The sequence below is a fragment of the Falsiroseomonas sp. HW251 genome (assembly GCF_050563545.1).
Classification (GTDB): Bacteria; Pseudomonadota; Alphaproteobacteria; order Acetobacterales; family Acetobacteraceae; genus Falsiroseomonas.
The window spans coordinates 165,211-219,264 of record NZ_JBNXUM010000005.1; the positions used below are offsets into that span (position 1 = coordinate 165,211).

The window sequence follows — 54,054 nt, forward strand, 5'->3', positions numbered from 1 at the left end:
AGCTCGCCCGCCCGGTGCCCGACATCGCGGCGCTGAAGAAGGCGCCGCCGATCTCGGGGATGCCGGAGTTCCGGACCTGGGGCTGAGCTACCAGGTGCGGCGCTGGGGGTAGCCGTAGCCATAGCCGCTGGCATAGGGCCGCCCGTAGTAGGGCTGCCGGTAGCCGTAGCTCCGCCGCGGCTCGCTGTAATAGTAGTTGTTGGTGCGGCGGGGCTGGCTGGCGGACGCGATGGCGGCCGTCGCCAGCACCGCGCCGGCACCGATCGCCAGCGTCCCCGGCACATTCATCGTGCCGTCGGGGTTGGTGCAGGCACCGGTGGCGAGCGCGGCGGAAAGCGCCAGGGCGGGTAGCAAGCGCATGGGAGAGTCCTCCTCGATGCGCAACATGGCCCGGCTGCAAGGCTTTGCTCGGGCGGCATCATGGCGCCGCCGGGGCGCCTGCGCCGGAAAGGGTGGCGGCGCGCTCTACCCCCGCGCGCCCGAGAAGGCGTTGAAAGTCTGCAGGGTGTAGGTGTCCTTCACGCCCGGCACGGACTGCACGCGCTCCACCACGAAGAGGCCGATGTCCTGGTCGGGCTCGAGGTAGTACTTGCCGAGCAGGTCGTACTGCCCGCTGATCGAATGCATCTCCGACAATTCGGGGATGGTGTCGGCCATCTCGCGCGCGACGCGGTAGGCCTGGCCCATCTCGCACTTGATCATGACGAAGATCGCACGCATCGCATCCTGTTCCCGCCAGCAAGGGCGCCCATCATGCCGCCGCCGGCAACCCGCCGGCCAGCCCCGCAAGGCTTCCCCTTGTCGGCATGCCATTTGCTTACCACAATAGGTTACAGAAACCTTGCCTCAGGGGTAGGCTGCAGCGCCGGGACGCGTCCCACGTGTCGCGGATGGCGTAAGCTTTTCTCACGGCGTGAGGCGCGTTTAGACGAAGAGAGTGCTTGCCGGGCCTTCGTTGAAGGGCCAGAACAGCGCGGATCAGGATCGGGCTCGCATGCGAACGCTTCCCCAGCTTGGTGTCCTGGCCCTTCTCGTCGGGGGCGGCGTCGCCTGGCATGTCTATGGCGAGCAGTTCGGCCTGCCCCGCCCGCTCGCGCTCGTGGGGCTCGAGGCAGCCGCCCCCAACGCGCAGCAGCGCGGGCAGGGTGGTGGTGGCGGGCCGGTGGGCGTCGTCGTCTCGCCCGTTCGCACCGCAACCGTCATCGAGCGCGCCGAAAGCGTGGGCACGGTGCGCGCCCGCGACGCGGTCTCCATCACCGCCAAGGTGACCGGCATCGTCGAGCAGATCCGCTTCCAGGAAGGGCAGACCGTGCGGGAAGGCGAGGAACTCGTCGTCCTGGATGCCGCCGCGCTGCGCGCCGAGCTCGATCAGGCCCGCGCCTTCTATGACGATGCCCGGAGCCAGGTCGTGCGCGGCCGCAGCCTGCAGCCCGGCCAGTCCATTGCCGCGCAGCGCCTCGACACGCTGGAGGCGCTGGCGCGCCAGGCCGAGGGCCGCGTCCGCCAGGCCGAGGCTCGCCTGCAGGAACTGCGCGTCGCCGCCCCCTTCGCCGGCCGCGTCGGGCTGCGCGCCGTTAGCGTCGGCGCGCTGGTCCAGCCCGGGACGCTGGTCACCACGCTCGACGACATCTCCCGCGTGCGCGTGGAGTTCGCGGTGCCCGAGATCTACGTCGCCCGCATCCGTGTCGGCACGCCCGTGATCGCGCGGGCCTCCGCCTTCGGGGAACGGCGGTTTCTTGGCCGGGTCGCCGTGGTGGACACGCGGATCGACACCACCACCCGCACCGTCCGAGTGATCAGCGAGTTCGACAACGCGGATGAGGCGCTGAAGCCCGGCCTCTTCATGACCGTCGAGGTCGAGATGGAGCGCCGCAACGACGCGCTGGTGGTGGCCGAGGAGGCGCTCGACCCCATCGGCGACCGCAACTACGTCTACGTCATCCGCGACAACCGCGCCCGGCGCGTCGAGGTCCGTCTCGGCCAGCGTCTGCCCGGCGAGGTCGAGGTCACATCGGGCGTGCAGGCCGGCGAGCCCGTCGTGGTGCGCGGCATCCAGCGGCTGCGCAACGACGCGCCGGTGCGCGTCACCGAAACGCTGACCCGCCCCACTTCCTGACCGCCCGCCCGAAAGGACCGCGGCCATGGTGCTCTCCGACGTTTCGATCAAGCGGCCGGTCTTCGCGACCGTCGTGAGCCTGATGCTGGTGGTGCTCGGCATCGCCTCGCTGATGAAGCTGCCGATCCGGGAATACCCCGCGATCGACCCGCCGGTGGTCTCCGTTACCACGACCTATCGCGGCGCCTCGGCCGCGGTGGTGGACACCCAGATCACCGAGCTGATCGAGGCCGCGGTCGCCGGCATCGAGGGCATCAAGTTCATCACGTCCCAGTCGCGCGACGAGCGCAGCCAGGTCACGATCGAGTTCCGCCTGACGCGCGACGTGGATGCCGCGGCGAATGACGTGCGCGACCGCGTGGCGCGGACCCTCGCCCGCCTGCCGGAAGCCGCCGACACGCCGGTGGTTCAAAAGGTGGACGGGGATTCGCGCCCAATCCTCTGGATCGCACTGGTGTCGGAGACGATGCCGGCGATGGACCTGACGGAGCTGGCCCGCCGGCGCTTCGGCGACCGCCTTGCGGTCGTGGACGGCGTGGCGCAGGTGCTGATCCTGGGCGAGCGCAAGCCGGCCATGCGCATCTGGCTGGACCGCCAGGGCCTGGCCGCGCGCGGCCTGACCGTCCAGGACATCGAGGACGCGATCCGGCGCGAGAACGTGGAGCTGCCCGGCGGCCGGCTCGAGAGCACGCAGCGCGAGCTGACTGTCCGCACCGACACCCGCATGAGCCGGCCCGAGCAGTTCCGCCAGGTCGTGATCAGCCGCAGCGGCGGCGGCCAGGTGCTGCTAGGCGACGTCGCGACGGTGGAGGTCGCGCCGGAGGACACGCGCGGCGAGTACCGCATCAACGGGAAGCCCGCGGTGGGCCTGGGCATCCTGCGCCAATCCACCGCCAACACTCTGTCCGTCGCCGACGGCGTGAAGGCCGAGGTCGAGAAGATCCGTGCCGGCATCCCCGAGGGCGTCGAGGTCGTGATCGGCTACGACGAGAGCCTCTTCATCGCGCAATCCATCTATGAAGTGGAGCACGCGCTGATCACCGCGCTGGTCCTCGTCGTCATCGTCATCTTCTTCTTCCTGCGCAGCTTCCGCGCGACGCTGATCCCCTCCGTCGCGATCCCGGTCTCGATCCTGGCCTCCTTCATCGCGCTGGCCGCGCTCGGCTTCTCCATCAACGTCCTGACGCTGCTCGGCCTGGTGCTCGCCATCGGGCTCGTCGTGGACGACGCGATCGTGGTGCTGGAGAACGTCCACCGCCGGATCGAGGAAGGCGAGCACCCGCTGCTGGCCTCGCTGCGCGGATCGCGGGAGATCGCCTTCGCGGTGATCGCGACGACGCTGGTGCTGATCTCGGTCTTCCTGCCGCTGTCCTTCATGGGCGGCAACACGGGCCGGCTCTTCACGGAATTCGGCTTCGCGCTGGCGGCCTCGGTCGCGTTCTCGGGCCTCATCGCGCTCACGCTGACCCCGATGATGTGCTCGAAGCTGCTGAAGGCGCATGAGGGCGACACCTGGCTGGTGCGCGTCACGGAGCCCTTCTTCCTCGCGATGAACTGGTGCCTCCGCGTCACGCTGAAGCGCGCGCTGGCGGCGCCGATCATCACGCTCGGCATCATGGGCGCGATCTGCGGCCTCGCGGTCGCGCTGTTCAACGTGATCCCCAAGGAATTCGCGCCGATCGAGGACCGCGGCACGCTGATCATCCCGACCACCGGGCCGGAAGGCGCGAGCTTCGCCTACACGCGCGAGCAGACCCAGCGGATCGAGCGGATCCTGCAGCCCTACATCGACAGCGGGGAGATCGCGGCGTCATTCGCGACGATCGGCGGCTTCCAGCGCCCGGCGCAGTCCAACCAGGCAAACATGTTCATGCGCCTCGCCCCCTGGAGCGAGCGGGAGCGCAAGCAGCAGACCATCGCGGCCGAGCTGATGCCGCAGCTGCTGGCCATCCCCGGCACGCGCGCCTTCGTGCTGAATCCGCCCTCGCTCGGCCAGCGCGGCTTCCAGCCGCCGGTGCAGTTCGTGATCGGCGGCGCGGACTACAACACGCTGGTGCAGTGGCGCGACCGGTTCATGGAGCGCGCGCGGCAGAACACGCGCCTGCAGAACCTCGACAACAACTACCGCGAGACCAAGCCCGAGATCCGGGTGGAGATCGACCGCCGTAAGGCCGCCGAGCTCGGCGTTTCGATCCAGGCGCTCGGCCGCACGATCGAGACCATGCTGGGCGCGCGGGAGGTCGGCACCTATGTCCAGGGCGGCGAGGAATACAAGATCATGCTGCAGGCGCGCGAGCAGGACCGCGCGACGCCCTACGACCTGCAGAACATCTTCGTGCGCACGACGAATGGCGGTGCGCTCGGCCTGATCGGCACCGGTGGCGCGCTGCAGGGCGCGCTGGTGCCGCTGTCCAACGTCGTCACCCTGTCCGAACGGGCCCGCGCCCAGAGCCTCGCGCGCGAGGACCGCGTGCGCGCCATCACCATCACGGCCTCGCTCGCGCCGGGCTACACGCTGGGCGAGGCGCTGTCCTACCTGGAAGGCGTCGCGCGCGAGGTGCTCCCGCCGGATGCGCGCATCAGCTACCGCGGCCAGTCGCTGGAGTTCAAGGAAGCCTCCGGCGCGCTCTACGTGACCTTCGCGCTGGCGCTGCTGGTCGTGTTCCTGGTGCTCGCCGCGCAGTTCGAGAGCTTCATCCACCCCTTCATCATCCTGCTCTCGACGCCGCTGGCGGTGACCGGCGGCCTGCTCGCGCTGCACCTCACGGGCAACACGCTCAACGTCTTCAGCCAGATCGGCATGATCCTGCTGATCGGCCTGATGGCGAAGAACGGCATCCTGGTCGTGGAATTCGCGAACCAGCTGCGCGACCGCGGCCTGTCCGTGCACGACGCCGTGCTGGAGGCGTCCGTGGTGCGGCTGCGGCCGATCCTCATGACCTCCATCGCGACCGTGCTCGGCGCGGTGCCGCTGGCCATGGCGCATGGCGCCGGCGCCGAGAGCCGGGAGGCGATCGGCGTGGTGATCGTGGGCGGCGTGACGCTGTCCACCTTCCTCACGCTCTATGCCGTGCCCGCGCTCTATCTGCTGCTGGCGGTCTACACCAGGCCGATCGGCGCCATCGCGGCGAAGCTGACCGAGCTCGAGACCACCCAGCCCGCCGGGCACGGCCACGGTCACGCGCCGGCCGAGTAGCCGACGCCTCCGAGCGGGGGTAAACCGGCCTCCGCAGGGTTGCGCGGAGGAAGGCGGCGATGGCGGCAGGGGCCGAGGGCAGGACGGGCGGGCAGCTGCTCGCCGACGCGCTGGTGGCGAACGGGGCGACCCATGTCTTCGCCGTGCCGGGCGAAAGCTACCTCGACCTGCTGGACGGCCTCTACAACCAGCGCAACCGCATCGAGCTCATCACCTGCCGCTTCGAGGCCGGCGCCATCCACATGGCGGAGGCGCATGGCAAGCTGACGGGCCGGCCCGGCGTCGCCGTCGTGACCCGCGGCCCCGGCGCCTGCCATGCCGCGATCGGCGTGCATGTCGCGCAGCAGGACAGCACGCCGCTGGTCCTTCTCGTCGGGCAGATCCCGATGAACGAGACCGACCGCGAGACCTTCCAGGAAGTGGACTATCGCCGCTTCTTCTCACCCATCGCGAAATGGGTCACGCAGATCGACGAGGCCGCGCGCATTCCCGAGCTGATGGCCCATGCCTTCGACGTCGCGGTCAGCGGCCGCCCCGGCCCGGTGGTCGTCGCGCTGAGCGAGGAGATGCAGAAGCACGTCGCGGCGGTGCCCGACATCGGGCCGCAGGCCGTATTGCCCGCGCATCCCGCGCCGTTGGCCATCCCGAAGCTGATGGAGATGCTCGCCAAGGCCGAGCGGCCATTGGCGATTCTCGGCGGCAGCCGCTGGACTGAGGAAGCGCGCGCGGCGATCCGCGACTTCCTCGTCGGCAACGACATCCCCGTCGCGGTCGCCTTCCGCCGGCAGAGCCTGTTTGACGGCACGAGCCCGCACTACGCCGGCGACCTCGGCGTCGGCGCCGATGCGGGCCTCGTGCAGAAGGCGCGGGAGGCCGACCTGCTCCTCGCGATCGGCACCCGCATGGGCGAGCCCGTCAGCCAGGGCTACACGCTGTTCGACCTCGCGGGCCGGCAGCCCATCGTGCAGGTGCATCCCGACCAGGCGGAGATCGGGCGCGTGCATCGTGTCGCACTCGGCATCACTGCCGACGTCAACGCCTTCGCGCTGGCACTGCGCGACGAGCGCGTGGCATCGCCTCGCTGGGGCCAGTGGCGCCAGGCCGTGCGCGCGGCGCGGGAGGCGCAGGCAAAGGCGCCGCACTACGAGGGGCCGCTGAACCTGGCTGTCGCGCTGCAGGAGCTGGAAAAGGCCGTGCCGGCCGACGCGATCTTCACGACGGATGCCGGCAACTTCGCGACCTGGCCGACGCGCTTCATGCATGTCGGTGCGGAGCAGGAATTCCTCGGCCCTACCAACGGCGCGATGGGCTATGCGGTGCCCGCGGCCATCGGTGCCGCGATCACCTATCCCGGGCGCTGCGTCATCGTCTTCGTGGGCGATGGGGGCGCGCTGATGACGGGCCAGGAACTCGCCACCGCCTTCCACCACGGCGTGGCGCCGATCGTCATGGTGTTCAACAACAACATGTACGGCACGATCCGGATGTACCAGGAGCGCGCCTATCCCGGCCGCGTCTCCGGCACGGCGCTGACCAACCCCGACTTCGCCCGCTTCATCGAGAGCTTCGGCGGCCACGGCGAGGTCGTCACGCGGACCGAGGAACTCGTGCCCGCCTTCCACCGCGCCCGCGCCTCCGGCAAGCCCGCTATCATCGAGGTGCGGACCAACCCCGAGCAGGTCACCAACCGCGCGACGATCGCGCAGCTTCGCGCCCAGGCCGTGAAGCCGGCGTGACCCGCTACCCCGCCCGCGCCAGGACATAGGCCTGGCGGTCGCAGCGGCGGGGCTTGAGGTCATCCTGGGCTGCCTGGCCTGGGTGCAGGTCGAGGACAGCGCGATCGCCGGCGCGCTGATCGCGACGCGTTGCTGGATCTCGACGGCGGCATCTCCGTCGTGATCGGCGCGACGACAGCTCGGACGACCTGACGCGCGTGCTGCCCCTGCCCGTCAGCGCCGGCGCGGACGCCGCGGCTGCGGCGGCGCGGGCGCGTTTCGCGGCGATGGCCGAACGCGCGATGCCGGGGCCGGCGACGCCCCGGCCCGTGGTCGTCCGCAATGTCGGGATCGCGGTGGGGATGCAGGTCGCCGTGGCGCTGTCGCTCGGCTGGTCGGTGCTGGCCTCGAGCGACTGGGGCGACCTGGCGCTGGTGCTGATGCTTGCCGGCGCGATGGTCACGCCGGCGGCGCTGCAGGTGGCCCTGCGGGCGCATCGGCGGGCGCGGGGCTGACGACGCGGCGCGGCCCGTAGAGCAGCGTCTCGCGCGCGGGCAGGCCCATCGCGTCCCAGGCCGGCGCGGCGGTTTCCTCCGTCGCCGAGGGCTCGCGTCGCTTGAGCAGGCCGAGCACGCGGCGGCGTTGCGCCGGCGACAGTTCCGACCAGAAGCGCGCCATCCAGGGTTCCTGGCGCAGCCGGTCTCCCAGGCTCACGGGCGACGCCCGGCGCGGCGGTGGCGGCGCCGGCGTGTCGAGGGCAGGCAGCGCCAGGTTCGGCGCGGCGCAGCCGGCCACGAGCAGCGGCAGGGCGCACAGCGTCCGGCGGAACATGCCGGATGAGGTGCTATGCCGTCGGGCGCAAATCAATTCAAGCGCGCGTCAGCGCGCGGTTCATCGCGCGCCTATCGCCCGACCGCATAGCCCTGCATGCCACGGGGATTGGCCCCCGCGAAGAGCTGCCCGTCCGCTTCCTGCCGCGCGGCGGAAAGCCGGCCCTCCGACCATTCCCCGCCGACCTCCACGCGATGACCGCGGTCGCGCAGCGCCATCTCGACATCCCCGCCGTAGCGGCCTTCCAGCACGACCTTCCCCGGCCTCGCCGTACGCGGCCAGAAGGAGGAGATCCAGTGCTCCGTGTGGAAGGACGGCGCGTCGATCGCCTGCTGGATGCCCATCGCGTGATCCACCATCCGCGCATACAGGATCGGCTGCCACTGGTCCTGCTGCTCGCCGCCGGGCGTGCCGAAGCTCATCCAGGGGCGGCCGTCCTTGAGCGCCATGGCCGGCGACAGCGTCGTGCGCGGCCGCTTGCCCGGTGCCAGGCCGTTCGGGTGCTTCTCGTCCAGCCAGAACATCTGCCCCCGCGTGCCGAGGCAGAAGCCGAGCCCCGGGATCGCCGGCGAGGATTGCAGCCAGCCGCCCGAGGGCGTCGCGCTGACCATGTTCCCTTCGCTGTCGATGATGTCGAGGTGGCAGGTGTCGCCGCCCGAGGCGCCGAGCCGCGCGACCGTCGGCTCCCCGGCGCCGGGCGCTCGGGAGATGAGCTCGTTGCGTGCCTCGGCGGCGGCGTAGTCCGGCGCGGGGCGGTCGAAGCCGGGGATGGTGCCGGCGCGCTGCTCGAGCGAGGCGGTCTCGCCCACCAGCTTGCGGCGTTCCGCGATGTACTCCTCGGACAGCAGCGCGTGGATCGGCACGTCCACGAAGTTCGGGTCGCCGTAGAAGGCCTCGCGGTCGGCAAAGGAGAGCTTCAGGCACTCGACGACCGTGTGCACGAAGCGCTCGCCGAGCGGGTCCATGCCGGCGATGTCGAAGCCCTCCAGCAGCGCCATGGTCTGCAGCATGCTCGGACCCTGGCTCCAGACGCCGCATTTCAGCAGCGTGGTGCCGCGGTAGTCGCGCTTCAGCGGAGCTTCGGTACTGGCGCGCCACTTCGCCATGTCCTCGCCGGTCAGCACGCCCTTGTGACGACGGCCGGAGGTATCGAGGATCTCGTTCGATCGGAAGAACCGGTCGATCGCCTCGGCGACGAAGCCGCCATACCAGGCTGCCCGCGCGGCCTCGATCTGCGCGATGCGGTCATGGCCGGCGGCTTCCGCCTCTCGCAGCACGCGTTCCCAGGTATCGGCCAGCGTCGGGTTGGCCCAGAGCCTGCCTTCCTGCGGCCCGCCGTTGCGCAGCCAGAGCTCGGCGGAGCTCTGCCATTCCTGCTCGAACATCGGTCGCACGGTGTTGAGCGTCGCGATGATGCGCGGGACGTAGTGGATTCCGCGCCTGGCATAGCCGATCGCATAGGACAGGACGTCGCGCAGCGACCAGGTCCCGTAGTCCCTGAGCATCAGCACCCAGGCGTCGAAGGCGCCGGGCACCATCGCCGGCAGCAGCCCGGTCCCGGGGATCAGGTCGAGGCCGAGCTCGTCGCGGACATGGCCGACCGTGAGGCCCGCCGGCGCGACGCCCTGGCCGCAGATCACGTGCTGCGCGCCGGACTTCGCCTCATGCACGATGATGGGAGCGTCGCCGCCGGGGCCGTTCAGGTGGGGCTCGGCGACCTGCAGCGTGAAGCCGGCGGCGGCGCCCGCATCGAAGGCGTTGCCGCCGCGCTCCAGCACGGACATCGCGACCTGGGAGGCGATCCAGTGCGTGGATCCCACGACGCCGAAGCTGCCGGCGATCTCGGGGCGGGTCGTGAACATCGGATGAACCTTCGGGGTGGTCCGCTTGAAGGCCGCGATAGGCGCAGGCAGAAGCGCGGCGGTCAATACGGAGATGCGGCGTGCTGGTCGCCGTGGTCGGGCCTTCGGGCGCAGGCAAGGACACGCTGCTGGCGGGTGCGCGGGCGGCGCTGGCCGACGATGCGCGCTTCCGCTGGGTCCGGCGCGCGATCACGCGCCCCGCCGAGGCAGGCGGCGAGCACCATCTGCCGATCACGGAAGCGGATTTCGCGGCGCTGCGGGGGGCGGGCGGCTTCGCGCTCTGGTGGGCGGCGCACGGGCTGTCCTACGGCATCCCCAGCGACATCGAGGAGGATATCGCGCGCGGCCGCGTCGTGGTGGCCAACCTGTCGCGAGCCGTGCTGCCGGAGGCCGCGCGCTATCCGCTCCGCGTGCTGGAGATCACGGCCCCGGTCGCGGTCCGGGCGGCGCGCCTGGCCGCCCGTGGGCGGGAGGATCCGGCCGACATCGCCGCGCGCCTGGCGCGGGAAGCGGCGCTGCCGCCGGGGCTGGACGTCGAGACAGTGTCGAATGACGCCGATCCCGCGACCGGCGTCGCGCGCGTACTGGCCGCGCTCAACCGAGCAGCGAAAGACGCTCGGCGACCAGGAAGGGTGCACCCGGCGCGGCCTGGGTGAAGAGGCAGAGCTCCGTCACGCGGCGGGGCAGGGCGGGCACGTCGCCGAGATGCGCGGCGAGCGCAGGCTGGACGACCGCGCGTTCCTCGGCGGAGAGGCGGCGCGAGAAGGTGACGTGGAACCACCATTCGTCGAGGACATAGTGGTAGCCCCAGCGGGCCAGGTGCTCGCGCTGCCTGGCGGTCATGCGGGCGGGGTTGCGCCGCGCGATCTCGGCCTCAGTGGGCGGGGCCCGATGGGTGTCGAGCGCGGTGACACAGGCGTCGCAGAAGGCCTGGAGGTCGCCGGACTTCTCCGACTCCATCAGCGCGAGGAAGCCGTGATGCTCCATCAGTCGAAGCGGCGGCAGCGCGAAGGGCCGCGTGCGCGCCGCGAGCGCCATGGCGTCGGCGCGGAACGCCTGCCAGGACGTTGCGAGCCGGAATGGCGGCTTCAGCGTGGCGTGCAGGCCGTAGCCACGCGCATCCGCGGTGACCTCCGCGATGTCGAGGCCGGGCAGGGCGGGTTGCGGAACCGTCGCGCCGGTCTCGGCGTCGCGGCCGAGCCAGGCGGAGCCCAGGGCGTGCAGCGGGTCATCGATCCGCGGCGCCCAATAGGCCGCGACGCGCATCATGCGATCCGTTCGCCCGCCCGCCAGACCTTGCGCACGACGGCGTGGCCCTCATGCGGGCGGACCTGCACGAGGTCGGCGCGCAGCCCTGCCTCGATCCGGCCGCGGTCGTGCAGGTGCACCATGCGTGCGGCGCGGTCGGTGACCATGGCGATCGCCGCGGGCAAGCCGATCGCGCCGCTCGAAGCCGCGATCCAGGCGGCCTCGATCATCGCGGGCGGGACGTAGTCGCTGGCCAGCACGTCCACCGCGCCAGCCTTCACCAGGTCGGCGGCGGCAACGTTGCCGGAATGGCTGCCGCCACGGACGATGTTGGGCGCGCCGGCGACGACCTCGACGCCGAGCGCCCTGGCGGCCTGCGCGGCTTCCATCGCGACGGGGAACTCGCTGATCGTGATGCCGTCGCGGGCGTTCTGCGCGACGCCCTCCGGGCTGTCGTCGTCGTGGCTCGCGAGCGGCAGGTCGCGGTGACGCACGCGCTCCAGCAGCCAGGCGCGCTGGCGGTCGCGCAGGCGCGCGCGCTGCTCCAGCAGCTCGTCGATGCGCCGGTCCACCTGGTCGGGTGGCAGCTGCATCTGGCGGATCCGCATCGCCTTGTAGCGCGGGATGTCGCGGTACTGGCCAACGCCCGGCGAGTGGTCCATCAGGCTGACCATGCGCACCAGCGGGTGGTCAGCCACCGTCTCGACCAGCTCGACCATGTCCCTGGCCGGCAATTCGCAGCGCAGATGCAGGAAGTGCTCGCTCTTCAGCAGGTCCGTGCCGGAGAGCGCGTCGAGGTCGGCGACGCCGTCGCGGAAGGTCTGGGTCCGCCCGGCGTCGAAGCCGAGATCGCCGAGGCAGAGCGCGTCCAGCACCGTAGTCACGCCCGCCGCCGCGGTCTGCTGGTCATGCGCGAGCATCGCCGATCGCGACGGCCACCGCGCCGTGGCGCGCGGGCTGACCTGCCGTTCGAGGTTGTCGGTGTGGACGTCCACGATGCCGGGAATGACGTGATCGCCGCCGAGGTCCGTCGCCGCGGCGAGGTGGCTGCGGCCGGGCTGGACCTCCGCGATGCGCTCGCCACGGATGACGATGGTCCCGGGCAGCACCTCGTCGGGCAGGACGAGCAGCGCGTGGGTCAGGATGGTCTCGGCGGTCATGCAGCCTCGGGCAGGGCGGTCACGTCGAACAACCGGTCGGCCACGCGGTCGCGGACCTCGGTGTCGTGGAAGATGCCGACGATGGCCGCGTCGCGCGCCTTGGCTTCGGCGATCATGTCGATCACGACCTCCCGGTTGGCGGCGTCCAGGCTGGCCGTCGGCTCATCCAGCAGCATCACGGGGTAGCCGGGGGCGAAGCCGCGGGCAAGGTTGATGCGCTGCTGCTCTCCGCCTGAGAAGGTGGCCGGCGGCAGGTGGTGCAGGCGGGCCGGCAGGTTGAGGCGCGTCAGCAGGGCCGCGGCATGCGCGCGGGCTTCGTCGCGCGGGACGCCGCGGGCGATGAGCGGCTCGGCGACGATATCGAGCGCACCGACGCGCGGGATCACGCGCAGGAACTGCGAGACATAGCCCAGCGTGTCGCGCCGGATCTCGCGCACCAGGCGCGGATCGGCAGTCGCGAGGTCAGCCGTCGCGTCACGATGCCGGATCAGGATGCGTCCGGCCTCGGCGCCGTAATTGCCGTAGAGGCAGCGCATGAGCGTGGACTTGCCCGCGCCCGACGGGCCGGCGAGCGCGACGCATTCGCCGGGCGCGACGGCCAGGTCCACGCCGCGCAGCACGGGGAGCGCGACGCCGCCCTGCAGATGCAGGGTGAAGGACTTGCCCAATCCCTCCGCCTTGAGGGCCCAGCTCATGCCGCCAGCACCGAGGCCACGAGAAGCTGCGTGTAGGGATGCTGCGGGTCGTCCAGCACGCGGTCGGTCAGGCCCTGCTCGACGACCCTGCCATGGCGCATGACCAGGATGCGGTGCGCCAGCAGGCGCGCCGCCGCGATGTCGTGCGTGACCAGCAGCACGGCAAGCCCGAGCTCCGCCACGAGGGCGCGGATCAGGTCCAGCAGCCGCGCCTGGACCGACACGTCCAGCCCGCCCGTGGGTTCGTCCATGAAGACCAGGCGGGGCTGGGTCACCAGCGTTCGAGCGATCTGCAGGCGCTGCTGCATCCCGCCGGAGAAGGTGCGCGGCAGCGCATCCATGCGGTCGGCGTCGATCTCGACGCGCGTCAGCCATTCCGCGGCGGCGGCGCGGATGTTGCCGTAGTGCCGCGCGCCGACAGCCATCAGCCGCTCGCCGATGTTGCCGCCGGCGGAGACGCCCATGCGCAGACCGTCGCGCGGGTTCTGGTGCACGAAGCCCCATTGCGTGCGCATCAGGTTCCGCCGCGCGGCCTCCGTCATCGCCAGCACGTCCTGGCCGTCGAAGGCGACCCTGCCGGCGTCCGGCGGCATCAGGCCCGATAGCACGCGCAGCAGCGTCGTCTTGCCCGATCCGGATTCCCCGACGATGGCCACCACCTCGCCGGGCCAGATGTCGAGATCCACGCCGTCCAGCGCGGCGATGCGGCCGAAGCGGAGCTCGAGGCCGCAGGCGGAAAGGAGCGCGCTCATTCGGCCGCTTCCTTCGTCACCTGCCGCTCCGCGCAATAGTCCGTGTCGGAGCAGACGAAGATCCGCCCGCCCTTGTCGTCGGTCAGCACCTCGTCGAGGTAGCTCTCCCGCGAGCCGCACAATTCGCAGGCCTGCGGCGCGCGGATCGGGCGGAAGGCATGGTCGTCGAAATCGAGGCTCCGCACCTCGGTATAGGGCGGCACGGCGTAGATCCGCTTCTCCCGCCCCGCGCCGAAGAGCTGCAGCGCCGGCATGCGGTCCATCTTCGGGTTGTCGAAGGCGGGAATGGGCGAGGGCGACATGAGGTAGCGCCCGTTCACCATGACGGGGTAGTTGTAGCTCGTCGCGATATGGCCGTGGCGCGCGATGTCCTCATAGAGCCGCACATGCATCAGGCCGTAATCGGCGAGCGCGTGCATGCGCTTCGTCTCCGCCACGCGCGGTTCCAGGCGGAACAGCGGCTCCGGCATCGGGACCTGGTAGACCAGGATCTGCGTCTCGGTCAGGGCGCGTTCGGGGATGCGGTGGCGGGTCTGGATGATGGTGGCCTCGGCCGTGCGCTCGGTCGTCGCGACGCCGGCGACGCGTCGGAAGAAGGCGCGGATCGAGACGGCGTTGGTGGTGTCGTCGGCGCCCTGGTCGATCACCTTCAGCACGTCGGCGGGCCCGATGACGGAGGCCGTGACCTGGATCCCGCCCGTGCCCCAGCCATAGGGCAGCGGCATCTCCCGGGATCCGAAGGGCACCTGGTGGCCGGGGATCGCGACGGCCTTCAGGATGGCGCGGCGGATCATGCGCTTCGTGGATTCGTCGAGATAGGCGAAGTTGTAGCCGGGCTCGTGGGTGGACGGATGCTGCGTGCCCCCCTCACCCAACCCTCTCCCCCCTGCGAGTGGAGAGGGCTTTTCGGTGGCGTAAGTCATTCGGCGGCCGCCTTCAGCACGCTCTCGCGCATGGTCCGCACATTCTCGAGCTCGCTCTGGAAGTCCACGTAGTGCGGCAGCTTGAGGTGCTCGACGAAGCCCGTCGCCTCGACATTGTCGCAGTGATACAGCACGAATTCCTGGCTCTGCGCCGGCGCCGTCGCGTCCTGGCCGAGCTCCTCGGCCCGCAGCGCGCGATCCACCAGCGACATCGCCATCGACTTGCGCTCGCCATGGCCGAAGACCAGGCCGTAGCCGCGGGTGAATTGCGGCGGCTCCGTGCGGCTGCCCTGGAACTGGTTGACCATCTGGCATTCCGTCACGCCGATCTCGCCGATCTCGATCTCGAAGCCGAGCTCGGGCGGCACGAAGCAGACCGCGACATCGCCGACGCGGATCTCGCCGACGAAGGGATGCGCGTTGCCGTAGCCGCGCTGCGTGGAGTAGCCGAGGCCGAGCAGGAAACCCTCGTCGCCGCGCGCCAGGGCCTGAAGCCGGACGGGGCGGTCCGCGGGGAAGGACAGCGGCTCGCGCGTGAGGTCGCCGGGCTCGGCGTCGGACGGCGCCTCGCGCTGCATCAGGCCTTCGCGAGCCAGCATCTCCGTCACGCGCGGCATCGGCGCGGGATCGGCCTGCGCCTCGGGCGCGGCAGGCGGCGCGCCGCCCGCGGCGAGCGCGAAGTCGAGCAGGCGGTGCGTGTAGTCGAAGGTCGGGCCGAGCACCTGGCCGCCCGGCAGGTCCTTGTAGGTCGCGCTGACGCGCCGCTTCACCAGCATCGACGCGGTGTCGAGCGGCGCGGAGGCGCCGAAGCGGGGCAGGGTGGTGCGATAGGCCCGCAGCAGGAAGGCGGCCTCTATGAGGTCGCCGCGCGCCTGCTTCACCGCGAGCGCCGCCAGGCCGCGGTCGTGGCAGCTGCCCTCCGCCATCACGCGATCCACCGCGAGGCCGAGCTGCTGCCCGATCTGGGCGACGTCGATCTCGGGCTGCGCCGTGTCGCCGCGGCGTGTCTCGGCGAGCCAGGCATGCGCGGCGCCGATCGCCTGCTCGCCGCCCTTGGTCGCGACATACATGCGTCAGGCCTCCTCGATCGCGATGCCGCGGGGCAGGGCAGCGATGCGCGTCCCGGCGCAGAGGATCACGTCCACGCCGCGCGGGAAGCGCGCGCGGTTGGCGGCCCAGTCCGCGACGAAGCCGGCGGGTGCGCCGTCCACGCGAAGTCGATGCGCGTCGCGGATGCCGGGGCCGGTCAGGCGCCAGCCTTCGCCTTCGGCCAGCGCCGCGACCTCCAGGATCAGCGTCGCGCCGGCCTGCGGCTCCTCGTCCGTGCCGGGATCGAGCGCCAGCAGCGGCGCCGCGGGATCCAGCACGAAGGCGGCGCCGTCCGCCACCAGCGGGCAGCCGCAATGGAAGCGCACCCAGGCCTCGGCCTCCGCGCCCGCGGCAAGGCGCAGCGGGGTCGCGGCATCCACAAGGGTGAGCAGCACCGCGGCCGCGGCGGGCGACAGGCCCGGCGGGACCTCGGGCGGCGCGACGATGGGCTGCACGCGGCCCGGCCGGCTCATCGCCTCCAGCACGGCCCGGAATCCGGCCTGCGCGTCGAGCACGGGATCGGCGAAGCCGGGAAAGCGCGTGTCCATCAGCGCATCTGCTGCATGGTGAAGAAGTTCACCCGCGTCGCCGCGGCCTTGCGCGCGATCGCCTCGCACCGCGCGGCCTGCGCCTCGGCCAGCGGCGCGATCACTGCGGCCTGCAGCGCGTCGCGGGTGGCGTCGTCCAGCAGCAAGGCATCCACCAGCGCCGCCAGTTCCGCCTGCCGCCCGTCGCGGCCCGCGACATAGGCATGGCCGACGCGCCCGTCGGGCAGGCGCACCGAGCAGCGCGTCACCGTCATCTCGCCGAGGTTGAACGGCGCGCCGTCGCCGCCCGCACGCCCGCGCACCATGACCAGGCCCGTTTCCGGCCCGCGCAGCCGGACATGCGGCGGCGGGGTGGGAATCGCGTCCAGCCTGCCGGCGATCTCGTCGGCGCTGGCGCGGGCCAGGACTGCCATCCAGCGGCGTCGTGGGGGGTTGGGGTGAGAGCTCATATTTGTCTAGACGACTAGTCATTGGCTCGCCTAAGGTCAAGTCGAAACTGCCCTCCAGGCGCGCCGAGGAGCTTGAAGAATTGATGACGGAGACCGCCGCCGCCGTCGCCGGCACGCTCGTGCGCCGCGATGGCGTCGCGCTCTGGCGGCAGATCGGGCAGGCGCTGGAGGCGGAGATCACGGCCGGCGCCCTGCCGCCCGGCACGCGGCTGCCGACCGAGGCGGCGCTCAGCGCCCGCTTCGCCGTCAACCGCCACACCATCCGCCGCGCGATGGAGGAGCTGGAAGCCCGCGGCCTCGTGCGGATCGAGCAGGGCCGCGGGAGCTTCGTCGCCGAGGACGTAGTGGATTACCGCCTCGGCCCGCGCACGCGCTTCTCCGAGAACATCCGCCGCGACAACCGCGCGCCGGAAGGCCGCATCATCCGGGTCGCGGAAGTCGACGCCGACACGACGATCGCCGAGGCGCTGCGCATCCGCCGCGGCCGCCCCGTCATCCTGGTCGAACGCCTGGCGCTTGCGGACGGCCGCCCCGTGGTGCTCGGCACGCACCACTTCCCCGCGCCGCGCTTCGCGAAGCTTCCGGCGCTGCTGGCGGCCGACGCGTCCATCACCTCGGCGATGGCGGCCTGCGGCGTGCCGGACTACCGCCGCCAGCTCACGCGCATCACCGCCCGCCTGCCGACGCCGGAGGAAGCCGACCTGCTGCACCAGGCGCGCAGCCGCCCCGTGCTGGTGACGGAAGCCGTGAACGTGGACCCCGCGGGCGCGGTGGTGGATGTCACATTCGGCCGTTATCCCGCGGGCCGGGTGCAGCTCGTCGTGGAGTCCTGACGCGCATGGAATGGTTGATTGCGGGCGGCCGGGCGCTGCTGGATGACGCGCTGGCGCGGGGCGACTTGGCGCTGGCCGGTGGCTCGATCGCGGAGCGCGCGGCGCCAGAGGCGCGTCGCTTCGACGCCTCCGGCCTCCTGGTGCTGCCGGGTCTGGTGGACATTCATGGCGATGCACATGAGCGGCAGTTCCAGCCGCGGCCCGGCATCGGCGTGCCGGCGGCGCTCGCGATCCGTGACAGCGCGGCCCAGCTGCTCGCCGCCGGAATCACCACGGCCTTCCTCGGCGTCACCCTGTCCTGGGAGCCGGGGCTGCGCGGCATCGAGGCCTGGCGCCGCACGCTCGCCGCCGTCGAGGAGGCGCGCGCGGGGGCGGGCGTCGATCTGCGCATCCATTGCCGCTTCGAGGTGGACAATCTCGATGCGCTGGACGAGCTGGTCGCGGACATCGCCGCGGGGCGCGTGCATCTCCTCGCCTACAACGACCACACCGCGGCGATCGTGCGGAAGCTCGACGATCCAGCGGAGGCCGCCAAATATGCCGGCCGCGCCGGGATGAAGGCCGCCGACTTCGTGGCGCTCGCCCAGCGTGCCTGGTCGCGCCGGCCGGAGGTGCCGGCCGCGCTGGCCCGCCTGGCGCAGGCGGCGCGCGACGCGGGGATCCCGATGTTGAGCCACGACGACGACACGGTCGAACGCCGTCGCGCCTTCCGCGCCCTTGGCGCCGCGATCTGCGAATTCCCGACCGCCGAGGCGGTGGCGGAGCACGCGCGCGCGGCCGGCGAGCATGTCGTGATGGGCGCGCCGAACGTGGTGCGGGGCGGCAGCCATATCGGTTGGGCCTCCGCGGCGCCGCTGGCGGAGCGGGGGCTCGTGACGGTGCTGGCCTCGGACTATGTCTGGCCGGCGATGCCGGAAGCGGCCTTCGTGATGGAGGCGCGTGGCGCGATGACCCTGGGGCAGGCGTGGTCGCTGGTCTCGGCCAACCCGGCGGCGGCCACGGGCCTGGCGGATCGCGGCCGGATCGCCCCGGGGCTGCGCGGCGACATCGTGGTGATGGATGCCGCGCGGCGCGCTCCGGTTGCGACCTTCGCCGCCGGACGCCTGGCCTGGATCTCGCCGGAAGGCGCCTCGCGGCTCGGCTAGGCGCGGCAGAACTCGGCGATCGCCTCGGGTGTGTCGAACATCGCATCCGGCTTGCGCGCGGCGAGCAGGGCGGGGCTGGCGTAGCCCCAGGCGACGGCACCGATCGCCACGCCAGCGTCGCGCGCGGCCTCGATGTCGCGGACCTCGTCGCCGATGAAGAGCGCATCGGCGGGCGCGACGCCAGCCTCGCGCAGCAGGCGCTTCAGCTTGGCCGGCTTGCCGAACAGGCTCGCCTCCAGTGCGCGATGCGCGATCAGCGGAAGCAGTTCGCCGCCCAGCGTGCGCGCGACCTGCGCCTCGCTGTTCGAACTCGCGATCGCGGTGACGATGCCGCGCCGCGCCAGCCGCCGCAGCAGCTCCGGGATGCCCGGAAACAGCGGCGGCGGCGGCGCGCGCAGCACCTCGGCCCGGAGATGCGCAGCGATCGCCGGCACCTTCCAGATCGGCACGCCGAGTTGCTTCAGGATCGCGCCGGTGTCCTGGCCGCGCAGCGCGTCCGCCTTGGCCGGCGTGATGCGGGCCAGGCCGAAGCGATCCGCGGTGCCGTCCAGCGTCGTGAGGAACCAGGGCCAGGAATCGGCCAGCGTCCCGTCGAAATCGAAGATGACCAGGCGCGGCGTCACGCCGGCGGCGCGACCGACAGCCCCTTCACCCCGTGCTTCGCGATCAGCGACGCGACGAGCCCGCTGCGCTTCGCCTCCTCCACGAACTCGGCCAGGAAGGCCTCGGCCGCTGGCCGGCCGCGCGGCGTGCCGATGGCCTGCTGCACCGTCATGAAGGCGCCGGGCAGGATGCGCGCCCCCGGCAGCTTCTCCGCTTCCTCGATCAGCTTGGGGCGGAGGCCGGCCAGCGCCTCGGTCCGCTGCTCCGTGAACAGCGTGAAGGAGCCGTCCAGGCTCGGCGCGCGCAGCAGCGTCGCCTGGCGGATGTTGCGCTCGAGCCAGAGGTCGTAGGCCGCGCGCGCGGCGACGGCGATGCGGATGCCGGGCCTGTCCACCTCATCGATCGCCGCAATGGGCGAGCCCGGCGGCACGAGGTAGGTCGCCTCGATCTCCGCATAGGCAGCGGTGAAGGCGATCTTCTCGGCCCGCTGCGGCTCGGCGCCGATCAGCCCGATGTCCCAGGCCCCGGAGCCCGCATCGTCGGCGAGTTCGCCGGGCCGGGGGTAGGGGACGTAGTGCACGGGCACGCCGAGCCTGTCGGCGAGGGCGCGCGCCAGGTCCGGCGAGACGCCGGCGGGCCCGCCATCCCGCGTGCGCGACGAGACGAGCAGGAAGTTGCTCATGTTGATCCCGGCGCGCAGGACCCCGGTGGGCGCGAGCTCGGCGACGATATCGGGCGACATGCGGGCCATTCCGTCGTGGGGGACGGGACCCTAGCCGCGGATCTCGAGGGGGAAAATGGCTCCGGCGGTTGGAGCCGTATTACTGTCCTCGGCCGTTCCGGGCCTGCCTAGTGTCTCCTTTCGTATCAGCGGGCTACGCCCCGTCCCTCAAGTTGTCGTCCCGCCCTGTTTCCAGTTGCGTTGCACCAGCCCACAAATTATTTGTGGGTCGGTTCGTGGGCCGGGTCGCCGACTCGGGCTGAACGAGGGGCACATGCCGAAGCACATCCACAATGCTCTCACGCCGGTGGAGGCCCGGTCCCTCGCATCGAGGAAGCCGGGACGATACGCAGACGGCGGCGGGCTCTACTTGCACGTGACCGGGCCAGGCCAGGCCAAGTGGTCGCTGCGCTACATGCTGCACGGGAAGGCCCGAGAGATGGGGCTGGGCGCCGCCTACCGGCCAGGTGCTGAAGGCAAACCGCCGATCGCGATTGTCAGCCTGGCGGACGCACGCCTCGCCGCGAAGGCGGCCCGAGTGAAGATAGAGACCGGGGTTGATCCACTCGCGGAGCGCGCCGCAGAGGAAAATGCTCGCCGGGTTGCCGACGAGGCTAGGAAGGCGGCCGCGCTCGCTGCAAGCCCGGCACGCACCTTCAGGTCGGCCTTCGAGGGGTGGCTTGAAGCGCACGGGCCGGCGATGCGAACAGAACGGCAGCGGGTCCAGGCGAAGCAACTCATGGCCCGCCACGTGTTCCCGAGTATCGGAAACAAGCCAGTCAATGCCGTCACGACCGCGGACATGATGGAGGTGCTGCAGCCAATCTGGCGGACCAAGCCGGAGACCGCCCTTCGCGCCCGCATCCGGTGCGAGGCTGTGTTCGCGTGGGCGATTGCGCATGGGTGGCGAGAGGGGAGGAACCCTGCGGTGTGGTCTCACAACCTCAAGCCGCTCCTCGGCGAGCAGGGGGAAGCCGCGAACGTGAAGCATCGCAACTCGCTCAGATGGTCGGAACTGCCGACGTTCATGCGTCGCCTTGAGTCGGAGAATTGCGTGTCCGCGCTCGCAATGCGCTGGACGGTGGCGACAGCCGCGCGAACCATCGAGACGATCGGCGCGATGTGGGATGAGGTCCACTTGGATGCGCCCGGCGGGCCGGTATGGGTTGTGCCGGCGTGGCGCATGAAGGAAGGAAGCGAACACCGGGTGCCGCTGAACTCCGTCGCGTTGTCCGTGCTGGAGGAGGCCAGGAAGATACGGGGCACGCTGGGCAACCCGGTCTTCCTATTTCCGGGTGCCGCCGGTTCTCGCGGTGGGCGCTTGCTGGGGGGGCGCCTGCAGGCCATCCCTGGCGGGATGTCCAACATGGCCATGCTCGGCCTGCTCCGCCGCATGGGGGCGTCCGTAGACGCGACCACTCATGGGTTTCGGGCCACATTCAAGACGTGGTGCCAAGAGACGAGGGCTGCCCCTGACGCGGTTGTCGAGAAAGCCCTGGCGCACGCCGTGGGCGATGAGGTGGTGCGTGCCTACGGCCGCAGCGACTTCTTCGACATGCGGCGCATCTTGATGCAGCGGTGGGCGGAATTTCTGACGTCGGCGCCGGCCACCGTGACCGACCTCGACGAGGAGCGGGCCAAGCGCGCCGTTGCCCGCTGAGATGGTCTATCCCGATGATGCGGATCGGCTGCAGTTGGCACGAGACGCCGATGGCCAGGGTGTCCTCGACGAAATTGCCGACGCGGCCAGGCGCCTCGCGGGGCGGCAGCTCAAGCGGCGCCTTGAGCCGATGGATGCCGCGCTTCGGCACCGCTTCGACATGTTGGTGCTGGACGCCGAGGACCATCTGCGCGGCATCCCGGTCGCGCCGCCGCGCCAAGAGAAGCTGCGGGCGTCGTGGAAGACGGGCGTGGCCAGGGCGCGCAGGCTTTCCAACAGGCCGAGTAGCTGGCGGAAGGAGCTGCTGACGCTCGCGGTCGAGATGGAGGAGCTTCCCGCCGACGAATGGACCCTTGAGCGGGCGCTGCAAGTCGAGGCGGCACCGGCAATCCTCGCTTTCGGCTTCCTTGGCCGCGGGTTCCGCGTCGTCCGGGCGGGCGTGGCGCCGCCACAGCAAGTGCTCGTCCACGCCCTGCGCCGACATGCAGATCAGCTCGTCGGCGCGCCTGGTCGCCCTCATGCCGTCGATGGCAATTTCGACGTCGCGGTGCTGCTGTTGCTCCGAGCCTTTGGTCTGGTCACCGGCGAGACCGGCCTCAAATTGCTCGCGCACGGCCTTTCCGTGCCGGCCGACGCAGAGGCTGCCAGTGTGCAGGTGGACGCTGGGCCGCGGGTCGAGTTCGTGCGCGCCGCCGTCGCGGCGCTGGCGCCAGACGTAGCCGAACTAATGGGTGGCCAGGCTATCGGAAGCGCCGTGCGCCGGCTGCGAAGGCTCGATACCAACGAGAACAGGGCGGCGTCGAGACAACACCGGCGATAACTCCTTGGTCGGCGCGGACTGCTCCCGGCGTTTATTCAATTGGAGGCGTTACTCGCGGCCGCTTAGTGGGCCTGCTGTCCCGGCGCATCCCGCGCCGGCTTCGTGGACAGCAGCATGACCCACACGACCCTGGCGCCTGAGATGGTGCCGCTCCCGCGCGCCCCCGCAGTTTTCGGCATCAGCCGCTCGGGCCTCTACCGACTGGCAGCGGACGGCCGCATCCGTATGGTGAAGATCGCGTCGCGGACGATGGTCGATGCGGCCAGCGTGCGCGCGTTCCTCGCGACCCTGCCGGAGTTCAAGCCTGTCGGCGGCAAGACCTGATGCGCCCCGCCCTTCGTCGCTGGCTCGCCGCCCTCCGCGACCTCGCCATCTTCGCGATGGTGTTCGTCGTCCTCCTGCTCATCCTCAAGAATTAGAACGGCCCGGCCGGCGGGGACGCCAGCACGGGCCGCAAGGCGGAGACTTCGACACCCGCCTCATAGCACGTCGTAGCGCGTCCTCGCCAGCGCCGGCTTCGTGCGAGGCCGATCCATGTCCCACGACCACCGCCGGCCCGTCTTCGGCCGCATCGGCACCTTCCGCGCCCGCCTCTCCTACGGCGGCTGGGCGGAGCGCATCGTATCCCTCTGGGCGCTGGGCCGCGGCCTCACCGTCGTGCCGCTGTCGGCGGTGCCCGCCGATGACGCCTGCGGCCCGCGGATATCGACGCCGGACGGCGTCCACGTCGCGCCTGACCTGCTGATGCTTGGCCTCGGCGGCAGCCACTTCGTCGAGGTGAAACGCAAGTCCGCGCCGACGGCCCACCGCATCAGCGGCACCATCTGCACCGGCATCGAGCGCCGGGATCTCGACCGCTACCTCGCCGTCGCGAAGGCGACAAAGACGCCGGTGGACCTCATGCTGGTCCACGACACCGGCGGCGCCGAACTTCTCGGCGGGGACGTCGAGCGCCTCGCCTCCCTCATCCATCACGAAGCCGGCGGGATGGTGTTCTGGGACGTCGACGAACTCGACGTCCTCGCCGAGGCCGACGAGATGGACGAGCTGCGGGCCGCCATGGCGGGCAGCAGGGCGTGACGCGCCCCCTCATGGGCGACGCCTTCATCGGCCTCCGTCATCGACCGCTGTGGTGCGCGTGGCGGGCGGAGAGCGTCGAGAAGAACGGCCAGCGGCGCATCCAGAAGATCCCCTACATGACGCCGGACGTGCGGGCGAAGACCAACTCGCCCGGCCGCTGGCTGTGGCGGGAGCGCGCCGACGACCTGGTCGCCTGCTTCGAGGCCCAGGGCTTCAAGACCGGCATCGGCATCCGCCTCGGTCAGCGCGAGACCGACGGACATATGCTCGCCGCCATCGACCTGGATGCCTGCCGCGACCCGGATACCGGCGTCATCGAGCCGTGGGCGCAGGCGCTCTTGGACCGCTTCCCCGGCGCCTACTGCGAGACGTCGCCGAGCGGGACGGGGCTTCACTTGCTGTTCCTGCTGACCGACGCCGACGTGTCGGCCATGCAGGCCGTCATCCCGATCAAGAAGACCGGGAAGAAGTGGCGGCGTGAGGCGATGGCGGGCGAAAAGGCGCCCGCCATCGAGCTGATGATCGGGAGCTACATCACCGTCACCGGCGCCCACGTCCTGCCGTCGCCGATGCGGATCGCGCCGGTCGCCCGCGACGCGCTGCTGTGGCTGGTGACCGTCGGCTGGCGGGAATTCCTGGGCGATCAGGCCATGCAGCCGCCGGCGGTCATGAAGGCGCCGATGCCCGCGTCCGCGGCGGCGACCGCGCCCTCGCGCATGACGACGCCGAGCAAGTCGTCGGCGCAGGGGCGGAGGCCGCCCGCGGAGCCTGGAACGGCCCAGCGCATGATCCGGTGGGTGAACTCGTGGCTCGCCCGCCTCGCCGTCGAACTTGACGACGCCGAGTTCCAGGTCTTCGCCGCACTCTCCGCCTACGGCCGCGCAACGCGGCCGGGATGGAGGCGCTCCGTCGTCCCGCGAGAGCGCCTATGCGAGCTGCCGGGCGCCGATCGCGGCAGCTACCGCGGCGCCGGCACGATCTGGGCGGCCGAGCAGCGGCTCGTCGAGAAAAAGCTGCTGGCGAAGGCGAAGAACTACGAGCCGCCGATGTTCGGCAGGCCGGGGCGCGTGACGGAATTCGACGTCGTCGCGCTCATGCCGCCGGATGTCGATGCGAGTGGCCCGAGGCCCGACGTAGGGCGGATGCTCGCCGACGCCTGGATAGGAATGGTGTGGCGCGGGCTGCCGCCGTTCGCCCTTCGGGTCATCTGCTGGCTGCTGGCGACCCGCGTCCAGCACGACGTCTTCACCCTGAGCGTCGGCGAGACCGCGAAGACGTTCAGGGTGACGGAGGAGCGGGCGAGCCGCGCGCTCGATGCCCTTGCCGCCAGCCCCTACCTTGAAGTCCTCGAACCGCCCGATGCTGCCCGGCGGCGGCCCGGACGCTACCGCCTCGGTTCGATCTTCGACGAGGCGTCTATCCCTACTACTCCACCAACCACCCACCACCCACCCTGGTAGTAGAGGCGTTCCATAACCGGGGTAGTGACCGCTCTATAATCGGGGTAGTCGCCTCGCACGAATACGGCTGGTGCAGCCAGAACGACTCCTCGTCCGCCTGCGCCGGCACGTCGGCGCCGATGACGACGCCGTCGCTGAACGCCGCAGAACGCATGGCGATCCGCCCACCTCGCAAGCGGTGACGCACGACAAAACACGTCGCACCGCGTTGCACGCTCGCCGCATGAGTCGTGATTGGGTTACTGGACGCCGTCCGCGAGCCCGTCGAGGGGCTCGAAAGGGCGATGGCACCGGGCAAATCGCGCTCGCCTCGCGGGCCGAGGAACCGGACGGTCAGGGCGTCCTAACCAGGGCCGCCCCCGTCCCGAGGCGCCCGCAGCCTACGTTGGGCTTGGAGTTCGTCCACTATCTCTTTGCATACGAAGAACATCGTTCCGACGATGAGCAGCGTGCATCCGGTCGTATGCACAACTGGCTCCACCCCGGCGAAGCCTAAAACTACCCCCAACAGCCCGAACACCATGAGCATGATCCCAAAGACGTCCATAGCTAGATCCCCTACAATTGCAGCGAGCCTGATTTAAGCGCATCGCGCAACGAGAATGAAACATGGTGCGTCCATTTGCGACTCTTGTGGGAGTGGCTTTCCGGCAGTTGTTCCGTTCCAGCACCTAGTGCAGCATCGTCGCCATGGAGTCGTTCGCCGTCGAGTTCGACCTCGGCGCCCCCATCATCATGGACCGCGGCATCAACCTCGCCGGCCTGCTCGCCCGCCTCATCTACGACGGCGGCGACGACGACCCGCTGCCGAAGGTGCCGCTGCGGGTGATCGACGGCATCTTCGCCGGCTCGGACCTCTTCGTCGCCGGGCCCGCCTTGGAATTCGGCGTCCCCTTCGTCAGGTCGCTGCGGCCCACCTCGATGCCGCACGCCCTTGCCCTGCACGACCGCCGCGGGAAGCCGATGGACAAGATCACCCTCCGCGACGAGCGGAAGAACCTGCTCGATCATAGACGGGCTACCAGCGCGCCGTTGGTCGTCGCCTTCGGGACTGGCCGGATCAACGACGTCGAGCAGCTCCTCGCCGGCATCCAGCACATCGGCGCCAAGCGGGCGGGCGGCCACGGCGCGGTGACGGCCGTGCGGGTGACGGCCATCGACCACCCTCATGCCGGCCTCGCGGATCGCGCCGGCGCCCCGATGCGGGCGGTGCCGGTCGAGACCTGGCGCAGTATGAACCTGCCGCCCGCGCCCATCCGCAACCTCGTCGCGCGCCTGCCGCGGTGGGAGGCGTCGCCCGAGCCCTGCGTCGGGCCGCGTGAGTGGACGATCGAGATGGACGCGCTCGACAGGGAGCTGACGCCGTGACCGCGGCCGAGGTTGTCGCCATCCGCGTGGCGCCCTTCTGGATGAGCCCCGAGCGGTTCACAGGCAGCGCCGTCGCCGACGCCACGGCGATGATGAGTCAGCGGTATCGGAAGGCTGACGGCGCCTCGCTGACGCAGTTCAACACCGGCGGGCTGCTGGTGCGCGACGGCGAGGTCATCGCGCTGACCGAGTGCCAGCCGCGGGAGAAGCCGCCGGGCCTCCGCCTGGCGTCCACCTCGAAGTCCCGCGCCGCCATCATCGACGACATCCGCGCCAAGGGACCGCCGACCCTCGCCGTCCTCTTCGCGAAGGGCGCGTTCGATCTGCGCGCCTGGGTGTGCAGCACGCCCGACGAGGTCGTCCTGAACGGGGTCGCCGGCCCGGAGGAGTTCGCCGCCATGGAGGACGTGGTGATGTTGCGCGACCTTCCCGGCAGCCCGCGGGACTGGCGCTGGATGACGAACCGCTACACCGAGGCCGAGGCAGATTTCTCGAAGGCCCCCACCCTGCACGCCGAGGCCGATAAGTTCGCCGCGAAGGTCGGGGTGCCTCGCGACCGCGTCCTCGACGTGGCGCATCGGTTGCGGCACGCCTCCGGCCTTACCTTCGACCTGGCAGCCCCATCAGCATGACGCCCCACATCATCGCCCGCGACGTGCTGCTGGAGCTGTCGCCCGACGCCGACCGATACGGGGTCCACGCCGCCCTGGACGCCCGGTGGGGGCGCCGCGGCGAGGTGGGCTATCTCTGGTCCATCGGCCGCATCGCCGGCGGCCGTGCGGCCCGCGCGCGCCTGCCACCGGATCACCCTGACGGCGCTGCCGGCCTGCCCGTAATGGCGCCGGTCGAGGGCGAGCGGTTCGGCTTCCGGCTGGCGTCGAACATCACCCAGAAGGACAGCGCGACCGGGAAGCGCCGGTCCTGGGCGCGGGACGACGTCGCGCCGCGCCTGCGGTGGTTCGAACGCCGTGCCGCCGAGCATGGGTTCCGCGTGGAGCAGGTGCAGGCCGAGGTGGCCCGCTGCTTCATCCGCAAGGGCCGCGGCTTCTGGATCGACGAGACGATCTTCACCGGCATCCTCGTCGTCACCAACGAGCAGGCGTTCGCCGCGGCCCTCGCCGGCGGCGTCGGCCAGCGCGGCGCCTTCGGCTTTGGCCTGCTGGAAACCTTTGACCCCTCGACCCTGACGGAGGCGACGTGATCACCCTGCTGCTCGACGGCACCATCACCGCGGTCAGCCCGATCGCCATCGTCCTCCCCGGTAGCGAGGACAAGCGCACGCCGGCCGGCGCGCCGCGGAAGCGGATGCTGCGGAACGGCGTGATGGAGGAGACGGTCTACGTGCCGCCGTCGAGCCTCCGCGGGCGCCTACGCCACCTCCTGACCGGCGAGGTCATGCGCCTGCAGCACGCCGCTGATGGCCGCGTCTTCACGCCCGAGGACTACATCGACACCGCATTGGGCGGCGTGAAGGACCGCAAGGCCGAGGGCGCCGACGAGCGGCTGGTTGACCTGGCGGCGATCCGCGAGCTGCGCGAGAGGAACCCCATCATATCGATGTTCGGCTCGATGGTGTCGCGCGTCGCGAGCCGGCTGATGATCGGCGACATGACGCCCGTGGACCCCGTGGCGCCGGTCGCGACGGGCCGCTCCGTGCGCGCCAGCCCGTTCGTGCGGAACCCCGCGGTCGTCGGACTGCTCGACCCCGCGCGGTTCCATGAGTTCGCCCGCCTCAACGCCCTGCGCACGGAGGCCAACCGCAACGAGGACCAGGCGGAGCAGCTCAAGCGACGGGCCGCCGGCGCAAAGCGCGCCGGCGCGCCCGTTGCCGACATCGGCGCCATGGAGGCCGAAGCGAAGGCGCTGGCGGAGAAGGCGAAGGCCGGGTTCGAGCAGGCGGGCGGCGCGGTGAACATCCAGCAGCTCCTGGATGGCTACGACGTCATCCCCGAGGGCACGGTGATGACGCAGCGGATGCGCCTGGTGGACGGCACTGAGACCGAGCTGGCGATGCTGCTGCTCGCGCTTCATCTCCTCGCCCAGCGGCCGCTCATCGGCGGGCATACGGCCCACGGCTGCGGCGAGGTCATAGGGAGCTGGACTATGCGCTTAGTCGAGCGCGGCGAGCTTCGGGAGGCTGGGACGGCGCGCATCGAGCCCTACGCCGGCCTGGTCATCGACGACGCCGATCCCCTCGTCGTCGGCGCGTTGTCGCGCGCCCTCGCCTTCGGCAGCGAGGTTCTCCGGTATGATTTTCGGGGCGCGTGAGCCGGATTGTCCTTGTTGCTCAACCGCTTCCATGCTCATCAGGTCGAGCCGCCCCGGCTGCGGGGGCGGACTGCAGGTCCGCGATGCCCCAGCACAGCGCGGGGATGGTCGAGCCGCCCCGGCTGCGGGGGCGGACTGCAGGTTCACCGGGCGGTCTACCCACGCCTCGGCGGTCGAGCCGCCCTGGCTGCGGGGGCGGACTGCAGGGGCGGCAACACGATGATCGACACCCCGCTGGGTCGAGCCGCCCCGGCTGCGGGGGCGGACTGCAGGAAGACCGGGGCGAAGACCATCACCAGTAGGGTCGAGCCGCCCCGGCTGCGGGGGCGGACTGCAGGCAGGCCAGGCACTTCAGCGGCGAATGGATGGGGCGAGCCGCCCCGGCTGCGGGGGCGGACCTCAGGAGCTACTCGGGCCGTTGCAGCCGAGCGTCTGGCCCAGCCGTCCCGAAATCGGGGACGGACAACAGGATCACCATCACTCGGACGAAGGTCATCGACGGCACAGCCGTCCCGGTCTTCGGGGCGGTTGCGCGGCCGGCCCCCGGCGGCGCCGTTGGTCAAGCCGCCCCGACTACGGGGGCGGATCGCAGGAACAGCGCGGCCGACATCGCGTGGGAAGGCCGCCGAGCCGCCCCCGGCTGCGGGGGCGGACTACAGGTAGCAGAACAGCCACCCGGTCGGCGCTGTCGGTCAAGCCGCCCAGGCTACCGGGGCGGACCACAGGTGGGAAATGGCGTGGGCCAACTACCAGGCAGGTCGAGCCGCCCCGGCTTCGGGGGCGGACTGCAGGGTCGCGAACCAGTTCGCGCGGGTCCGGCGTTGAGCAGCCGCCTCAGCCGGGGGGCGGACCAATGGATGAAGTTGCCGACATAGGTCTCGTTGGTGAACGGCCGCCCCGAACCTGGTGGCGGATCTATCTGTTTCGAGTGCGGGCGGATGTGGCACCTTCGCGACATGGACCAGCAGGCCGACTCCGCCACCTTGTCGAGTTTCAACGCCCTCGCGCGCGCCGCCGGCCTCCAAGCCCGCCCCTACCAGTCAGACCTCGCCGGTATCGTCTCAGAGTCGTTGAACGCAGGCGCGCCATGCGCCCTGGCAATCCAGGCTGCTACGGGCCTCGGCAAGACCTGGGCGCTGGCCTTCCCGGCGCTCGTGGAGGCTGCGAAGCGCCGCCGGGTGGTCTGGTCCACCCACACGCTGTTGCTGCGCGCGCAGGTCATCGAGACGCTGCGCCAGGCCCATGCGGCGGCGGGCGGGTCCGCGGCGGGGCTGCCCGCGATCGCCGAACGACGCGGGCGCGCCGACTACGTCTCCGCCAGCCGCACGCTGCGCCTGCGCCACGCCCTCGCCGAGCAGCGCGAGGCCGCCGAGACCATCGGATTGCTCGACGCGCTGTCGAAGTGGCCCGGCAGCATCGCCGAATTCGTCGCCGACTTCGGCGACCTGCCCGTCCCGCAGAGCCTCATCTGCCTCACCGCCGCCTGCCCGGCGGAGGAGCAGGCCGCCTTCGTCGCCCAACGAGACGCCGCGGCCCAGGCCGGCATCGTCGTGCAGACCCACGCGCTGACGCTGCTGGAGGCGCGCTACCGACGCCTCGCCGCCGACGTCGTGATCTTTGACGAGGCCGACACGCTGCCCTCCGTCGCGGCCGGTGCCTTGGAGGTTTGTCTCCCGCTCGATGACATCGAGGCCCAGGCGGAGGAGGCCGGGGTGGACGTCTCGGCGCCGATGGCGGCGCTGCGTGCTCGCGTGACGGACGAGACGATCGTCTGGCGCGACGGGCCGATGGCGGCGGCCGCGAACGCAATCGCGACGGCCCTTCGACAGGCCGCGCGGGATGCGGATGCCGATCACGGCGAAGCCCTTCGCGACCTCGCCGACGACATCCACCAGTTCGCCGCGGAACACGGCCCGCGCGCCGGCGCCGCCCTGGTGGACGACAAGGCCGCCGGGCCCGCGCTGACCGTCACCTCGGTGGACGCCGCGGGCTGGCTCGGCGGCGCGTTGAAGGACCGCCAGGTGGTGCTGGTGTCCGCGACCCTCGGCCGGCACGACGACGAGCTGGACGAGGTGAAGACCGCCTGCCGCCGCCTAGGCTTCTTCGCGGTCGAGCCGCTGACGATGTCGCCGCCGCGCTTCGGCGATATGAGCTTCCGCCTCGCGAGCCGCGCCATGCCGATGCCGTTCATCGAGGGCGGGGAGCCCAACCCAAGCTTCTTCGACGGCGCGGCGCACATCGTGAAAGAGGCCGCCGGCGCCGGCCGGACGCTCGTCCTGGCGGCCAGCTACGGCGACGTCGAGGAACTCGCCCGCCGCCTCGGGGGTGACGCGCTGCTGCATCGGCGCGGCGAGCGGCTCCGCCCCCTCATCGAGCAGTTCAAGGCGTCGGCGAACGCGGTGCTGGTCACGCCGGCCGCCTGGGCGGGCCTCGACCTGCCGGGGTTGGTGCAGAACGTCGTCATCCTGCGCTTGCCCCTCGGGCGCCCCGATCCGCTCCGCGAGGCGATCCTCGCCTCCGCCCTCCGGCGCCGCGGCATGGCTGACGCCGATGCCCGCAACATCCTCGCCTCCGAGGCCCGCGGCGACGCCATGCGTCGCCTCACGCAGGGCATGGGCCGCGGCATCCGCCGGCCGGAAGACCGCTGCACGATTTGGATTGCCGACCCGCGCTTCCCCCTGCCGGCCAGCATGATCATCAGCGGCCTGCGCCGCGGCCTCACCCAGGGGCCGGCGGAAGGCTGGAAGGACTTCGCGAAGGCGATACCCCTGCGGTTCCGCCTGCCGGCCGGCCGCAGCGCCTACGACCGCGCGCGCCTCATCGACCCCGTCTTGATGCCCGCGGAGTAGGACGGCATGGCGATCCTGCTGCGGGTCGATGACCCGACGGCGAGCCGCTTCAACCTCGCCGACGCCGACGCCCACGACGGCGAGCGCGTGACCTTCACCGGCATGGACGGCATCGCCTACGGCCGCGCGACGATCCAGGCCGTCGCACCCCACGTCGCCGAACTCGTCGATCGCGAACCGCTGGACGAGCAGGACCGATACCGCATCCGAAGCGGCGCGGCCCTGGAAGCCCGCGCCATCCGCGTGCGCGAGACGGAGCAGCGGCCCGAGCAGGCCGCCTTCCGGCAGCGCGTCGGCGAAGCCTGGGGCTGGCGCTGCGCCATCACCGGCGAGGACGTCCCGGAGGTCTTAGAGGCCGCGCACCTGCCCGGCGCGTCGTGGCGGACGGGCGACAACGAGGCGACCGACGGGGTCCTACTCCGCGCCGACCTCCACCGCCTGTTCGACGCCGGCCTGCTGCAGATTGAGGACGGCAAGGTCCGTGTCACGGCGGGCAGCTACGCGGCCCTCGATGGCGTCCGGCTTCGCGCGGGTGCCGAAAAGGGAGGACGCTTCAGGTGACCGCTCTGAAAGCTCCGCCACGGTCGCCCGTGCCGGCGGAAGCCCGAGGGAAAGCGCGTCGCTGGATGCTTTCCCTCCCTCACGCTGACGATTTCGAGCGAGCTTGCAATTCGGCCGTCAACTTGGTCGATGCGGGCGCGATTACTCACAAGAAGGGCCGCGGCTGGGAGCGCGCCGCCGCGAGGGCCCGGCAGGCGCTTGCCGCCTGGGGCGAACCGGCCGCGGCGCGCCCTGGGCACATGGTCTGGCAACGCTTCGCACTCGTAGACAAGGTTGCGCGGGCGATGGTGGACAACGTGTTCGACCCAGCATTGCTCGATCAACGCGCCGTATGTCTGTTCCACCTTAGCATCGATGAGCGCGGGATGCGGATGCACCAAAGTTTTGTGTCAGCATCAGAACATATGGTCGGAAGGTGGTTCGAACGCCTTCGCCGATCGGATCTGGAGGGCGACCTCATCTCCGCAATGAATGAAGTGCTTCGTCTCCCAGCTGACACCCTTCGGGAGAAGGCGGAAAGGGAAGAAGTAGTTTATGTCCCTGTTGATGAAGCGGTGTTCGTGGGGGATCTAAAGCTATTGGGATTGGCGCCGAACGCGATCGCTATACCGCATGTTTTCTGCCGAACGGTGCTGGCGCGCGAAGCTATTTCGGAGGCAGTTGAAGTAGAAATACAGAAGCTTCTCGAAATCCAGGAAGTCTAGGAGTGGCGTCGCCCTGCACGGCGCCGAGCTTGGACTCGTCGAACCACCATACTGCTCTCGAACGCGCCGCCACGTCTCCACGGCCGTCGCGGCGTTGGGCTTGCGGCCGCGCACGTCGAGCAGGCCCGCGCCCGCGAAGTGAGCGGCGGCTAGTTCCCAATCCAAGTCACCCGCAGCGAGCAGCGTCTCGACCTCGCGCCGGTTATGGATCATCCATTGGCCGAGGTCGGAAAGCAGCCACTCCTCTTCGAGGGCCTGGCGGAACCGCTCATAGAGGCGATCCACCGCGTCAGCCCGCCGCGAACATGGCGCGCAGGTCGCGGCGGTCGCCGATCGGGATCACCGCCACGAACAGCACGTCGCCCGCGCTGCCGGCGACGACCCGTGCCCCCACGCGACGCAGGTCGGCAATGGCGCCATCCAGGTGCTTCGCGAGCGCCGCGCGGTCGTCCGCGTCCAACATCGCCGCGGTGTCGGCGACATCCTGCATGAGGTCAGCGAAGGTGTGCCAGGCGTCCTGAGTGGCCTCGCGCTCCAGGTCATCGGCGCCGATGACCTGATGGACGGCGGCCTGCGCGGCCATCTGGACGAGCGCCTCGCCCGTGGCGCGGCGCATCGGCGGCAGTTCGCCCGGCCCTTCACCCCAGGGCATGGCCCGGCTCCCATGTGCCGTGGCGAAGGGGGCGGCGTTCCCGCCGGGGTGCCGTCATGCTGCCCGGCGCCCATGCCTCGATCTGGCGCGCCACCGACAGGGCGGCGTCTCGCCGCGGCAGTTCGCTTTGCAGCGCCAGGCGGAACCAGGCGGCAGGTGCTGGCCGGGCGAGCCGGTTCAGTTCCACGGCCGTCGGCGGCAGGCCGGCGAGCCATTGCGGCCAGGCCGCCGGCGGCAGCAGCACCGGCATCCGCGGGAGCATCGTCGCGATATCACCGCCGGCGTCCGTCGTGACGATCGCGAAGGCGGCGCCGCCGGCCTGCTGCTGCCAGAGGGCCGCCATGGCGAGAGTTGTCGAGGCGGCGAGTGTGACCGCGACGCGCGTGCGCCGGCGGCCCTGCTGCACGAAGCCCGAGACCGGCACGATGCAAGGAAACATGCGTGCGGCCCCGCGGGCCGCGTATTCGTCCGCACGCACCAGGCGGCATCGCCGCCCTTCGACCCGCAGGCCCCATCGCATCGCTGTTGCGACGGGGTCGCCGCTATCCGGGTCGCGAGCTACGACGAAGCAGTCCTCGCCCGGCGCCCGGTGGTAGGGCGGTGCCCCGAGCGTCGTCACGTCACCCGGCAGCGCGCCGTCGAGCATGGGAGCCTCCCTTCCGGGGCGTTACGCGACGCTCCCCGGTGTTGGCCCCCTTGGTGGTCCGCGTCTTGGCCGGCGGACGCGGTGCCGCATCCCGCTGCTGCTGCGCCCCGTCGTTCTCTTCCGGCCCGCGCGGCGGCGCGCGCAGCGATCGGCGCAGAGCCTCCATGAGGTCGATGACGTTGCTTTCCGAGGGCCCTGGCGCCGGCCGATGCACCGGCGCCTCGCCCTCCATCTTCGCCGCGACGAGGTCCCGCACAGCCTCCTTGTAGCGGTCGTGGAACTCGGCGGGATCGAACGGGCCCTTGGCCTGCGTGATGATCTGCTTGGCGATGTCCACCATGCACCGGTCGATCTTCACCTCCGCGATGTTGTCGAACGCCTCCGCCTCCGACCGCACCTCGTCCTGGCTGTGGAGCGTGCTGAGAAGCATCCCTTTGCCGCGCGGCTCGATGGCGACGATCCGCTCGCGGTTGCTCATGACGAGCCTGCCGAGCGCAACCTGGTTCTCCCCCGCCATCGCCTCGCGGATCACCGCGTAGGGGTCCTGGGCCGGCTTGCCGTCGGGCACCAGGTAGTAAGGCTCGTCCCAGTAGAGGCGGTCGATGCTGCGGCCATCGACGAACCGCTCAATGTCGATGACCTTCGTGCTTTCGAGCTTCAGCTTCCGGAGTTCGTCGTCCTCGACGACGATGTAGCGGTCGCGCTCGACCTGGTAGCCGCGCACCAAGTCCTTGCGCTCGACGACGCCGTCACCGGGGTCCTTCCACGCCTGCTTCACGCGGTTCAGCGTCTGCTTGTGGAGGAGGTTGAAGTGGACCGCCTCGCCCTCGCCGACGGCCTTGAACAGGCGCACCGGACAGGTGACGAGCGAAAGCCGCAGATGCCCCTCCCAGGTCGGTCGTGCTGCCATGTCTTCCCGTTGGGTAATCGCGGAAGGAAAACGGGCGGATTGAACAGGCAGTTTCTGCGGCCGAACGGGCCTGCTGCTCGCCCACTGCGCCTCTCATCTCGTCTTCGCTTGCGGGCATATCTGCTTGAGCTTCCGCAGTTCCAAGGTTCTTACCCTGATCTAGCGGTCAATTCGGCGCCGGATCTGTGGATATGTGGATCCACGACCGGATCGCGACGGCGTCCCTCGCACTCGGGGCCGCGCCTCGCTGTGGAAACTCGCGCTGCGGATGGCGCATCGGAAGCCCAGCATGATGCGGGCACCGAACCTCACAAATGCGGGACAGCACGACCGCGTCGCGGACGTTGCCGCGCGGGCGCAACGGCGCCGGCGCTCGACCGTCGTGACGTCTAGGCTGCCAGCCGGCACCGATCGTTGACGGCCGCCAGGAGGTCCTGCGGATTGAACGGTTTGAGGAAGCAGCACTCGCAAAGCCCATCGCGAAAGCGCGCGACGTTCCGGTCGTCCCCTGTCATCATCACGACGACGACAACGCCCGGCCAGCGCCTGTGCGCCTCCTCCGCCAGCGCCACGCCATCCATCCCGCAGCCGAGGTTCACGTCGGTGACGATGACCGGGGGAGGTCCCTGTTGCTCGACGGCATCGAGCCCTTCCTCGGCACTGCCCACGGACGCCACATCCAGCCCTGCCTCCGCCAACTCCTCATGCAATACCTCGCGGACGAGTGCCTCGTCCTCCACTAGCAGGACATCCATGCGGCCGAGCCCTTCCCTCATCCCGGCCGCTTGAGCCTGGCCGCGTTGCGAACAGCAACAGGAAGCTCAGGTCTTGCCCTCCGTTCGTTGCCCCGTGGGCGCCGACCGCGACGTCAACCTTCGGTTCGCGGCTTCGTGACCGAGAGACGCGCATGAAGGGCGCCGTCGTGAAAGGCCCCGTCAGGTGTCCGTCGCGCCCGCGGCCAAGACGCGCGAGACCGGCACGGTCATGACGCAGACCAGCCCCTCGGCCTCCCACACGCGCTTCACGCGGCCGCCGAGCTGGGTCCTCACCGTCGCCTCGATCACCCGCGACCCAAAGCCCTGCCGCTTCGGCGCGCCGGCCAGGCGGGGGCCGCCGCTCTCACGCCAGATGATCGTGAGGCTGTCGGCGCTGCTGTCCACCCGCCAGGTGACCCACACCCGGCCCTCCGGCACCGACAGGGCGCCATACTTGGCCGCGTTCGTCGCCAGCTCGTGGACCGCCATCGACAGCGCCTGCACCGCGTCGGGCAGCAGCGCGAGGTCGGGGCCTTCGACTGTCACCCGTTTCTGCGCCTCGGTCGCGACGCCGTCCGGCTGGAAGGTTGCCAGCTCGACCTCGACCAGCTCGCGCAGCGCGGCGCTCTCCCACTGGCCCGCGGCAAGGATCGTGTGCGCCCGCGCCAGGGCTGCGACGCGGCCCTCGATCGCCTGCGCGTAGGCTTCCGCGTCGTCCTTGCGGGTGAGGCGCAGGGCGGCTTGCACGACGGCCAGCGCGTTCTTCGCGCGGTGGCCCACCTCGCGCATCAGCAGCGCCTGCCGTTCCTCGGCGGCCTTTCGATCCGTGATGTCCACGTTCACGCCGAACATGCGGCCGGGCCCGCCGTCGGGCCTTGTCAGGCGACGGCCCCTGCCGGTCATCCAGCGCATCTCGCGGGTGCCGTCCGGCCTGCGCCGCCATACCCGGAAGTCGGCTTCGAACTCGCCGGACGCGAAGGCAGCCGCGCCGGCCGCCTCGACCAGCGCGCGGTCCTCGGGATGGACGACCTCGTCGAGGAACCGCGCGTAGTCCATCGGGCCGTCGGCCGCGCGGTCCAACCCGAACAGCGCATACTGCTCGTCCGACCAATCCACCTCGCCGGTGTCGGGGTCCAATACAAAGGTGCCCGTCCGCGCCGCCTGCTGGGCGATCCGCAGCTTCGTCTCGTTGTCGCGCAGCGCGGCCGTCCGTTCCTCGACCCGGCGCTCGAGGCCGGCGTTCAGCGCGGTGAGGGCGCGCTGTTTTCGCTGCAGGAGCAGGGCGAGGACGACCAGGCAGGCCCAGGCTGGCAGGCCGACGGCAAGTTGCAACAGGAACGTCTCCCGCCAGCGCGCAACGATCACCGGCGTCGGCCGCGCCACAGTCGCGTAGAGAGGCAACTCCCCCACGCGCCGGAACGCGATCAGGCGGGCCTCGCCTGCGCGCTGGTCGGGCGGCAGGCCGACCGTCTGACCCATGAAGGTGCCGGCAACCTCGCCGGCCCGGGCCGCGTCGCGCAGCTTGCTCGCCGCCGGGATCTGCGGCGGTGGGAACGGCATCCCGTTGCTTCGCGCCAGGACCGCCCCGTCGGCGCGGACAAGGGACGCGCTGTCGTTCTGCGGTCCGGCGATGGCGGCGAGGCCGGCGGAGAGGCTGTTCGGGTCCACCGACACGTTGACCAGCCCGTCATAGGCGCCGGTCGGCAACCCGTTGCCCGTCTCGGCGCGCCGGCGGCTGACGCCGAAGAAGACGTTGTTGTCGAGCCGGCCAGTCGTAACGGCGCTGATGTGCGGATCCGGCGCGTCGGGCTCGCGGAGGCCGACGACCCATTCGCGGTCGGGGAAGCGCGTGCCGCGCGGCACCGGGTATATGTTCCCGGTGAGCAGGACGTCGGCCTCGCGGTCGAGCACGACGACCGTATTGACCCCCGGCAGCGAGGGCAGGAGCTGGCGCAGCTCGCGGTGCAGGTCGCCCTCGCGCACGCGGACCTCTTCGTCGGATAGGCCGCGCAGGACGTGGTTGGTGAGGTCCGCGGCGAGCAAATGGATGTCGAGAACGCGCCGCGCGTATTCAGCCGCGGCCTCGGCGCCGCGCGCGAGTTCGCGCTCCGCCGAGTTCCAGGTGTCGCGCCAAGAAAGCCAGGCGAAGACGGCCAGCACGAGCAGGGGGACGGTGAGCGCGGCGAGGACCAGAGCGCCGAGGCGTCTCGGCTCACCGGTCCCCATCGGCATACCGCGCGCCGGGGCGAGGCGCGCTTGCGCTTGCCGCAAGCCGGAATGGATGTTCATGGCCCCCCCAAGGCGGACGGGATGCCTTGAATGGAACGCATCGATCCACCTTCCACCGCTGAAATCAAGTTTTCTCGGCGATGTAGCTCGCGCGGTCGCAACGACGTGCGCTTCGAGCGGGGACGGATGGGAATGGGACCGGCAATGAATTCTTGGGACCCTGGATCAGGAGACCCCCCACCCCCGCGGTTTGATGCGTGCGGGGGGTGGGGGCAGCGCCGCGCCAGCATCGTCCGCTGGCAGGGCCTGCGCGTCACGGTCGGCGACGGCTCATTCCTGGAGGCACATGAACCAGGCCGAGGACCACCTTGCGCAGGCTGAACGCCACGTCCGCGACGGCGAGGCGCGCGTCGCGCGTCAGGCTGCCCTGATCGAGGAACTAGATCGCGACCACCACGCCGACGCGGTGGCGCAGGCCAGGGTGGTCCTCCGGGCGTTGGAGAGGAGCCTTGAACTGATGCGCGAGCATCTGGACATGGACGCCCTACAACGCCTCACCCTGGCGGTGGCTCGACAGGATGTCGTCGGTGCCGCCCATGGTCCTCAGCCCGCCTGGCCCGCGTGCTGGCGCCGGTTCGTAGCGCGGCTCCGCTCCGTTCCGCTTGCCCTATCGCCGGAAGAGGAGTCACGGTCCCGGCGCGCGCCGCGCCGGCGGCGCCGTGGGAGGAAGGAGCATGGATCACCTCACCCGCCGCACGGCGCTGGCCGCCGGCTTGGTCGTGCTGGCTGCGCGCGGGGCCGCGGCGCAGGCGCCGCCGGTTGCCGAGCAGCGACTTCGGGAGCGCAACATCGCCCTGCCGCGCATCACGCCGGTTCCTGGCATCAACAACGTCTTCGCGGTGCGAAGCGGCAACCTGGTCTTCCTCTCCGGCCTGGGCCCACGCCGTTTCGAGGGAGGCTTTGAGACCGGAAAGGTCGGCCGCGACGTCACCGTCGAGCAAGCCTATCAGCACGCCCGCCTGACCGGCCTCGGACTGCTGGCGGTGCTGCGCGATTTCCTCGGCGGCCTCGACAGCGTCACGCGGGTCGTAAAGGTGTTCGGCATGGTGAACGCGGTGCCGGAGTTCACCGAGCATCCTCGCGTTATCAACGGCTGCTCCGACCTGTTCGTTGAGGTGTTCGGCGACGAACGGGGCCGGCACGCCCGCACCGGCGTCGGCATGGCCTCGCTGCCTTTCGGCATCACCGTCGAGATTGAGGCGATCTTCGAGGTGGCGTGAGAACTCGCGGCAGGTCTCGCCGAGGTGGGGGTAACCGGCCGTGCCTGGGAAGCTGAAGGCCAGCCTGCCGCCCGACCAGCTGAACCGCGTCGGGTTCAGGCTCTACGAGGCGTTCAGGCCGGAGGTCCCGGAGGGCGCGAAGGGCGAGCTGCACCTCGACCGCATCCGCCAGGCAACGCTCTGAGGGGCCACGGCCAGCCCCGGCGATGCTATCGTTGTCATCATGAACGAGTCGAAACTCATCCCAGCGCGGGACGCCGCGATCTGCTGGTTCTGCGACGGCGAGCGGCGGGGCGGCGCCTTCGCCGTCGTTGAAGTGCATGTCTTCCACAAGCGCGACATCCGCTCGGGCGGCGCAGCGAACGCCATATGGCGGAGGCCCGCAGCCATGACGCACGGCTGCGTCTTCTCGGACTGGATGAACGGGATGCCCACTATGACCCCGGAGTGGATCTTCTCCGAGCTGATGATCTTCCACGGCTTCGCGGACAGCAGGGTGGCTGAGAAGGCCGTCGCCGAGTTCGCGAAGATCGACACCTGCGCCTGGGCCCGCGCCATGGTCCCGCGTGACCTGCCAGAACGGCCGCAGCTGCATTGGCGGTGGGCACCGCCGGGGTAGGCGCGACGGCGGCGTGCGGCGGCCTTCCGGCGCATAACGGCCTATGTGTCGCTGCCGTCCTCGACGACTACGATCTGGCCGTCCAGCGGCGGCTCGCGGCAGGTGGCGCACCAAAGCTCCCGCCGCAGGCCGATGTGGTTCAGGCGGGCGTCCGCGCCGACAAGCGCGACCAGCTCGTGGCGTCGGAAGGTCCGGGTCCCGCAGAAGCAGCGGAACGCCAGGCCCTCGTCGCGGGCGAGGTCGGCAACGGTGAACGTGATCGGCGGGTTCATGCTGACATCCGGCGGCCCGGTGGCGCTCGCAGGATCTGCACGGGCGCCGCCGTTTGTGGGCGCTTTTGAGGGCTCGCCGTCAGCGCCCCTTTAAGCACTTGAATTGACTCGGATGTTGGCTCCGGCGGTTGGATTCGAACCAACGACCAACGGATTAACAGTCCGCTGCGCTACCGCTGCGCCACGCCGGATCAGTCGAGGGGCGGGGCTATAGCAACCGATCCACCCGAGGTGAAGCCCCTCAAAACCAGAGGAGCAGAAACTATGTCCCTCTGGCGCCGCCGAGTGCCCGCCGCAACCCGGCGGCCGCGCACGCTGCAAGCGTCCGCCAGGCTCCCGTACGGCGCGCCGGCGACCGACACTTGCCAGGCAGGAAGACAAGGCCGCGGCCGGAATCGAACCGGCATTCACGGATTTGCAGTCCGGTGCATCACCACTCTGCCACGCGGCCGTCGGGCGCTGTATCCGGCAGCCGCCCACCGGGGTCAAGCGCCGGGGGGACGCCCGCCGGCCGCTTGGCCATCGCCGGAGCGACCACTATAACGCCGCCATGCAGAACGCTCTCGCCACGGCCGGGCGGCCGATGATCAGCGTGGCCGACCTGGCCGAGGCGCGCCGGCGCATGGTGGACGGCCAGCTCCGCCCGAACCGGGTGACCGACCCCGCGCTGCTGGCCGCGATGGGCGAACTCCCGCGCGAGCTCTTCCTTCCCACCGACCTCGCCGCCCGGGCCTATGCCGACGAGGACGTGGCGCTGCCCGGCGGGCGCGTGCTGATCCAGCCCATGATGATCGCCCGGCTGATCCAGCTGCTGGCGCTGCGCGACGGCGACCGGCTGCTGGTCGTTGCATCCGCCACCGGCTATGCCGCGGCGGTCGCGGCGTGCTGCGGCGCCCGGGCCGTGGCGGTGGAGGAGGACGCGGCCCTGGTCTCGATCGCCCGTCACGCGACGGCCGGGCTGGTTGCGCCGGGCGCGCTTCGCCTGGTGCAGGGCAAGGTGACGGAGGGCGCGGCCGACGCCGCCCCTTATGACGCGATCCTGATCGAGGGCGCGATCCCCGCCGTGCCGGACGCCATCGCCGGCCAGTTGGCGGAAGGCGGGCGGCTTGCGACCGTGCTCGCGGGTGCCGCCCGCGGCGTCGGCTCCCGCGCGGTGCTCGGGCGGCGCGTGGGCGGCGCCCTGACGCTCACCGATGCTTTCGATTGCGCCACCGCGTCCCTGCCGGCGTTCAGGCCGCGTCCTGGCTTCGTGTTCTGAGGCGCCGGGGCCGGCGCGCGGATTTCGGCCGCCAGCCTTGACGCGCCGCAGCGCGCACCTCAGGTCGAATGGCGGAAGATACGATAAGTTTCTGACCCGACGACGGATCGGCTTCCGCCCTGTTCCGATCCTGCTCTAGGATCGCCCGAGAGGGAGACTTTTAATGACCCCGTCGCGTTTCGCTATTGCCGGCGTGTTGCTGGCATCGACCGCCATCGCCGAGATCCGGCCCGCCGCCGGCCAGACGCTGCAGGAAGCGCTGGCCATGGCCTATGCCAACAACCCGACCCTGCAGGCCGCCCGCGCCAACCTCCGCGCGGTGGACGAGAACGTGCCGCAGGCGCTGGCGGGCTGGCGGCCCACGGTGCAGATCACGGGCTCCGGCGGCCAGCAGACCTCCTCCGCGGTCGGGACGCCGACGCAAGGCGGCGCGCGGGTCGACACCCCCTGGCGGTCCCGCGACATCTACACCGTACAGGGTTCGGTGACGCAGCCGATCTACCGCGGCGGCCGCACCACCGCGCAGACGAGGCGCGCCGAGAACCAGGTCCTCGCCCAGCGCGCCCGGCTTCTCGCGACCGAGCAGCAGGTCCTCCAGGACGCCGTCACGGCCTATGTCCAGGTGATCCAGCTGGCCGAGGAGGTCCGGCTCAACACCAACAACGTGCAGGTCCTGACCCGGCAGCTGCAGGCCACCAACGAGCGCTTCCGCGTCGGCGAGATCACCCGCACCGACGTCGCCCAGGCCGAGAGCCGGCTTGCCGGCGCCATCGCCAGCCGGGCGGACAGCGAAGGTCGCCTGCAGCAGGCCCGTGCCACCTTCACCCGCGTCGTCGGCCAGCCGCCGCAGCGGCTGAGCCCGCCCCAGCCGCTGCGCCAGGTCGCCGCCACCTCCCAGCAGGCCGCGGCACTCGCCAGCGCGAACAACCCGAACGTCGTCGCCGCCCTGTTCGACGAGGCCGCGGCCCGCGACAACATCGACATCCAGTTCAGCAACCTGATGCCCCAGGTCAGCCTGAACGGCTCGGTCTTCCGCCAGGACAACCAGACCACCGACGGCCTGCGCCAGAACGGCACCCAGGTCACGGCGAACCTGACCATGCCGCTGTACCAGGGCGGCGCCGAATATTCGCTGGTCCGCCAGGCCCGGCAGCAGGCCCAGCAGGCCCGCCAGGTCGTCGAGGACCAGCGCCGCACGGCCAGCCAGCAGGCGACGCAGGCCTATGAGACCCTGGTCTCCGCCCGCGCCCAGGTCGAGGCGAACCGCGCCCAGATCCGCGCCGCCGAGATCGCGCTTGACGGCGTGCAGCGCGAGGCGATCGTCGGCAGCCGCACCACGCTCGACGTGCTGAACGCCGAGCAGGAACTGCTGAACGCCCGCGTCGCGCTGGTCCGCGGGTTGGCCGCGCTGATCACCGCGTCCCACAACCTGGCCGTCGCCGTCGGTCGCCTGACCGCGCGCGACCTGACCTTGCCTGTCGAGGTCTATGACCCCGAGGCCTATTACCGGGCGGTGCGCGACCGCTGGGCGGGCTGGGGCGAGACGGACCGCGTCTCCGACGCGACGCCGGCGCGATGAGCGGATCGCAGGGCGGGGAAGGGCCGAAGCCGGCCGGCGGGCTCCCCGGCGGAGATCCCGCCATGGACGACATCCTGGCCTCGATCCGGCGGATCCTGAACGAGGACGAGGCGCCGCCCGGCGCCGCACCGGCCGCGCCCGCCGCCCCCACCGCCGCGCCGCCGGCCGAGCCGCTGGAGCTCACCGAGGCCATGATGGTGGAGCCGCCGCCCGCCGCGGCGGCGCCGCCCGAGCCCTATCCGGAGCCGGAGGAGGGTCCGGAGATCGCGCCGGCCCCGGCCGCGGCGCCAGAGACGCTGGTCGCGCCCATGGTCGCGGCGGCGACCACGGCGGCGGTAGGCAAGCTGCTGCGCGCGGTGGCGCAGGAACGCTCGGCGACCGTGAGCCGCGGCGGACCCTCGATCGAGGACGTGGTGCGGGAGGAGATCCGCCCGCTGCTGAAGGAATGGCTCGACACCCACCTGCCGCCGATGGTGGAGCGGCTGGTGCGGGCCGAGATCGAGCGGGTGGTCGGCCGGGCGCTGCCCTGACGGCGACGGCCGCGGCAGCCCGGTTCAGGGCAGGGCAGGGCAGGGGCGCGTCCTCTCCCCTTGACGTTGCCGCGGCGGCGCGGAAGGGATGCCGCCATGCTCGACAAGACCTTCGATGCCAGCTCGGTGGAACCGCGGCTCTATGCGCTGTGGGAGAAGGAGGGCGCCTTCGCGGCCGACCCGTCCTCCCCCGCGAAGCCCTTCACCATCATGATCCCGCCGCCCAACGTCACGGGCAGCCTGCACATCGGCCATGCGCTGACCATGTCCATCCAGGACACGCTAATCCGCTGGCGCCGCATGCAGGGCCGCGACGCGCTGTGGCAGCCCGGCACCGACCATGCCGGGATCGCGACGCAGATGGTGGTGGAGCGGCTTCTGGCCTCCCAAGGGCTGGATCGCCGGACGATGGGGCGCGAGGCCTTCCTCCAGCATGTCTGGGAATGGAAGGCGCAGTCCGGCGGCTCCATCACCCGCCAGCTGCGCCGGCTCGGCGCCTCGCTCGATTGGCCGCGCGAGCGCTTCACCATGGACGAGGGCCTGTCGAAGGCGGTCATCGAGGTCTTCGTCACGCTGCACGAGCAGGGGCTGCTCTATCGCGACCGGCGCCTGGTGAACTGGGACCCGGTCTTCCAGACCGCCATCTCCGACCTCGAGGTCGAGAGCCGCGAGATCAAGGGCCATCTCTGGCACCTCCGCTATCCCGTGGAGGGCGAGCCCGGGCGCTTCCTGGTCGTCGCGACGACGCGGCCGGAGACGATGCTGGGCGACACCGCGGTCGCGGTGCATCCGGATGACGAGCGGTATCGCGACCTGATCGGCAAGAAGCTGATCCTGCCGCTGGTCGGCCGGCGCATCCCTGTGGTGGCGGATACCTATTCCGACCCCGAGAAGGGCACCGGCGCGGTGAAGATCACCCCTGCGCACGACTTCAACGACTTCGAGGTCGGCAAGCGCCACGCGCTGCCCATGGCGTCCGTGCTGGACGCCGACGCCAAGGTGATGGTCGCCGAGATCGAGCCTTCGCTTTCCGCCGATGGCGGCGACCCCGGCTTCGTGCGCGCGCTGGAAGGCGTGGACCGCTTCGAGGCGCGCAAGCGCATCGTGGCGCGTCTGCAGGAACTCGACCTGGTGGCGGCGATCGAGCCGCACACCCACATGGTCCCGCATGGCGACCGGTCGGGCGTGCCGATCGAGCCGCGCCTGACCATGCAGTGGTACGTGGACGCGAAGACGCTGGCGCAGCCCGCGATCAAGGCGGTCGAGACCGGCCAGACCGTCTTCGTCCCGCGCCAGTGGGAGAACACCTTCTTCGCCTGGATGCGCGACATCCAGCCCTGGTGCGTCTCGCGCCAGCTCTGGTGGGGGCACCAGATCCCCGCGTGGTATGCGCCGGATGGCGAGGTCTTCGTGGCGAAGACCGAGGCGGAGGCGGCCGAAAAGGCTCGCGCGAAGTTCGGGCGCGACGTGACGCTGGTGCGTGACCCCGACGTGCTGGACACCTGGTTCAGCTCCGCGCTCTGGCCGTTCAGCACGCTCGGCTGGCCCGACAAGACTCCGGAGTTGCAAAAGTACTATCCCGGCGACGTGCTGGTGACGGGCTTCGACATCATCTTCTTCTGGGTCGCCCGGATGATGATGATGGGCATCCACTTCATGGGCGAGGTGCCGTTCCGCCACGTCTACATCCACGGCCTGGTCCGCGACGAGAAGGGCCAGAAGATGTCGAAGTCCAAGGGGAACGTGATGGACCCCCTGGAGCTGATCGACGCCTTCGGCGCGGACGCCGTGCGCTTCACCATCGCCGCGCTGACCGGGCCCGGCCGCGACGTGAAGCTCGGCCGCAAGCGCGTCGAGGACTACCGCGGCTTCGTCACCAAGCTCTGGAACGCCGCGCGCTTCCTGGAGATGAACGGCATTGCGGCGCCGAAGGGCTTCGATCCGTCGAAGGCGCAGACGCCGCTCGCGCGCTGGATCCTGGACGCGTCGAACCGCGCGGTCGCGGAGTGCACCGCGGCGCTGGAGGCCTACCGCTTCGACGAATACGCCGCCGCTGCCTACCGCTTCGTCTGGGGCACCTATTGCGACTGGTTCATCGAGTTCGCGAAACCCGTCCTCAACGGCCCCGACGGCGCGGAGAAGGAGGAGGTGAAGGCGGCCGCCGGCCATGTGTTCGGCACGATCCTGCGCCTGCTGCATCCCGTGATGCCCTATGTCACGGAGGAGCTCTGGCATCTCTTCGGCTTCGGGCCGGAAGGCAGCCTGATCCGCACGGCCTGGCCTGAGCCGGTCGCGGTCGCCGACGCCGAGGCCGCGCGCGAGGAGTTGGACTGGGTCGTCGCGCTGGTCGGCGAGGTCCGCGGCGCGCGGGCCGAGATGAACGTCCCGCCCTCCGTCACCGTGCCGCTGCTGCTGCAGGGCGCGTCGGGCACCACGCTGGCGCGCGCAGGCCGCTGGATCGACGCGATCCGGCGCCTGGCCCGCGCGACCGAGGTGAAGCCGCTCGACGGTGCCGCACCGAAAGGCGTCGCGCAGGTCGTGGTCGGCGAGGCCACGGTGATGCTGCCGCTCGGCGACGTCATCGACCTGAACGCCGAGCGCGCCCGCATTGCTAAGGCGCGCGGCGCGGCGGAGGGCGAGGCGCGGAAGATCAAGGCCAAGCTCGGCAACGCCGATTTCGTGGCCCGCGCGCCGGAGGAGGTCGTCGAGGAGAACCGCGAGCGCCTGTCCGCCGCGGAAGCCGAGATGGCCCGCCTGGACGCCGCCCTGGCGCGCATCGCGGGGTAGGGCATGGACGCCGGCGCGCTGAAGCTACTTGTCGCCATCGTCCTGTTCTCCGCCCCGGTGATCCTTGCCGGCGAGCAGCTGCCGAAGCGCGACGTCGCCGGCCGCCGACTGTCGCGCCCGCAGGCTCAGGCAGTCGGTGCCGTGCTCGGGCTCGTCATCGGCATCGGCTTCCTGCTCGCCACGGGCTGACGCAGCTCTTCCTCCAGCGCCGCGATCCGCCGTGCCGCCGCGCCGAGCGTCTCGGCCACCATCTCCTCCGGGATCAACCGCGGGATGTGCTGCGGGCAGTTCCAGTCGTAGCCCGCGACCCCAATGACAAGCGCGCGGCCGGCGGGCGCGCCAGCCGCCTCGGCCAGGCGCGCCACCAGGGCAGGGTCCTCCTCCCGCGTCACCAGCCGCGCCCGACCGAACAGTTTCAGCCGTCGCCGCTCCAGGTAGTCCGGCACGATCAGCGACACCCGGTCGTCGCCCCGCAGGTTGCCGAGCGTCACGTGCTGGCGGTTGCCCGAGAGGTCGGCGAAGCCGAATGCCCGCCCCCCCTCCAGAACCTGCACGAAGCCCGCGGGCCCGCCGCGATGCTGGATGTAGGGCCAGCCATCCGCGTTGACCGAGGCGACGAAGAGCGAGCGCGCTGCGCCGAGATATGCCGCCTCCCGCGCGGTCAGGACGTCATCGACAGCGCCGGATTGCTCGACCCGCGCATAGGCCGCCCGGGAGCCCAGCGCCTCCTGCTCCGCGCGGACGGCATCGGTGAAGGCGATCGCGGCGAAATGGCGGCCCATGGGGATGCTCCTGCTTGCCGCGGTCATGTCGCATCATGCGCCGGAAGGCGGTAGTCAGGCGATCGGCATGACATTCTTCCATCAGGCGCAATAATGGACCGGCTCGACACCCTTGTGACCTTCCTTGCCGTCGCCGAGGCCGGCGGCCTCTCGGCGGCGGGGCGGCGCCTCGGCCGTTCGCCCCCGGCGATGAGCCGTGCCCTGGCGGAGCTCGAAGCCCGGCTGGGCGTGCGCCTCGCCGACCGAAGCACGCGGCGCTTTGCCCTGACGGACGCCGGCCGGCGCCTGGCCGAGCAGGCCCGCCGCGCGCTCGGCGACATCGAGGACGCGCTGCGCGAGGCCGCGGGCGAGGGTCGGGAAGCCCGTGGGCGGCTGCGCCTGGCCGCCCCGCTGGTCTTCGGCCGCCGCCACGTCGCGCCGGTCGTCGCGATGTTCCTCGACGCGCATCCCGCGGTCTCGGTGGATCTGGTGCTGTCGGACCGCGTGATCGACCTGGTGGAGGAAGGGCTCGACCTTGCGGTGCGGATCGGGCGCCTGCCCGACAGCAGCCTGCGGCGGCGCCATCTCGGTAGCCTGCGCCGCGTGTTGGTGGCGAGTCCCGCCTATCTCGCGCGGCGCGGCACGCCGTCGCGACCCGACGACCTGGCGGCCCACGACCTCGTCGTCTTCGCCTCGCAGGCCGCGCCGCCGTCCTGGCGCTTCGCCGGCGGGATCACGCTGCAGCCCCAGGCGCGCTTCGCGGTGAACGAGGCGGAGGCCGCCGTCGCCGCCGCCGTGGAAGGGCGCGGGGTCCTCCAGGCGCTGTCCTACCAGCCCGCGGCGGAGATCGCGGCGGGCCGCCTGGTGCGGCTGCTGCGCGAGCACGAGCCGCCGCCGATCCCAGTCCAGCTCGTCCATCCCGCCGGCCGCTTCATGCCCGCGCGCCTGCGCGCCTTCCTCGACGAGGCGGCGCCGCGCCTTGCCGCCCTGCCGGTGCTGCGCGAGGCTTGACACCGCCCGCCCCGGGACCGATGGGCGGCTCATTCGCCCTGAGGGACCGCCAGTCATGACGAAGTGGGACAAGTCGAAGCTGCCGAGCCGGCACACCACCATCGGGCCGGAGCGCGCGCCGCATCGCTCCTACTACTACGCGATGGGCCTGACGAAGGAGGAGATCGAGCAGCCTTTCGTCGGCGTCGCGACCTGCTGGAACGAGGCCGCGCCCTGCAACATCGCGCTGTCCCGCCAGGCGCAGTCGGTGAAGGTCGGCGTGAAGGCCGCCGGCGCCACGCCGCGCGAGTTCACCACCATCACGGTCACCGACGGCATCGCCATGGGCCACCAGTCCATGAAGTCGTCGCTCGCGTCGCGCGACATCATCGCGGACAGCGTGGAGCTCACCATGCGCGGGCATTGCTACGACGCGCTGGTGGGCTTGGGCGGCTGCGACAAGACGCTGCCCGGCCTGATGATGGCGATGGTGCGGCTGAACGTGCCGTCGGTCTTCATGTATGGCGGCTCCATCATGCCGGGGCGGCATCGCGGCCGCGACGTCACCGTCCTCGACGTCTTCGAGGCGGTCGGCCAGCACGCCGCCGGCAACATGACGGACGAGGAGCTGCTGGAGCTCGAGCAGCATGCCTGCCCCGGCGCGGGCGCCTGCGGCGGCCAGTTCACCGCCAACACCATGGCCTGCATTTCCGAGGTGATCGGCCTGGCGCTGCCCGGCTCCGCCGGTGCGCCGGCGCCTGACGAGCGCCGCGACCACTGGGCGATCAAGTCCGGCGAGGCGGTGGTGGAGCTGATCCGCCGCAACCTGCGGCCGCGCGACATCGTCACGAAGGACGCGCTTTTCAACGCGGCGGCGATCGTGGGCGCGACCGGCGGCTCCACCAATGCCGGCCTGCACCTGCCCGCCATCGCGCATGAGGCCGGCATCAAGTTTGACCTGCACGACGTCGCGGAGATCATGCGCGCGACGCCGCACATCGCCGACCTCAAGCCCGGCGGGAAGTACGTCGCGCTCGACGTCTTCAACGTCGGCGGCGTGCCGGTGATCATTAAGGCGCTGCTGGACGGCGGCTACCTCCGCGGCGACGCGATGACGGTCACGGGCAGGACGCTCGCGGAGAACCACCGCGAGGTCATCGTCCCGAAGGACCAGGACGTGGTCCGCCCGACCTCCGATCCCGTGAGCCCGATCGGCGGCGTGGTGTCGCTGAAGGGCACGCTCGCGCCGGAAGGGGCGATCGTGAAGATCGCGGGGATGAAGACCCTGCGCTTCGAAGGCACCGCGCTCTGCTTCGACTGCGAGGAGGACGCCTTCAAGGCGGTCGAGATGCGCGCCTACAAGGCGGGCGACGTCATCATCATCCGCTACGAGGGCCCAAAGGGCGGCCCGGGCATGCGGGAGATGCTGTCCACCACCTCCGCCATTTACGGCCAGGGCATGGGCGACAAGGTCGCGCTGATCACCGACGGGCGGTTCAGCGGCGCGACGCGCGGCTTCTGCATCGGCCATGTCGGGCCGGAGGCCGCGGTGGGCGGCCCGATCGCCCTGATCGAGAGCGGCGACAGGATCGTGATCGACGCGGAGAAGGGCACGATCGACCTGATGGTGGACGAGGCGACGCTCGCGAAGCGCAAGGCCGCCTGGCAGCCGCGCAGGACCGACTACAGCGCGGGCGCGCTATGGAAATACGCCCAGCTCGTCGGGCCCGCGCTGAACGGCGCGGTCACGCATCCCGGCGCGGCGGGCGAGAGCCACGTCTACGCCGATCAGTAGGATGTGACGCGCCCGGGGCCGGCTCGCGGCCCCGGTGCCCGCAAACCGCCTTGATCCCGCCCGTCCTTCGACGCGCCGGGCGCGTTCCATGGGTATCGCGGTGGTCCAGCCCACCACCGGCCGCCGCGCCGGAGGTACCTATGCGCAAGCTTCGACTTCCCGGCCTGCTGCTGCCCCTCGCTTTGGCGTCGGGCTGCGTCGCGGCGGATTACCCCTATGACGGGAACTACGCCTATGCGCAGCGCCCGTACTACGGCGCGCAGGCCTTCTACGCGCCGGCGCCCCGATACGTCGCGCCGCCGCCGGCCTATTACGCCCCGCGCTACGCTTCTCCGGGCTGGGGCTGGCAAGGGTCGCGCGGGCACTGGAACGAGGGCCGTCGCGATTGGCATGAACGGCACGAGGGCCGCGGACGCGACTGGCGTGGCTGAACGCAACCGTCGGAGGCTGCGCTGATGGGTCGGCGATGGTTGCTCGGCATCGCGATGCTGCCGCTCGCGGGCTGCGTGGTTGCGCCGCTACCCGGCGAAGTGGTGGCGCCGCCACAGGCCTATGCGCCGGCGCCGGTCTATGCGCCGCCACCGCCGCCGCCCGTGGTCGTCTACGGCACGGTGCCGATCTATCGCCCCTACTACCCCCGCCCGCCGGGCTGGGGGTACCCGTATTACGGACCGAGGCCCTACTACCCCTATCGCCGCTGGTAGCTTGGACTCGGCGATTTACGCTCTTCGTATGCCCGCCTGCGGCGTGCACACTCGGAGCGACCGCGGGCTAGACCCGTATCGGGCTGACTCTCGTCAGCCCGATACGGGTCCAGCTTTCCCTGGCCCGGCGATTCACGGCCTGGCGTGCCCACCTTCGGTGAGCACACTCAGGCCGATCGCGGGCTACGCGAGCTCGACGATCACGGGCGTGTGGTCCGAGGGCTGGTCCTCTGCGCGCGGCGCGACGTCCACCTCGGCGCCGGAAAGCCGCTCCGCGAGCTCCGCGCTGAGCAGCGCGTGGTCGATGCGGAGCCCCCGGTTCAGCTCGAAATTCGCGCCGTAGTCCCAGTAGGTGTAGACGCGCTCTCCCGGGTGCAGCGCGCGCAGCGCGTCCGTCAGGCCGAGATGCTCCAGCGCCCGCCAGGCCGCGCGGGTCTCTGGCCGCACCAGCGCATCGGTCGGCGGCAGCGCGCCGGGGACGAGGTCGAGGGCGGTCGGACAGACGTTGAAGTCGCCCAGTACGGCGAAGGGGATGAACGCGTCGAGCCTCTCCTTCGCCAGCACCCGCAGCCGCTCCATCCAGTTCAGCTTGTAGGCGTAGCCGTCATCCCCGCCGGAATTGCCGTTGGGGAGGTAGATGCCGGCCGCGCGCATGCCCGCGGCCGAGACCTCGATATAGCGGGCGTGGTTGTCCCCGCCGTCGCCCGGCAGTTCCTCCAGCACGACCTCGAAGGGGATGCGGCCTAGCACGGCCACGCCGTTGCGCCCGCCCTGCTGGCCGATGGCATGGACGCGATAGCCCGTGTCGGCGAAATCGAGCGCGGGGAACTCCTCGGTCCTGCACTTCAGCTCCTGCAGGAAGAGCAGGTCAGGCTGCTTGCGCTCGAGGAAGCGGCGCACATGGCCGACGCGCCGGCGGATGGAATTCACGTTGAAGGTCGCGAGCCGGATCATGCAGCGAACACTGCCTTTGGCGGCGACCGGCGTCGAGGGCCCCTTCCGGATCGCGCGGCAGGCAGGCCGCAGAATCCATGTGCGCCTCGCTGGCCGTGCTGCGTAAGCTCGCGGGATCGGGCGCGGTACCAAGCCGCCGGGAGCGACGACAATGCAGGAAGAGGATTTCATCAGCCAGGGCGGCGTGCGCATCCACATGCATGCCTGGCCCCCTCAGGGGGAGCCGCGGGCCGTCGTCGTGATCTGCCATGGCGTGAACTCCCATGGCGGGCAGCATGCCTGGACGGCCGGGCAACTGGCCAGCCGCGGCTTCGCCGTCTTCGCCGTCGACCTGCGAGGCCGCGGCAAGTCGGAAGGCGCGCGGTTCTACGTCGACGACGTCGCGGAATACGTGGCCGATGTGCGCGGGCTCATCAGGATCGCCAGGGAACGCCACCCCGGACTGCCGGTCTATCTGCTCGGCCACAGTGCCGGCGGTGTCGTCGCCTGCACTTATGCGCTCGATCACCAAGCGGAAATAGACGGGCTGATCTGCGAGAGCTTCGCCTTCCAGGTGCCGGCGCCAGGTTTCGTCCTGTCGGCCATCAAGGGTCTCAGCCACGTCGCGCCCAGGCTCGGCGTCCTGACGCTGCACATGAAGGACTTCACCCGCGATCCCGTCGCCCTGGCCGCGCTCGAGGCCGACCCGCTGACCAAACACGAGACGCAGCCCGCCGCGACCGTCGCCGCACTGGTCCGCGCCGATGAGCGGCTGCAAGATTCGTTCGGACGGATCACGCTGCCGGTGCTGATCCTGCACGGCACGGCGGACAAGGCGACGGTCTGCAAGGGAAGCGAGTATTTCCACGCTCATGCCGGCTCCGCCGACAAGACGCTGAAGCTCTACGAAGGTCATTTCCACGACCTGCTGAACGATATCGGCAAGGAAGGCGTGATGGCCGACATCATCGGCTGGATCGAGGCACGCCTGCCTTCGCCGGCACGGTAGCGGCCGCTAGTCGAGGGTCTGGCGGTAGCGCGCGATCGCCAGCACCGAGACGGCAAGGAGGAAGGCCAGCATCGGCCAGATTTCCGGCCAGGATTCCGCCAGCCCGTTGCCCTTCAGCATCACGCCGCGCACGACGCGGAGGAAATGAGTCAGCGGCAGCGCCTCGCCGATCACCTGCGCCCAGTCCGGCATGCCGCGGAAGGGGAACATGAAGCCCGACATCAGGATCGAGGGCAGGAAGAAGAAGAAGCTCATCTGCATGGCCTGGAGCTGGTTGCGCGCGACGGTCGAGAACAGGAAGCCGACCGCCAGGTTGGCGACGATGAAGACCATCAGGCCGGCCATCAGCGTGGCGGGCTCGCCTTCCATCGGCACGCCGAATAGCAGCCGGGCGGCGACGAGGATCACCACGACCTGCACCATGCCGACCAGCACGAAGGGGGCGAGCTTGCCGATCATGACCTCCAGCGGGCGGACCGGCATCGCCAGCAGGTTCTCCATCGTGCCGCGCTCGCGTTCCCGCGTCATGGCCAGCGCGGTCATGATGATCATGGTCATGGTCAGGATGGTGCCCATCAGCCCGGGCACGATGTTGTACTGGGTCAGCGTCTCCGGGTTGTAGCGGCGCTGGATGCGCAGATCGACCGGCGCGGGACCGCGCGCGAGTGCCGCCAGCTGCCCGTCCAGCAGCGGCGCAAGCGAGGTCTCCAGGATGCGCTCCAGCGCGCCGACGGCGTTGCCTGTGGCGGAAGGGTCGGTAGCGTCGGCCATCACCAGCAGCATCGGGCGGTCGCCGCGCAGCAGGTCGCGCCCGAAGCCCGCGGGGATCTCGATGGCGAACTGCACCTGGCCGAGTGCGAGCATGCGGTCCAGCGCCGCGGCGTCGGCGGGCGGCGCGGTCAGGCGGAAATAGCTGCTGGATTGCAGGCCCGCGACGATGGCGCGGCTGAAGGCGCTGTTGTCCTCGCTCAGCACCGCGGTCGGCAGGTTCCGCGGGTCGGCGTTGATGGCGTAGCCGAAGAGCGTGAGCTGGATCAGCGGGATGCCGACCAGCATCGCGAAGGTCAGGCGGTCGCGCCGCATCTGGATGAATTCCTTCACCACCATCGCGACCAGCCGCGCCCAGGACAGCCGGATCATGCGGCGCCCCCGCCGGCGAAATTGTCGGCCGCCCCCGTCATGAGGTGGATGAAGGCGTCCTCCAGCGTCGCCTCCGCACGTTCCCAGCGCAGCCCGGGCTCCTCGCGATACGGCGCGACCGCGGCATCGAGCGCGGCGCTGTCCTGACCGCTGACATGCAGCGTCGCGCCGAAGGGGGCGACCATCTCGACGCCCTTTGCGCCGTTCAGCGTCCGCGCGAGTTCCGCGATGCGCCGTTCGGGGCCCGCGACGTGCCAGCTCGAGAGGCCCGATCCCGCGATCACCTCCTCCACCGTGCCCTTCGCCAGCAGCTTGCCGTAGGCGATGTAGGCGATGCGATGGCAGCGCTCGGCCTCGTCCATGTAGTGGGTGCTGACCAGCACGGTCATGCCGTCGGCGGCGAGCGCATGGATCTCGTCCCAGAACTCGCGCCGCGCCTTGGGATCCACGCCGGCGGTGGGCTCGTCCAGCAGCAGCAGGTCGGGCCGGTGCAGGATGCAGGCGGCGAGGGCGAGCCGCTGCTTCCACCCGCCCGACAGCGTCCCGGCG

The 54,054-nt window shown here is 71.0% G+C and carries 57 protein-coding genes and 2 tRNA genes (2 of these 59 cut by a window edge); 33 read left to right on the forward strand and 26 right to left on the reverse strand.

The genetic code is table 11. The features are described from left to right. Positions 1-86, forward strand: partial view of an amidase gene (locus ACLF3M_RS07755; protein WP_430656317.1) — the 3' portion only. 1,411 nt of this gene lie to the left of the window's left edge; 86 of the gene's 1,497 nt are visible here — the last part of the coding sequence; the start codon falls outside the window, past its left edge; the stop codon is at positions 84-86. A 1-nt stretch (position 87) separates the two neighbouring features. Here the strand turns inward: ACLF3M_RS07755 and ACLF3M_RS07760 are convergent, their stop codons facing one another. Together ACLF3M_RS07760 and ACLF3M_RS07765 are read right to left on the reverse strand one after the other, a co-directional pair. Then, positions 88-360: a hypothetical protein gene (locus ACLF3M_RS07760; RefSeq protein WP_430656318.1), complete on the reverse strand. Its 273-nt coding sequence runs from the start codon at positions 358-360 to the stop codon at positions 88-90. A gap of 105 nt (positions 361-465) precedes the next feature. After that, entirely contained in the window at positions 466-720 is a 255-nt protein-coding gene (locus ACLF3M_RS07765; RefSeq protein WP_430656319.1) for an Lrp/AsnC ligand binding domain-containing protein, read from the reverse strand. A gap of 274 nt (positions 721-994) precedes the next feature. Between ACLF3M_RS07765 and ACLF3M_RS07770 the strand changes: the two genes are divergently transcribed. The 4 genes from ACLF3M_RS07770 (at position 995) to ACLF3M_RS07785 (ending at position 7,542) form a co-directional block, all read left to right on the forward strand. Then, positions 995-2,116, forward strand: a complete 1,122-nt coding sequence (locus ACLF3M_RS07770; protein ID WP_430656320.1) for an efflux RND transporter periplasmic adaptor subunit — start codon at positions 995-997, stop codon at positions 2,114-2,116. A gap of 25 nt (positions 2,117-2,141) precedes the next feature. Beyond that, positions 2,142-5,312 (forward strand): efflux RND transporter permease subunit, encoded by a 3,171-nt coding sequence (locus tag ACLF3M_RS07775; protein ID WP_430656321.1) that lies wholly within the window; start codon positions 2,142-2,144, stop codon positions 5,310-5,312. 59 nt (positions 5,313-5,371) lie between these two features. Next, positions 5,372-7,048, forward strand: coding sequence for a thiamine pyrophosphate-dependent enzyme (locus ACLF3M_RS07780; protein WP_430656322.1), 1,677 nt, complete (start codon positions 5,372-5,374; stop codon positions 7,046-7,048). A gap of 197 nt (positions 7,049-7,245) precedes the next feature. Further along, positions 7,246-7,542 carry a hypothetical protein gene (locus ACLF3M_RS07785; RefSeq protein ID WP_430656323.1) on the forward strand — a complete coding sequence of 99 codons (297 nt, stop codon included), beginning with the start codon at positions 7,246-7,248 and terminating at the stop codon, positions 7,540-7,542. On the opposite strand, the gene ACLF3M_RS07790 is transcribed toward ACLF3M_RS07785, so the two are convergent. Both ACLF3M_RS07790 and ACLF3M_RS07795 read right to left on the reverse strand, forming a co-directional pair. Continuing rightward, entirely contained in the window at positions 7,487-7,858 is a 372-nt protein-coding gene (locus ACLF3M_RS07790) for a hypothetical protein (protein ID WP_430656324.1), read from the reverse strand. The two genes, ACLF3M_RS07785 and ACLF3M_RS07790, sit on opposite strands and share 56 nt — an antisense overlap. 71 nt (positions 7,859-7,929) lie before the next feature. After that, positions 7,930-9,720 carry a gamma-glutamyltransferase family protein gene (locus ACLF3M_RS07795; protein WP_430656325.1) on the reverse strand — a complete coding sequence of 597 codons (1,791 nt, stop codon included), beginning with the start codon at positions 9,718-9,720 and terminating at the stop codon, positions 7,930-7,932. 80 nt (positions 9,721-9,800) lie between these two features. Here ACLF3M_RS07795 and phnN point away from each other — a divergent pair, with 80 nt between their 5' ends. Further along, a complete protein-coding gene (gene phnN / locus ACLF3M_RS07800; protein ID WP_430656326.1) occupies positions 9,801-10,376 on the forward strand; it encodes a phosphonate metabolism protein/1,5-bisphosphokinase (PRPP-forming) PhnN in 576 nt (191 codons plus the stop codon). On the opposite strand, the gene ACLF3M_RS07805 is transcribed toward phnN, so the two are convergent. From ACLF3M_RS07805 to phnG, 8 genes are read right to left on the reverse strand one after another with little or no spacing between them, the layout of a single operon-like run. After that, positions 10,315-10,989: a DUF1045 domain-containing protein gene (locus tag ACLF3M_RS07805; protein ID WP_430656327.1), complete on the reverse strand. Its 675-nt coding sequence runs from the start codon at positions 10,987-10,989 to the stop codon at positions 10,315-10,317. The genes phnN and ACLF3M_RS07805 overlap by 62 nt on opposite strands. Continuing rightward, a complete protein-coding gene (locus ACLF3M_RS07810; protein ID WP_430656328.1) occupies positions 10,986-12,128 on the reverse strand; it encodes an alpha-D-ribose 1-methylphosphonate 5-triphosphate diphosphatase in 1,143 nt (380 codons plus the stop codon). Before ACLF3M_RS07810 ends, ACLF3M_RS07805 begins: the two co-directional genes overlap by 4 nt. Next, positions 12,125-12,823 (reverse strand): phosphonate C-P lyase system protein PhnL, encoded by a 699-nt coding sequence (gene phnL, locus ACLF3M_RS07815; protein WP_430656329.1) that lies wholly within the window; start codon positions 12,821-12,823, stop codon positions 12,125-12,127. The genes ACLF3M_RS07810 and phnL overlap by 4 nt, the downstream gene beginning before the upstream one ends. Further along, complete coding sequence (gene phnK, locus ACLF3M_RS07820) at positions 12,820-13,575, reverse strand: phosphonate C-P lyase system protein PhnK (RefSeq protein WP_430656330.1); 756 nt, start codon at positions 13,573-13,575, stop codon at positions 12,820-12,822. The genes phnL and phnK overlap by 4 nt, the downstream gene beginning before the upstream one ends. After that, positions 13,572-14,450 (reverse strand): alpha-D-ribose 1-methylphosphonate 5-phosphate C-P-lyase PhnJ, encoded by an 879-nt coding sequence (locus ACLF3M_RS07825; RefSeq protein ID WP_430656331.1) that lies wholly within the window; start codon positions 14,448-14,450, stop codon positions 13,572-13,574. Before ACLF3M_RS07825 ends, phnK begins: the two co-directional genes overlap by 4 nt. A 44-nt stretch (positions 14,451-14,494) precedes the next feature. Beyond that, a complete protein-coding gene (locus tag ACLF3M_RS07830) occupies positions 14,495-15,568 on the reverse strand; it encodes a carbon-phosphorus lyase complex subunit PhnI (RefSeq protein ID WP_430656332.1) in 1,074 nt (357 codons plus the stop codon). 3 nt (positions 15,569-15,571) lie between these two features. After that, positions 15,572-16,135 carry a phosphonate C-P lyase system protein PhnH gene (gene phnH / locus ACLF3M_RS07835; RefSeq protein WP_430656333.1) on the reverse strand — a complete coding sequence of 188 codons (564 nt, stop codon included), beginning with the start codon at positions 16,133-16,135 and terminating at the stop codon, positions 15,572-15,574. Further along, on the reverse strand, positions 16,135-16,584 hold the full coding sequence (phnG, locus tag ACLF3M_RS07840) for a phosphonate C-P lyase system protein PhnG (protein WP_430656334.1): 450 nt from the start codon (positions 16,582-16,584) through the stop codon (positions 16,135-16,137). The genes phnH and phnG overlap by 1 nt, the downstream gene beginning before the upstream one ends. Positions 16,585-16,667: 83 nt before the next feature. Between phnG and phnF the strand changes: the two genes are divergently transcribed. Continuing rightward, the gene (phnF, locus tag ACLF3M_RS07845) at positions 16,668-17,417 is read left to right on the forward strand and encodes a phosphonate metabolism transcriptional regulator PhnF (protein WP_430656335.1); all 750 of its coding nucleotides are present in this window, start codon (positions 16,668-16,670) and stop codon (positions 17,415-17,417) included. A 5-nt stretch (positions 17,418-17,422) separates the two neighbouring features. After that, positions 17,423-18,562: an alpha-D-ribose 1-methylphosphonate 5-triphosphate diphosphatase gene (locus tag ACLF3M_RS07850; protein ID WP_430656336.1), complete on the forward strand. Its 1,140-nt coding sequence runs from the start codon at positions 17,423-17,425 to the stop codon at positions 18,560-18,562. Here ACLF3M_RS07850 and ACLF3M_RS07855 read toward each other — a convergent pair. Both ACLF3M_RS07855 and ACLF3M_RS07860 read right to left on the reverse strand, forming a co-directional pair. Then, on the reverse strand, positions 18,559-19,185 hold the full coding sequence (locus ACLF3M_RS07855) for an HAD hydrolase-like protein (RefSeq protein ID WP_430656337.1): 627 nt from the start codon (positions 19,183-19,185) through the stop codon (positions 18,559-18,561). The genes ACLF3M_RS07850 and ACLF3M_RS07855 overlap by 4 nt on opposite strands. After that, positions 19,182-19,907, reverse strand: coding sequence for a transporter substrate-binding domain-containing protein (locus ACLF3M_RS07860; protein WP_430656338.1), 726 nt, complete (start codon positions 19,905-19,907; stop codon positions 19,182-19,184). The genes ACLF3M_RS07855 and ACLF3M_RS07860 overlap by 4 nt, the downstream gene beginning before the upstream one ends. A 253-nt stretch (positions 19,908-20,160) precedes the next feature. Here ACLF3M_RS07860 and ACLF3M_RS07865 point away from each other — a divergent pair, with 253 nt between their 5' ends. The 12 genes from ACLF3M_RS07865 to ACLF3M_RS07920 all read left to right on the forward strand — a co-directional run bounded on the left by ACLF3M_RS07865 (position 20,161) and on the right by ACLF3M_RS07920 (position 32,656). Then, entirely contained in the window at positions 20,161-21,546 is a 1,386-nt protein-coding gene (locus ACLF3M_RS07865) for a tyrosine-type recombinase/integrase (protein WP_430656339.1), read from the forward strand. A 1-nt stretch (position 21,547) separates the two neighbouring features. Continuing rightward, positions 21,548-22,366 carry a hypothetical protein gene (locus tag ACLF3M_RS07870; RefSeq protein WP_430656340.1) on the forward strand — a complete coding sequence of 273 codons (819 nt, stop codon included), beginning with the start codon at positions 21,548-21,550 and terminating at the stop codon, positions 22,364-22,366. Positions 22,367-22,480: 114 nt separating this feature from the next. Then, entirely contained in the window at positions 22,481-22,690 is a 210-nt protein-coding gene (locus tag ACLF3M_RS07875) for a helix-turn-helix domain-containing protein (RefSeq protein WP_430656341.1), read from the forward strand. 210 nt (positions 22,691-22,900) lie between these two features. Then, positions 22,901-23,446 (forward strand): hypothetical protein, encoded by a 546-nt coding sequence (locus ACLF3M_RS07880; protein ID WP_430656342.1) that lies wholly within the window; start codon positions 22,901-22,903, stop codon positions 23,444-23,446. Between the two features lie 11 nt (positions 23,447-23,457). Next, positions 23,458-24,906 carry a hypothetical protein gene (locus ACLF3M_RS07885; protein WP_430656343.1) on the forward strand — a complete coding sequence of 483 codons (1,449 nt, stop codon included), beginning with the start codon at positions 23,458-23,460 and terminating at the stop codon, positions 24,904-24,906. A 690-nt stretch (positions 24,907-25,596) separates the two neighbouring features. Next, positions 25,597-26,274, forward strand: coding sequence for a hypothetical protein (locus ACLF3M_RS07890; protein ID WP_430656344.1), 678 nt, complete (start codon positions 25,597-25,599; stop codon positions 26,272-26,274). Continuing rightward, positions 26,271-26,906, forward strand: a complete 636-nt coding sequence (locus tag ACLF3M_RS07895; RefSeq protein ID WP_430656345.1) for a hypothetical protein — start codon at positions 26,271-26,273, stop codon at positions 26,904-26,906. The genes ACLF3M_RS07890 and ACLF3M_RS07895 overlap by 4 nt, the downstream gene beginning before the upstream one ends. Next, the gene (locus ACLF3M_RS07900) at positions 26,903-27,475 is read left to right on the forward strand and encodes a type I-E CRISPR-associated protein Cas6/Cse3/CasE (protein ID WP_430656346.1); all 573 of its coding nucleotides are present in this window, start codon (positions 26,903-26,905) and stop codon (positions 27,473-27,475) included. Before ACLF3M_RS07895 ends, ACLF3M_RS07900 begins: the two co-directional genes overlap by 4 nt. Beyond that, a complete protein-coding gene (locus ACLF3M_RS07905; protein ID WP_430656347.1) occupies positions 27,472-28,542 on the forward strand; it encodes a hypothetical protein in 1,071 nt (356 codons plus the stop codon). Before ACLF3M_RS07900 ends, ACLF3M_RS07905 begins: the two co-directional genes overlap by 4 nt. A 956-nt stretch (positions 28,543-29,498) precedes the next feature. Then, on the forward strand, positions 29,499-31,391 hold the full coding sequence (locus ACLF3M_RS07910) for a helicase C-terminal domain-containing protein (RefSeq protein WP_430656348.1): 1,893 nt from the start codon (positions 29,499-29,501) through the stop codon (positions 31,389-31,391). 6 nt (positions 31,392-31,397) lie between these two features. Beyond that, a complete protein-coding gene (locus tag ACLF3M_RS07915) occupies positions 31,398-31,952 on the forward strand; it encodes an HNH endonuclease (RefSeq protein ID WP_430656349.1) in 555 nt (184 codons plus the stop codon). Continuing rightward, a complete protein-coding gene (locus ACLF3M_RS07920; protein WP_430656350.1) occupies positions 31,949-32,656 on the forward strand; it encodes a hypothetical protein in 708 nt (235 codons plus the stop codon). The genes ACLF3M_RS07915 and ACLF3M_RS07920 overlap by 4 nt, the downstream gene beginning before the upstream one ends. Before the next feature lie 289 nt (positions 32,657-32,945). On the opposite strand, the gene ACLF3M_RS07925 is transcribed toward ACLF3M_RS07920, so the two are convergent. The 5 genes from ACLF3M_RS07925 to ACLF3M_RS07945 all read right to left on the reverse strand — a co-directional run bounded on the left by ACLF3M_RS07925 (position 32,946) and on the right by ACLF3M_RS07945 (position 37,851). Beyond that, positions 32,946-33,308, reverse strand: a complete 363-nt coding sequence (locus ACLF3M_RS07925; RefSeq protein ID WP_430656351.1) for a hypothetical protein — start codon at positions 33,306-33,308, stop codon at positions 32,946-32,948. Beyond that, on the reverse strand, positions 33,295-33,954 hold the full coding sequence (locus ACLF3M_RS07930; RefSeq protein WP_430656352.1) for an SOS response-associated peptidase family protein: 660 nt from the start codon (positions 33,952-33,954) through the stop codon (positions 33,295-33,297). Before ACLF3M_RS07930 ends, ACLF3M_RS07925 begins: the two co-directional genes overlap by 14 nt. Continuing rightward, on the reverse strand, positions 33,929-34,864 hold the full coding sequence (locus ACLF3M_RS07935) for a Ku protein (RefSeq protein WP_430656353.1): 936 nt from the start codon (positions 34,862-34,864) through the stop codon (positions 33,929-33,931). The genes ACLF3M_RS07930 and ACLF3M_RS07935 overlap by 26 nt, the downstream gene beginning before the upstream one ends. Before the next feature lie 389 nt (positions 34,865-35,253). Continuing rightward, entirely contained in the window at positions 35,254-35,619 is a 366-nt protein-coding gene (locus tag ACLF3M_RS07940) for a response regulator (RefSeq protein ID WP_430656354.1), read from the reverse strand. A 180-nt stretch (positions 35,620-35,799) separates the two neighbouring features. Beyond that, the gene (locus ACLF3M_RS07945; protein ID WP_430656355.1) at positions 35,800-37,851 is read right to left on the reverse strand and encodes an HWE histidine kinase domain-containing protein; all 2,052 of its coding nucleotides are present in this window, start codon (positions 37,849-37,851) and stop codon (positions 35,800-35,802) included. A 776-nt stretch (positions 37,852-38,627) separates the two neighbouring features. On the opposite strand from ACLF3M_RS07945, the gene ACLF3M_RS07950 reads away from it, so the two are divergent. The 3 genes from ACLF3M_RS07950 to ACLF3M_RS07960 are packed head-to-tail and all read left to right on the forward strand — an operon-like array spanning position 38,628 to position 39,747. Continuing rightward, complete coding sequence (locus tag ACLF3M_RS07950) at positions 38,628-39,128, forward strand: RidA family protein (RefSeq protein ID WP_430656456.1); 501 nt, start codon at positions 38,628-38,630, stop codon at positions 39,126-39,128. Positions 39,129-39,168: 40 nt separating this feature from the next. After that, positions 39,169-39,312 carry a hypothetical protein gene (locus ACLF3M_RS07955; RefSeq protein WP_430656356.1) on the forward strand — a complete coding sequence of 48 codons (144 nt, stop codon included), beginning with the start codon at positions 39,169-39,171 and terminating at the stop codon, positions 39,310-39,312. A 39-nt stretch (positions 39,313-39,351) separates the two neighbouring features. Beyond that, a complete protein-coding gene (locus ACLF3M_RS07960) occupies positions 39,352-39,747 on the forward strand; it encodes a hypothetical protein (RefSeq protein WP_430656357.1) in 396 nt (131 codons plus the stop codon). Between the two features lie 41 nt (positions 39,748-39,788). Here the strand turns inward: ACLF3M_RS07960 and ACLF3M_RS07965 are convergent, their stop codons facing one another. The 3 genes from ACLF3M_RS07965 to ACLF3M_RS07975 form a co-directional block, all read right to left on the reverse strand. Beyond that, on the reverse strand, positions 39,789-40,019 hold the full coding sequence (locus ACLF3M_RS07965) for a hypothetical protein (RefSeq protein ID WP_430656358.1): 231 nt from the start codon (positions 40,017-40,019) through the stop codon (positions 39,789-39,791). Positions 40,020-40,135: 116 nt separating this feature from the next. Then, positions 40,136-40,210: transfer RNA gene (locus ACLF3M_RS07970), tRNA-Asn, on the reverse strand. A gap of 189 nt (positions 40,211-40,399) precedes the next feature. Next, a tRNA-Cys gene (locus ACLF3M_RS07975) sits at positions 40,400-40,470 on the reverse strand. A 99-nt stretch (positions 40,471-40,569) separates the two neighbouring features. Here ACLF3M_RS07975 and ACLF3M_RS07980 point away from each other — a divergent pair. From ACLF3M_RS07980 to ACLF3M_RS08000, 5 genes are all read left to right on the forward strand, one after another. Beyond that, entirely contained in the window at positions 40,570-41,277 is a 708-nt protein-coding gene (locus ACLF3M_RS07980; RefSeq protein ID WP_430656359.1) for a protein-L-isoaspartate O-methyltransferase family protein, read from the forward strand. A gap of 163 nt (positions 41,278-41,440) precedes the next feature. Continuing rightward, positions 41,441-42,856, forward strand: a complete 1,416-nt coding sequence (locus ACLF3M_RS07985; RefSeq protein WP_430656360.1) for a TolC family outer membrane protein — start codon at positions 41,441-41,443, stop codon at positions 42,854-42,856. A gap of 62 nt (positions 42,857-42,918) precedes the next feature. Next, positions 42,919-43,386, forward strand: coding sequence for a DUF2497 domain-containing protein (locus ACLF3M_RS07990; protein WP_430656361.1), 468 nt, complete (start codon positions 42,919-42,921; stop codon positions 43,384-43,386). 96 nt (positions 43,387-43,482) lie between these two features. After that, positions 43,483-46,173: a valine--tRNA ligase gene (locus ACLF3M_RS07995; RefSeq protein ID WP_430656362.1), complete on the forward strand. Its 2,691-nt coding sequence runs from the start codon at positions 43,483-43,485 to the stop codon at positions 46,171-46,173. A gap of 3 nt (positions 46,174-46,176) precedes the next feature. Next, the gene (locus ACLF3M_RS08000) at positions 46,177-46,362 is read left to right on the forward strand and encodes a hypothetical protein (RefSeq protein ID WP_430656363.1); all 186 of its coding nucleotides are present in this window, start codon (positions 46,177-46,179) and stop codon (positions 46,360-46,362) included. Here the strand turns inward: ACLF3M_RS08000 and ACLF3M_RS08005 are convergent. Further along, positions 46,299-46,955, reverse strand: coding sequence for a pyridoxamine 5'-phosphate oxidase family protein (locus ACLF3M_RS08005; protein WP_430656364.1), 657 nt, complete (start codon positions 46,953-46,955; stop codon positions 46,299-46,301). The genes ACLF3M_RS08000 and ACLF3M_RS08005 overlap by 64 nt on opposite strands. A gap of 93 nt (positions 46,956-47,048) precedes the next feature. Here ACLF3M_RS08005 and ACLF3M_RS08010 point away from each other — a divergent pair, with 93 nt between their 5' ends. From ACLF3M_RS08010 to ACLF3M_RS08025, 4 genes are all read left to right on the forward strand, one after another. Continuing rightward, positions 47,049-47,945: a LysR family transcriptional regulator gene (locus tag ACLF3M_RS08010; protein WP_430656365.1), complete on the forward strand. Its 897-nt coding sequence runs from the start codon at positions 47,049-47,051 to the stop codon at positions 47,943-47,945. A gap of 55 nt (positions 47,946-48,000) precedes the next feature. Then, positions 48,001-49,719, forward strand: coding sequence for a dihydroxy-acid dehydratase (gene ilvD, locus ACLF3M_RS08015; RefSeq protein ID WP_430656366.1), 1,719 nt, complete (start codon positions 48,001-48,003; stop codon positions 49,717-49,719). Between the two features lie 140 nt (positions 49,720-49,859). Beyond that, the gene (locus ACLF3M_RS08020; RefSeq protein ID WP_430656367.1) at positions 49,860-50,150 is read left to right on the forward strand and encodes a hypothetical protein; all 291 of its coding nucleotides are present in this window, start codon (positions 49,860-49,862) and stop codon (positions 50,148-50,150) included. Positions 50,151-50,174: 24 nt separating this feature from the next. Continuing rightward, positions 50,175-50,423, forward strand: a complete 249-nt coding sequence (locus tag ACLF3M_RS08025; RefSeq protein WP_430656368.1) for a hypothetical protein — start codon at positions 50,175-50,177, stop codon at positions 50,421-50,423. 183 nt (positions 50,424-50,606) lie between these two features. On the opposite strand, the gene ACLF3M_RS08030 is transcribed toward ACLF3M_RS08025, so the two are convergent. Further along, positions 50,607-51,374, reverse strand: a complete 768-nt coding sequence (locus ACLF3M_RS08030; protein WP_430656457.1) for an exodeoxyribonuclease III — start codon at positions 51,372-51,374, stop codon at positions 50,607-50,609. 154 nt (positions 51,375-51,528) lie between these two features. Between ACLF3M_RS08030 and ACLF3M_RS08035 the strand changes: the two genes are divergently transcribed. Continuing rightward, positions 51,529-52,365 (forward strand): lysophospholipase, encoded by an 837-nt coding sequence (locus ACLF3M_RS08035; RefSeq protein WP_430656369.1) that lies wholly within the window; start codon positions 51,529-51,531, stop codon positions 52,363-52,365. 6 nt (positions 52,366-52,371) lie between these two features. On the opposite strand, the gene ACLF3M_RS08040 is transcribed toward ACLF3M_RS08035, so the two are convergent. Beyond that, positions 52,372-53,505, reverse strand: a complete 1,134-nt coding sequence (locus tag ACLF3M_RS08040) for an ABC transporter permease (protein WP_430656370.1) — start codon at positions 53,503-53,505, stop codon at positions 52,372-52,374. After that, positions 53,502-54,054, reverse strand: partial view of an ABC transporter ATP-binding protein gene (locus tag ACLF3M_RS08045; protein ID WP_430656371.1) — the 3' portion only. Its footprint extends 395 nt past the window's final position; the window shows 553 of its 948 coding nt (coding positions 396-948); its start codon lies off the right edge, out of view — the gene reads right to left on this strand; it ends in the stop codon at positions 53,502-53,504. The genes ACLF3M_RS08040 and ACLF3M_RS08045 overlap by 4 nt, the downstream gene beginning before the upstream one ends.

Excerpts from the sequence above, each read along its gene's own strand:
- ACLF3M_RS07760 (WP_430656318.1), bottom strand. The coding sequence starts at position 360 with ATGCGCTTGCTACCCGCCCTGGCGCTTTCCGCCGCGCTCGCCACCGGT.
- ACLF3M_RS07765 (WP_430656319.1), bottom strand. The coding sequence starts at position 720 with ATGCGTGCGATCTTCGTCATGATCAAGTGCGAGATGGGCCAGGCCTAC.
- ACLF3M_RS07770 (WP_430656320.1), top strand. The coding sequence starts at position 995 with ATGCGAACGCTTCCCCAGCTTGGTGTCCTGGCCCTTCTCGTCGGGGGC.
- ACLF3M_RS07775 (WP_430656321.1), top strand. The coding sequence starts at position 2,142 with ATGGTGCTCTCCGACGTTTCGATCAAGCGGCCGGTCTTCGCGACCGTC.
- ACLF3M_RS07780 (WP_430656322.1), top strand. The coding sequence starts at position 5,372 with ATGGCGGCAGGGGCCGAGGGCAGGACGGGCGGGCAGCTGCTCGCCGAC.
- ACLF3M_RS07790 (WP_430656324.1), bottom strand. The coding sequence starts at position 7,858 with ATGTTCCGCCGGACGCTGTGCGCCCTGCCGCTGCTCGTGGCCGGCTGC.
- ACLF3M_RS07795 (WP_430656325.1), bottom strand. The coding sequence starts at position 9,720 with ATGTTCACGACCCGCCCCGAGATCGCCGGCAGCTTCGGCGTCGTGGGA.
- ACLF3M_RS07805 (WP_430656327.1), bottom strand. The coding sequence starts at position 10,989 with ATGATGCGCGTCGCGGCCTATTGGGCGCCGCGGATCGATGACCCGCTG.
- ACLF3M_RS07810 (WP_430656328.1), bottom strand. The coding sequence starts at position 12,128 with ATGACCGCCGAGACCATCCTGACCCACGCGCTGCTCGTCCTGCCCGAC.
- phnL (WP_430656329.1), bottom strand. The coding sequence starts at position 12,823 with ATGAGCTGGGCCCTCAAGGCGGAGGGATTGGGCAAGTCCTTCACCCTG.
- phnK (WP_430656330.1), bottom strand. The coding sequence starts at position 13,575 with ATGAGCGCGCTCCTTTCCGCCTGCGGCCTCGAGCTCCGCTTCGGCCGC.
- ACLF3M_RS07830 (WP_430656332.1), bottom strand. The coding sequence starts at position 15,568 with ATGTATGTCGCGACCAAGGGCGGCGAGCAGGCGATCGGCGCCGCGCAT.
- phnH (WP_430656333.1), bottom strand. The coding sequence starts at position 16,135 with ATGGACACGCGCTTTCCCGGCTTCGCCGATCCCGTGCTCGACGCGCAG.
- phnG (WP_430656334.1), bottom strand. The coding sequence starts at position 16,584 with ATGAGCTCTCACCCCAACCCCCCACGACGCCGCTGGATGGCAGTCCTG.
- phnF (WP_430656335.1), top strand. The coding sequence starts at position 16,668 with ATGACGGAGACCGCCGCCGCCGTCGCCGGCACGCTCGTGCGCCGCGAT.
- ACLF3M_RS07850 (WP_430656336.1), top strand. The coding sequence starts at position 17,423 with ATGGAATGGTTGATTGCGGGCGGCCGGGCGCTGCTGGATGACGCGCTG.
- ACLF3M_RS07860 (WP_430656338.1), bottom strand. The coding sequence starts at position 19,907 with ATGTCGCCCGATATCGTCGCCGAGCTCGCGCCCACCGGGGTCCTGCGC.
- ACLF3M_RS07865 (WP_430656339.1), top strand. The coding sequence starts at position 20,161 with ATGCCGAAGCACATCCACAATGCTCTCACGCCGGTGGAGGCCCGGTCC.
- ACLF3M_RS07870 (WP_430656340.1), top strand. The coding sequence starts at position 21,548 with ATGGTCTATCCCGATGATGCGGATCGGCTGCAGTTGGCACGAGACGCC.
- ACLF3M_RS07875 (WP_430656341.1), top strand. The coding sequence starts at position 22,481 with ATGACCCACACGACCCTGGCGCCTGAGATGGTGCCGCTCCCGCGCGCC.
- ACLF3M_RS07880 (WP_430656342.1), top strand. The coding sequence starts at position 22,901 with ATGTCCCACGACCACCGCCGGCCCGTCTTCGGCCGCATCGGCACCTTC.
- ACLF3M_RS07885 (WP_430656343.1), top strand. The coding sequence starts at position 23,458 with ATGGGCGACGCCTTCATCGGCCTCCGTCATCGACCGCTGTGGTGCGCG.
- ACLF3M_RS07890 (WP_430656344.1), top strand. The coding sequence starts at position 25,597 with ATGGAGTCGTTCGCCGTCGAGTTCGACCTCGGCGCCCCCATCATCATG.
- ACLF3M_RS07900 (WP_430656346.1), top strand. The coding sequence starts at position 26,903 with ATGACGCCCCACATCATCGCCCGCGACGTGCTGCTGGAGCTGTCGCCC.
- ACLF3M_RS07910 (WP_430656348.1), top strand. The coding sequence starts at position 29,499 with ATGGACCAGCAGGCCGACTCCGCCACCTTGTCGAGTTTCAACGCCCTC.
- ACLF3M_RS07915 (WP_430656349.1), top strand. The coding sequence starts at position 31,398 with ATGGCGATCCTGCTGCGGGTCGATGACCCGACGGCGAGCCGCTTCAAC.
- ACLF3M_RS07925 (WP_430656351.1), bottom strand. The coding sequence starts at position 33,308 with ATGCCCTGGGGTGAAGGGCCGGGCGAACTGCCGCCGATGCGCCGCGCC.
- ACLF3M_RS07930 (WP_430656352.1), bottom strand. The coding sequence starts at position 33,954 with ATGCTCGACGGCGCGCTGCCGGGTGACGTGACGACGCTCGGGGCACCG.
- ACLF3M_RS07935 (WP_430656353.1), bottom strand. The coding sequence starts at position 34,864 with ATGGCAGCACGACCGACCTGGGAGGGGCATCTGCGGCTTTCGCTCGTC.
- ACLF3M_RS07940 (WP_430656354.1), bottom strand. The coding sequence starts at position 35,619 with ATGGATGTCCTGCTAGTGGAGGACGAGGCACTCGTCCGCGAGGTATTG.
- ACLF3M_RS07945 (WP_430656355.1), bottom strand. The coding sequence starts at position 37,851 with ATGCCGATGGGGACCGGTGAGCCGAGACGCCTCGGCGCTCTGGTCCTC.
- ACLF3M_RS07960 (WP_430656357.1), top strand. The coding sequence starts at position 39,352 with ATGAACGAGTCGAAACTCATCCCAGCGCGGGACGCCGCGATCTGCTGG.
- ACLF3M_RS07965 (WP_430656358.1), bottom strand. The coding sequence starts at position 40,019 with ATGAACCCGCCGATCACGTTCACCGTTGCCGACCTCGCCCGCGACGAG.
- ACLF3M_RS07980 (WP_430656359.1), top strand. The coding sequence starts at position 40,570 with ATGCAGAACGCTCTCGCCACGGCCGGGCGGCCGATGATCAGCGTGGCC.
- ACLF3M_RS07985 (WP_430656360.1), top strand. The coding sequence starts at position 41,441 with ATGACCCCGTCGCGTTTCGCTATTGCCGGCGTGTTGCTGGCATCGACC.
- ACLF3M_RS07990 (WP_430656361.1), top strand. The coding sequence starts at position 42,919 with ATGGACGACATCCTGGCCTCGATCCGGCGGATCCTGAACGAGGACGAG.
- ACLF3M_RS07995 (WP_430656362.1), top strand. The coding sequence starts at position 43,483 with ATGCTCGACAAGACCTTCGATGCCAGCTCGGTGGAACCGCGGCTCTAT.
- ACLF3M_RS08000 (WP_430656363.1), top strand. The coding sequence starts at position 46,177 with ATGGACGCCGGCGCGCTGAAGCTACTTGTCGCCATCGTCCTGTTCTCC.
- ACLF3M_RS08005 (WP_430656364.1), bottom strand. The coding sequence starts at position 46,955 with ATGGGCCGCCATTTCGCCGCGATCGCCTTCACCGATGCCGTCCGCGCG.
- ACLF3M_RS08010 (WP_430656365.1), top strand. The coding sequence starts at position 47,049 with ATGGACCGGCTCGACACCCTTGTGACCTTCCTTGCCGTCGCCGAGGCC.
- ilvD (WP_430656366.1), top strand. The coding sequence starts at position 48,001 with ATGACGAAGTGGGACAAGTCGAAGCTGCCGAGCCGGCACACCACCATC.
- ACLF3M_RS08020 (WP_430656367.1), top strand. The coding sequence starts at position 49,860 with ATGCGCAAGCTTCGACTTCCCGGCCTGCTGCTGCCCCTCGCTTTGGCG.
- ACLF3M_RS08025 (WP_430656368.1), top strand. The coding sequence starts at position 50,175 with ATGGGTCGGCGATGGTTGCTCGGCATCGCGATGCTGCCGCTCGCGGGC.
- ACLF3M_RS08035 (WP_430656369.1), top strand. The coding sequence starts at position 51,529 with ATGCAGGAAGAGGATTTCATCAGCCAGGGCGGCGTGCGCATCCACATG.
- ACLF3M_RS08040 (WP_430656370.1), bottom strand. The coding sequence starts at position 53,505 with ATGATCCGGCTGTCCTGGGCGCGGCTGGTCGCGATGGTGGTGAAGGAA.